General features: G+C 36.0%; 68 protein-coding genes and 1 other RNA gene (1 of these 69 cut by a window edge). 55 read left to right on the top strand and 14 right to left on the bottom strand.

Annotation, left to right across the window (positions count from 1 at the left end; translation table 11 throughout):
- From rpsG to rplQ, 34 genes are all read left to right on the top strand, one after another.
- A protein-coding gene (gene rpsG / locus BZ25_RS10015) for a 30S ribosomal protein S7 (protein WP_012208621.1) crosses the window boundary here: on the top strand, positions 1-316 show its 3' portion. The gene continues 152 nt to the left of window position 1, outside the view; only the last 316 of its 468 coding nucleotides appear in the window; its start codon lies beyond the left edge, outside the window; the stop codon is at positions 314-316.
- A gap of 27 nt (positions 317-343) precedes the next feature.
- Positions 344-2,431, top strand: coding sequence for an elongation factor G (fusA, locus tag BZ25_RS10010; RefSeq protein ID WP_012208620.1), 2,088 nt, complete (start codon positions 344-346; stop codon positions 2,429-2,431).
- 36 nt (positions 2,432-2,467) lie between these two features.
- On the top strand, positions 2,468-3,667 hold the full coding sequence (gene tuf / locus BZ25_RS10005; RefSeq protein ID WP_121514870.1) for an elongation factor Tu: 1,200 nt from the start codon (positions 2,468-2,470) through the stop codon (positions 3,665-3,667).
- 76 nt (positions 3,668-3,743) lie between these two features.
- Positions 3,744-4,055: a 30S ribosomal protein S10 gene (gene rpsJ / locus BZ25_RS10000; RefSeq protein WP_121514869.1), complete on the top strand. Its 312-nt coding sequence runs from the start codon at positions 3,744-3,746 to the stop codon at positions 4,053-4,055.
- A gap of 59 nt (positions 4,056-4,114) precedes the next feature.
- Positions 4,115-4,756 carry a 50S ribosomal protein L3 gene (gene rplC / locus BZ25_RS09995; RefSeq protein ID WP_121514868.1) on the top strand — a complete coding sequence of 214 codons (642 nt, stop codon included), beginning with the start codon at positions 4,115-4,117 and terminating at the stop codon, positions 4,754-4,756.
- Positions 4,757-4,772: 16 nt separating this feature from the next.
- Positions 4,773-5,438, top strand: a complete 666-nt coding sequence (rplD, locus tag BZ25_RS09990; RefSeq protein WP_121514867.1) for a 50S ribosomal protein L4 — start codon at positions 4,773-4,775, stop codon at positions 5,436-5,438.
- The gene (gene rplW / locus BZ25_RS09985; RefSeq protein WP_012208615.1) at positions 5,438-5,734 is read left to right on the top strand and encodes a 50S ribosomal protein L23; all 297 of its coding nucleotides are present in this window, start codon (positions 5,438-5,440) and stop codon (positions 5,732-5,734) included. The genes rplD and rplW overlap by 1 nt, the downstream gene beginning before the upstream one ends.
- 16 nt (positions 5,735-5,750) lie before the next feature.
- Positions 5,751-6,575: a 50S ribosomal protein L2 gene (gene rplB / locus BZ25_RS09980; protein ID WP_103065578.1), complete on the top strand. Its 825-nt coding sequence runs from the start codon at positions 5,751-5,753 to the stop codon at positions 6,573-6,575.
- A 146-nt stretch (positions 6,576-6,721) separates the two neighbouring features.
- Positions 6,722-7,015, top strand: coding sequence for a 30S ribosomal protein S19 (gene rpsS / locus BZ25_RS09975; RefSeq protein ID WP_012208613.1), 294 nt, complete (start codon positions 6,722-6,724; stop codon positions 7,013-7,015).
- 12 nt (positions 7,016-7,027) lie between these two features.
- Positions 7,028-7,477: a 50S ribosomal protein L22 gene (gene rplV / locus BZ25_RS09970; protein WP_012208612.1), complete on the top strand. Its 450-nt coding sequence runs from the start codon at positions 7,028-7,030 to the stop codon at positions 7,475-7,477.
- A 15-nt stretch (positions 7,478-7,492) separates the two neighbouring features.
- Positions 7,493-8,125, top strand: coding sequence for a 30S ribosomal protein S3 (gene rpsC, locus BZ25_RS09965; RefSeq protein WP_012208611.1), 633 nt, complete (start codon positions 7,493-7,495; stop codon positions 8,123-8,125).
- Between the two features lie 169 nt (positions 8,126-8,294).
- Complete coding sequence (gene rplP / locus BZ25_RS09960) at positions 8,295-8,720, top strand: 50S ribosomal protein L16 (protein WP_103065576.1); 426 nt, start codon at positions 8,295-8,297, stop codon at positions 8,718-8,720.
- Positions 8,720-8,920, top strand: coding sequence for a 50S ribosomal protein L29 (gene rpmC, locus BZ25_RS09955; protein WP_012208609.1), 201 nt, complete (start codon positions 8,720-8,722; stop codon positions 8,918-8,920). Before rplP ends, rpmC begins: the two co-directional genes overlap by 1 nt.
- A gap of 5 nt (positions 8,921-8,925) precedes the next feature.
- Positions 8,926-9,258, top strand: coding sequence for a 30S ribosomal protein S17 (gene rpsQ / locus BZ25_RS09950; protein ID WP_012208608.1), 333 nt, complete (start codon positions 8,926-8,928; stop codon positions 9,256-9,258).
- Positions 9,239-9,607 (top strand): 50S ribosomal protein L14, encoded by a 369-nt coding sequence (gene rplN, locus BZ25_RS09945; protein WP_012208607.1) that lies wholly within the window; start codon positions 9,239-9,241, stop codon positions 9,605-9,607. Before rpsQ ends, rplN begins: the two co-directional genes overlap by 20 nt.
- A gap of 9 nt (positions 9,608-9,616) precedes the next feature.
- Positions 9,617-9,937: a 50S ribosomal protein L24 gene (gene rplX / locus BZ25_RS09940; protein WP_121514866.1), complete on the top strand. Its 321-nt coding sequence runs from the start codon at positions 9,617-9,619 to the stop codon at positions 9,935-9,937.
- 68 nt (positions 9,938-10,005) lie between these two features.
- A complete protein-coding gene (rplE, locus tag BZ25_RS09935; RefSeq protein WP_012208605.1) occupies positions 10,006-10,563 on the top strand; it encodes a 50S ribosomal protein L5 in 558 nt (185 codons plus the stop codon).
- Positions 10,564-10,579: 16 nt separating this feature from the next.
- Positions 10,580-10,765, top strand: coding sequence for a type Z 30S ribosomal protein S14 (locus BZ25_RS09930; RefSeq protein ID WP_012208604.1), 186 nt, complete (start codon positions 10,580-10,582; stop codon positions 10,763-10,765).
- 14 nt (positions 10,766-10,779) lie between these two features.
- Positions 10,780-11,184, top strand: a complete 405-nt coding sequence (gene rpsH / locus BZ25_RS09925) for a 30S ribosomal protein S8 (protein ID WP_012208603.1) — start codon at positions 10,780-10,782, stop codon at positions 11,182-11,184.
- A 12-nt stretch (positions 11,185-11,196) separates the two neighbouring features.
- A complete protein-coding gene (gene rplF / locus BZ25_RS09920) occupies positions 11,197-11,757 on the top strand; it encodes a 50S ribosomal protein L6 (RefSeq protein ID WP_103065575.1) in 561 nt (186 codons plus the stop codon).
- A gap of 30 nt (positions 11,758-11,787) precedes the next feature.
- The gene (gene rplR / locus BZ25_RS09915) at positions 11,788-12,156 is read left to right on the top strand and encodes a 50S ribosomal protein L18 (protein ID WP_012208601.1); all 369 of its coding nucleotides are present in this window, start codon (positions 11,788-11,790) and stop codon (positions 12,154-12,156) included.
- Between the two features lie 16 nt (positions 12,157-12,172).
- A complete protein-coding gene (rpsE, locus tag BZ25_RS09910; protein ID WP_012208600.1) occupies positions 12,173-12,706 on the top strand; it encodes a 30S ribosomal protein S5 in 534 nt (177 codons plus the stop codon).
- A 3-nt stretch (positions 12,707-12,709) separates the two neighbouring features.
- Positions 12,710-12,895, top strand: a complete 186-nt coding sequence (gene rpmD / locus BZ25_RS09905; RefSeq protein ID WP_012208599.1) for a 50S ribosomal protein L30 — start codon at positions 12,710-12,712, stop codon at positions 12,893-12,895.
- A 32-nt stretch (positions 12,896-12,927) separates the two neighbouring features.
- Entirely contained in the window at positions 12,928-13,383 is a 456-nt protein-coding gene (rplO, locus tag BZ25_RS09900; RefSeq protein WP_121514865.1) for a 50S ribosomal protein L15, read from the top strand.
- Between the two features lies 1 nt (position 13,384).
- Positions 13,385-14,665: a preprotein translocase subunit SecY gene (gene secY / locus BZ25_RS09895; RefSeq protein ID WP_012208597.1), complete on the top strand. Its 1,281-nt coding sequence runs from the start codon at positions 13,385-13,387 to the stop codon at positions 14,663-14,665.
- Positions 14,666-14,672: 7 nt separating this feature from the next.
- Entirely contained in the window at positions 14,673-15,320 is a 648-nt protein-coding gene (locus tag BZ25_RS09890; protein WP_012208596.1) for an adenylate kinase, read from the top strand.
- Positions 15,317-16,069 (top strand): type I methionyl aminopeptidase, encoded by a 753-nt coding sequence (map, locus tag BZ25_RS09885; protein WP_121514864.1) that lies wholly within the window; start codon positions 15,317-15,319, stop codon positions 16,067-16,069. Before BZ25_RS09890 ends, map begins: the two co-directional genes overlap by 4 nt.
- 483 nt (positions 16,070-16,552) lie before the next feature.
- A complete protein-coding gene (gene infA / locus BZ25_RS09880; protein ID WP_041534284.1) occupies positions 16,553-16,783 on the top strand; it encodes a translation initiation factor IF-1 in 231 nt (76 codons plus the stop codon).
- Between the two features lie 49 nt (positions 16,784-16,832).
- A complete protein-coding gene (gene rpmJ, locus BZ25_RS09875) occupies positions 16,833-16,949 on the top strand; it encodes a 50S ribosomal protein L36 (protein WP_012208593.1) in 117 nt (38 codons plus the stop codon).
- 30 nt (positions 16,950-16,979) lie between these two features.
- Positions 16,980-17,345, top strand: a complete 366-nt coding sequence (gene rpsM / locus BZ25_RS09870) for a 30S ribosomal protein S13 (protein WP_103065573.1) — start codon at positions 16,980-16,982, stop codon at positions 17,343-17,345.
- Between the two features lie 183 nt (positions 17,346-17,528).
- Positions 17,529-17,918: a 30S ribosomal protein S11 gene (gene rpsK, locus BZ25_RS09865; protein WP_103065137.1), complete on the top strand. Its 390-nt coding sequence runs from the start codon at positions 17,529-17,531 to the stop codon at positions 17,916-17,918.
- Between the two features lie 19 nt (positions 17,919-17,937).
- Positions 17,938-18,573, top strand: coding sequence for a 30S ribosomal protein S4 (gene rpsD / locus BZ25_RS09860; RefSeq protein WP_121514863.1), 636 nt, complete (start codon positions 17,938-17,940; stop codon positions 18,571-18,573).
- Positions 18,574-18,668: 95 nt separating this feature from the next.
- Positions 18,669-19,730, top strand: coding sequence for a DNA-directed RNA polymerase subunit alpha (locus BZ25_RS09855; RefSeq protein WP_103065139.1), 1,062 nt, complete (start codon positions 18,669-18,671; stop codon positions 19,728-19,730).
- Positions 19,720-20,106: a 50S ribosomal protein L17 gene (rplQ, locus tag BZ25_RS09850; protein WP_012208588.1), complete on the top strand. Its 387-nt coding sequence runs from the start codon at positions 19,720-19,722 to the stop codon at positions 20,104-20,106. Before BZ25_RS09855 ends, rplQ begins: the two co-directional genes overlap by 11 nt.
- Before the next feature lie 38 nt (positions 20,107-20,144).
- On the opposite strand, the gene rnpB is transcribed toward rplQ, so the two are convergent.
- The 4 genes from rnpB to BZ25_RS09830 all read right to left on the bottom strand — a co-directional run bounded on the left by rnpB (position 20,145) and on the right by BZ25_RS09830 (position 23,122).
- An RNA gene (gene rnpB, locus BZ25_RS09845) (RNase P RNA component class A) lies at positions 20,145-20,475 on the bottom strand.
- Positions 20,474-21,388, bottom strand: a complete 915-nt coding sequence (locus BZ25_RS09840) for a TIGR01212 family radical SAM protein (RefSeq protein WP_121514862.1) — start codon at positions 21,386-21,388, stop codon at positions 20,474-20,476. The genes rnpB and BZ25_RS09840 overlap by 2 nt, the downstream gene beginning before the upstream one ends.
- A gap of 5 nt (positions 21,389-21,393) precedes the next feature.
- Positions 21,394-21,885 (bottom strand): hypothetical protein, encoded by a 492-nt coding sequence (locus BZ25_RS09835; RefSeq protein ID WP_121514861.1) that lies wholly within the window; start codon positions 21,883-21,885, stop codon positions 21,394-21,396.
- Complete coding sequence (locus tag BZ25_RS09830; protein ID WP_121514860.1) at positions 21,794-23,122, bottom strand: amidohydrolase; 1,329 nt, start codon at positions 23,120-23,122, stop codon at positions 21,794-21,796. The genes BZ25_RS09835 and BZ25_RS09830 overlap by 92 nt, the downstream gene beginning before the upstream one ends.
- A 328-nt stretch (positions 23,123-23,450) precedes the next feature.
- On the opposite strand from BZ25_RS09830, the gene BZ25_RS09825 reads away from it, so the two are divergent.
- From BZ25_RS09825 to atpC, 15 genes are all read left to right on the top strand, one after another.
- On the top strand, positions 23,451-25,037 hold the full coding sequence (locus tag BZ25_RS09825; RefSeq protein ID WP_121514859.1) for a hypothetical protein: 1,587 nt from the start codon (positions 23,451-23,453) through the stop codon (positions 25,035-25,037).
- A 363-nt stretch (positions 25,038-25,400) separates the two neighbouring features.
- Positions 25,401-26,456: a hypothetical protein gene (locus BZ25_RS09820; protein WP_121514858.1), complete on the top strand. Its 1,056-nt coding sequence runs from the start codon at positions 25,401-25,403 to the stop codon at positions 26,454-26,456.
- A 19-nt stretch (positions 26,457-26,475) separates the two neighbouring features.
- Positions 26,476-28,515 (top strand): S8 family serine peptidase, encoded by a 2,040-nt coding sequence (locus tag BZ25_RS09815; protein WP_158584903.1) that lies wholly within the window; start codon positions 26,476-26,478, stop codon positions 28,513-28,515.
- A 75-nt stretch (positions 28,516-28,590) separates the two neighbouring features.
- Positions 28,591-29,160 carry a protease complex subunit PrcB family protein gene (locus BZ25_RS09810; RefSeq protein WP_158584902.1) on the top strand — a complete coding sequence of 190 codons (570 nt, stop codon included), beginning with the start codon at positions 28,591-28,593 and terminating at the stop codon, positions 29,158-29,160.
- A 408-nt stretch (positions 29,161-29,568) separates the two neighbouring features.
- A complete protein-coding gene (locus tag BZ25_RS09805) occupies positions 29,569-29,847 on the top strand; it encodes an AtpZ/AtpI family protein (protein WP_121514855.1) in 279 nt (92 codons plus the stop codon).
- Positions 29,783-30,121: a hypothetical protein gene (locus tag BZ25_RS09800; RefSeq protein WP_158584901.1), complete on the top strand. Its 339-nt coding sequence runs from the start codon at positions 29,783-29,785 to the stop codon at positions 30,119-30,121. The genes BZ25_RS09805 and BZ25_RS09800 overlap by 65 nt, the downstream gene beginning before the upstream one ends.
- Positions 30,122-30,151: 30 nt before the next feature.
- The gene (gene atpB, locus BZ25_RS09795; protein ID WP_121514853.1) at positions 30,152-30,970 is read left to right on the top strand and encodes a F0F1 ATP synthase subunit A; all 819 of its coding nucleotides are present in this window, start codon (positions 30,152-30,154) and stop codon (positions 30,968-30,970) included.
- 45 nt (positions 30,971-31,015) lie between these two features.
- A complete protein-coding gene (locus BZ25_RS09790) occupies positions 31,016-31,306 on the top strand; it encodes a F0F1 ATP synthase subunit C (protein ID WP_012208577.1) in 291 nt (96 codons plus the stop codon).
- 49 nt (positions 31,307-31,355) lie between these two features.
- Entirely contained in the window at positions 31,356-31,847 is a 492-nt protein-coding gene (gene atpF / locus BZ25_RS09785; RefSeq protein ID WP_121514852.1) for a F0F1 ATP synthase subunit B, read from the top strand.
- A complete protein-coding gene (atpH, locus tag BZ25_RS09780) occupies positions 31,847-32,446 on the top strand; it encodes an ATP synthase F1 subunit delta (protein WP_121514851.1) in 600 nt (199 codons plus the stop codon). Before atpF ends, atpH begins: the two co-directional genes overlap by 1 nt.
- A gap of 234 nt (positions 32,447-32,680) precedes the next feature.
- Positions 32,681-34,039 carry an RNA-guided endonuclease IscB gene (iscB, locus tag BZ25_RS09775; protein WP_121514850.1) on the top strand — a complete coding sequence of 453 codons (1,359 nt, stop codon included), beginning with the start codon at positions 32,681-32,683 and terminating at the stop codon, positions 34,037-34,039.
- Between the two features lie 60 nt (positions 34,040-34,099).
- A complete protein-coding gene (atpA, locus tag BZ25_RS09770; RefSeq protein ID WP_012208574.1) occupies positions 34,100-35,614 on the top strand; it encodes a F0F1 ATP synthase subunit alpha in 1,515 nt (504 codons plus the stop codon).
- A gap of 15 nt (positions 35,615-35,629) precedes the next feature.
- Entirely contained in the window at positions 35,630-36,457 is an 828-nt protein-coding gene (gene atpG, locus BZ25_RS09765; RefSeq protein ID WP_121514849.1) for an ATP synthase F1 subunit gamma, read from the top strand.
- An 11-nt stretch (positions 36,458-36,468) separates the two neighbouring features.
- Positions 36,469-37,872, top strand: a complete 1,404-nt coding sequence (atpD, locus tag BZ25_RS09760) for a F0F1 ATP synthase subunit beta (protein WP_012208572.1) — start codon at positions 36,469-36,471, stop codon at positions 37,870-37,872.
- Between the two features lie 33 nt (positions 37,873-37,905).
- Positions 37,906-38,304, top strand: coding sequence for an ATP synthase F1 subunit epsilon (gene atpC, locus BZ25_RS09755; RefSeq protein ID WP_103065121.1), 399 nt, complete (start codon positions 37,906-37,908; stop codon positions 38,302-38,304).
- Positions 38,305-38,316: 12 nt separating this feature from the next.
- On the opposite strand, the gene BZ25_RS09750 is transcribed toward atpC, so the two are convergent.
- The 3 genes from BZ25_RS09750 to BZ25_RS09740 form a co-directional block, all read right to left on the bottom strand.
- Positions 38,317-38,949 (bottom strand): hypothetical protein, encoded by a 633-nt coding sequence (locus BZ25_RS09750; protein WP_147429946.1) that lies wholly within the window; start codon positions 38,947-38,949, stop codon positions 38,317-38,319.
- Between the two features lie 75 nt (positions 38,950-39,024).
- Complete coding sequence (locus tag BZ25_RS09745; protein ID WP_012208569.1) at positions 39,025-39,588, bottom strand: hypothetical protein; 564 nt, start codon at positions 39,586-39,588, stop codon at positions 39,025-39,027.
- Positions 39,585-41,003, bottom strand: coding sequence for an aminopeptidase (locus tag BZ25_RS09740; protein ID WP_121514847.1), 1,419 nt, complete (start codon positions 41,001-41,003; stop codon positions 39,585-39,587). Before BZ25_RS09740 ends, BZ25_RS09745 begins: the two co-directional genes overlap by 4 nt.
- Positions 41,004-41,277: 274 nt before the next feature.
- Between BZ25_RS09740 and glpX the strand changes: the two genes are divergently transcribed.
- Positions 41,278-42,306, top strand: a complete 1,029-nt coding sequence (glpX, locus tag BZ25_RS09735; protein ID WP_121514846.1) for a class II fructose-bisphosphatase — start codon at positions 41,278-41,280, stop codon at positions 42,304-42,306.
- Here the strand turns inward: glpX and BZ25_RS09730 are convergent.
- The 5 genes from BZ25_RS09730 to lspA are packed head-to-tail and all read right to left on the bottom strand — an operon-like array spanning position 42,303 to position 48,246.
- Positions 42,303-43,358 (bottom strand): lysylphosphatidylglycerol synthase transmembrane domain-containing protein, encoded by a 1,056-nt coding sequence (locus tag BZ25_RS09730; protein ID WP_121514845.1) that lies wholly within the window; start codon positions 43,356-43,358, stop codon positions 42,303-42,305. The two genes, glpX and BZ25_RS09730, sit on opposite strands and share 4 nt — an antisense overlap.
- Positions 43,351-44,409, bottom strand: coding sequence for a glycosyltransferase family 4 protein (locus BZ25_RS09725; protein ID WP_121514844.1), 1,059 nt, complete (start codon positions 44,407-44,409; stop codon positions 43,351-43,353). Before BZ25_RS09725 ends, BZ25_RS09730 begins: the two co-directional genes overlap by 8 nt.
- Positions 44,410-44,432: 23 nt before the next feature.
- Positions 44,433-46,841, bottom strand: a complete 2,409-nt coding sequence (gene dnaE, locus BZ25_RS09720) for a DNA polymerase III subunit alpha (RefSeq protein WP_121514843.1) — start codon at positions 46,839-46,841, stop codon at positions 44,433-44,435.
- 15 nt (positions 46,842-46,856) lie between these two features.
- Complete coding sequence (locus BZ25_RS09715) at positions 46,857-47,816, bottom strand: RluA family pseudouridine synthase (protein WP_121514842.1); 960 nt, start codon at positions 47,814-47,816, stop codon at positions 46,857-46,859.
- Positions 47,791-48,246: a signal peptidase II gene (gene lspA, locus BZ25_RS09710; protein ID WP_121514841.1), complete on the bottom strand. Its 456-nt coding sequence runs from the start codon at positions 48,244-48,246 to the stop codon at positions 47,791-47,793. Before lspA ends, BZ25_RS09715 begins: the two co-directional genes overlap by 26 nt.
- Positions 48,247-48,598: 352 nt before the next feature.
- Between lspA and BZ25_RS09705 the strand changes: the two genes are divergently transcribed.
- Positions 48,599-49,888, top strand: coding sequence for an O-acetylhomoserine aminocarboxypropyltransferase/cysteine synthase family protein (locus tag BZ25_RS09705; protein WP_121514871.1), 1,290 nt, complete (start codon positions 48,599-48,601; stop codon positions 49,886-49,888).
- A 48-nt stretch (positions 49,889-49,936) separates the two neighbouring features.
- A complete protein-coding gene (gene metA / locus BZ25_RS09700; RefSeq protein WP_103898410.1) occupies positions 49,937-50,866 on the top strand; it encodes a homoserine O-succinyltransferase in 930 nt (309 codons plus the stop codon).
- Positions 50,867-50,950: 84 nt separating this feature from the next.
- Here metA and ackA read toward each other — a convergent pair whose 3' ends face one another.
- Positions 50,951-52,156, bottom strand: coding sequence for an acetate kinase (gene ackA / locus BZ25_RS09695; protein WP_012208559.1), 1,206 nt, complete (start codon positions 52,154-52,156; stop codon positions 50,951-50,953).
- Positions 52,157-52,452: 296 nt separating this feature from the next.
- Here ackA and BZ25_RS09690 point away from each other — a divergent pair, with 296 nt between their 5' ends.
- Both BZ25_RS09690 and BZ25_RS09685 read left to right on the top strand, forming a co-directional pair.
- On the top strand, positions 52,453-53,466 hold the full coding sequence (locus tag BZ25_RS09690; protein WP_121514840.1) for a permease: 1,014 nt from the start codon (positions 52,453-52,455) through the stop codon (positions 53,464-53,466).
- A 198-nt stretch (positions 53,467-53,664) separates the two neighbouring features.
- On the top strand, positions 53,665-54,009 hold the full coding sequence (locus tag BZ25_RS09685) for a thioredoxin family protein (RefSeq protein ID WP_121514839.1): 345 nt from the start codon (positions 53,665-53,667) through the stop codon (positions 54,007-54,009).
- 270 nt (positions 54,010-54,279) lie between these two features.
- On the opposite strand, the gene BZ25_RS09680 is transcribed toward BZ25_RS09685, so the two are convergent.
- On the bottom strand, positions 54,280-54,732 hold the full coding sequence (locus BZ25_RS09680) for an SDR family NAD(P)-dependent oxidoreductase (RefSeq protein ID WP_255415888.1): 453 nt from the start codon (positions 54,730-54,732) through the stop codon (positions 54,280-54,282).
- Between the two features lie 188 nt (positions 54,733-54,920).
- Between BZ25_RS09680 and BZ25_RS09675 the strand changes: the two genes are divergently transcribed.
- Positions 54,921-56,570, top strand: a complete 1,650-nt coding sequence (locus BZ25_RS09675; protein WP_158584900.1) for an IS1634 family transposase — start codon at positions 54,921-54,923, stop codon at positions 56,568-56,570.
- Positions 56,571-56,710: the final 140 nt, after the last annotated feature.

Below are 56,710 nucleotides of genomic sequence, written 5' to 3'. Positions count from 1 at the left end.
AGCTACAAAAGAAAATCCAATAGAGGCTTTTCATAAAGCGATAGATAATGTTAAACCTGTGGTAGAAGTAAGATCAAGAAGGGTGGGGGGTTCAACATATCAAGTACCTTTTGAAGTACCGGAAAACAGAGCCACATCTTTAGCAATAAGATGGATAGTTACCTCTGCACAATCAAAAAAAGGCAGAGATATGGTTAGTAAATTATCTCAAGAACTGATAGACGCCTACAACAATACGGGACCTTCTGTGAAAAAGAAAGAAGACGTTCATAGGATGGCTGAAGCAAACAGAGCTTTTGCACATTTCAGATGGTAGTTTAGCAGCTTAGTAGGAGGGATTGTTTTGAAAGAAAGATTATACCCCATAGAAAAAATAAGAAATATAGGAATAGTTGCTCATATAGATGCAGGAAAAACAACTACTACCGAAAGAATTTTATTTTATACGGGGACAAAACACAAATTAGGAAATGTTGATGAAGGCACAACCGAAACAGATTGGATGGAGCAAGAAAAAGAAAGAGGAATTACCATAACCTCTGCAGCGACTTCTGCTTTTTGGAAGGATCATAGAATAAATATAATTGACACACCAGGACACGTTGATTTTACCGTTGAGGTAGAAAGATCATTACGTGTTTTAGATGGGGCTATTGCTGTTTTCGACGCTCAAGTTGGGGTCGAGCCACAATCTGAAACAGTGTGGCGTCAAGCTGATAGGTATAGAGTGCCGAGAATCGCCTTTATGAATAAAATGGATAAAATTGGAGCGAATTTTTTTAATGCTATACAAACAATGAAAGATAAGTTGGGGGCTAATCCTATAGCTTTGCAAGTTCCAATTGGTTCTGAGGCTGAGTTTGAAGGTGTAGTTGATTTACTAACTATGGAAGCACTTTATTGGACAGATGAAAATGGTCAAATAATTGAGAAAAGGAGTATTCCGTCCAATTTAATAGATTTTTGTGAATCTAAGAGAGAAGACTTAATTGCTGCAGTTGCCGAAGTTGATGAAAATATAATGGAGCTTTACATAGAAGAGGAAGAAATTCCTGTAGATAAATTAAAAGAAGCCATAAGAACATCAACCATACAAAGCAAAATAGTACCTGTTCTTTGTGGAAGTGCGTTTAAAAACAAAGGAGTTCAACCTTTGTTAGATGCAGTTATTGATTATCTACCTTCGCCTTTAGATATGCCTCCTGTTAAGGCTTTTGATGGAACGACGGGAGAGTTCGTAAAAGATATTCTTCCATTCGAAGATGGAGACTTTTTTGCGTTGGCTTTTAAAATAATGGCGGATCCTTTTATTGGTAAGTTAACTTTTGCTAGAGTTTATTCGGGTACTTTAAATAAAGGAAGCTACGTAGTTAATACAACTAAAAATAAAACAGAAAGGGTATCTAGACTTGTTTTTCTCCATGCCGACAAAAGGGAAGAAGTTGATTACATAAGGGCTGGAGACATCGTAGGATTAATTGGCTTAAAAGATACTTCCACTGGTGATACACTCTCAGATAAAGAATGCAATTTGGTTTTAGAAAAACTTGAATTCCCAGAACCTGTTATTTCTGTTTCTATAGAACCTGAAACCAAAGATGATGAAGCTAAATTGGGGAAAGCTCTAAATGCTTTGACAGAGGAAGACCCAAGTTTAAGAAGCTACGTCGACCACGATACTGGAGAAACCATATTATCTGGAATGGGAGAATTGCACTTAGAAATAATAATTGATAGAATTAAAAGAGAATACAAGGTAAACGTTAAAGTAGGTCAGCCGCGTGTGGCATACAAAGAAACTATTAAACTCCCATCCGAAGCTGAAGGCAAATATATCAGGCAAACGGGAGGTCGAGGGCAGTATGGACATGTTAAACTTAGAGTTGAGCCACTGCCTTTGAATAGTGAAAAAGAATTCGAATTTGTCGATAAAATAGTAGGAGGAGTCATACCAAGAGAATATATACCGGCCATAGAAAATGGTGTAAAAGAAAGTATGCAAGATGGAGTCTTACTAGGTTATCCGATGGTTGCTATTAGAGTCGAGGTTTTTGATGGTTCCTACCATGAAGTTGACTCTTCAGAAATGGCATTTAAAATAGCTGCATCTATGGCTTTTAAAGACGCCATAAAAAAAGCTAAGCCTGTTTTATTAGAGCCAGTCATGAAAGTGGACGTTACTACTCCAGAAGAATATATGGGAGATATAATTGCAGATTTAAGTTCAAGAAGAGGAAGAATAGAAAGTTTTGAAAACGTTGGAGGGACAAATACCAGAGTAGTTCACGCTCAGGTTCCATTATCAGAATTATTCGGATATGCCACCATAATGAGATCTCTTTCTCAAGGAAGGGCAACAAGTTCTATTCAATTTTCTCATTACGAGGAAGTTCCGGAGCAAGTAACTCAAAAACTATTAAGTAGAGAATAAGTTTGATAATATAATTTACAAGGAGGAGATAGAACAATGGCTAAAGAGAAGTTTGTTAGGGCAAAGACTCACATGAACGTAGGGACTATCGGTCATATTGACCACGGGAAAACAACTTTAACCGCTGCTATTACCAAGGCTTTATCTTACAAAGGTGGGGCAGATTTCACACCTTTTGACATGATAGATAAAGCCCCTGAAGAAAAAGCAAGAGGAATCACCATCAACGTTTCACACGTTGAATATCAAACAGATAAAAGACATTACGCACATATAGATTGTCCAGGTCATGCGGACTACATAAAAAATATGATAACCGGAGCAGCTCAAATGGATGGAGCTATCTTAGTTGTAGCCGCAACAGATGGTGTTATGCCACAAACTAGAGAACATGTGTTGTTGGCAAGGCAGGTTAACGTTCCAGCTTTAGTTGTATTCATTAACAAAGTTGACATGGTTGACGACGAAGAATTAATTGACTTAGTAGAAATGGAAGTTAGAGATCTCCTAAACAGCTATGAATTTCCTGGAGATGAAGTTCCTGTTATAAGGGGTTCAGCCCTAAAGGCGTTGGAAGAAGATAACCCAGATGGTCCTTGGACACAAAAAATATATGAACTTATGGATGCGGTTGATTCTTACTTCCCAGATCCAGTAAGAGAAATCGACAAACCTTTCTTAATGCCCGTAGAAGATATTTTCAGTATTACTGGAAGGGGAACAGTTGTCACTGGAAGAATTGAAAGAGGTGTCGTTCACACTGGAGATCAAGTTGAAATAATTGGTTTGAGCTATGAAACAAAAAAGACCGTTGTAACTGGTGTTGAGATGTTTAGAAAGATATTGGATGAAGGTGAAGCAGGAGATAACGTTGGATGTCTCTTAAGAGGTATAGAAAAAGATGAAGTAAAAAGAGGTCAGGTTCTTGCTGCTCCAGGTTCAATCACTCCACATAAAAAATTTAAGGCTGAGGTATACGTATTGAAAAAGGAAGAGGGAGGAAGACACACACCTTTCACTAAAGGTTACAGACCTCAATTTTATATTAGGACAGCCGACGTTACTGGGACTCTTGTAGAATTCTCCAGTGGTGCAGAGATGGTAATGCCTGGCGACAATATCAATATGACAGTAGAATTGATATATCCTGTAGCTCTCGAAGAAGGTATGAGATTCGCTATAAGAGAGGGCGGAAGGACAGTAGGTGCTGGTGTTGTTACAGAAATAATTGAATAATAAATCTGAAAGTATAATTGTACGGGGAGCTTCAGCTCCCCTTACTAATGAGTTAAAAGGAGGCTTTTAAAAAAATATGGCCAGTAATAAGTACATAAAAATACGGCTGAAAGGATACGACCATAGATTACTCGACGAATCTTCAAAAAAAATCATCGATGCTGTAAAAGATACCGAAGCTAAAGTTTCTGGTCCAATTCCACTGCCAAATAAGAGAACCGTGTATTCAGTTATAAGGTCCCCGCACAAATATTCATATTCAATGGAACAATTTGAAAAGGTTGTTCATAAAAGAGTGATATATATATACAATGCTTCATCCGATACGGTTACTAAACTGTTGAAAGTTAATATTCCAGCGGGAGTATCTGTAGACATAAAAGCTTGATGTCATTGTAAATTTTAAAAAAATAAGACGGATATCATTCGGGCTCTGGAGGTGTAAAAATGAAAGGTATTTTAGGTAAAAAAGTTGGAATGACTCGTGTTTTTAAAGATGATAAAGCCATCCCGGTGACAGTCATCAAAGCTGGACCATGTGTGGTAGTTCAAAAGAAAACTGTAGAAACAGATGGTTACAACGCTATACAGATAGGTTTTGAAGAGATACCAGAAAGAAAAGCAAACAAGCCATTGATGGGTCATTTCAAAAAAGCACAAGTACAACCTTTAAGGTATTTAAGGGAATTTAGAGTAGACAACGTAGATGATTACGAAATCGGTCAAAAAATTGATGTAACAATTTTTTCTGAAGGAGAAAAGATTGATTTAATAGGCAATTCAAAAGGAAGAGGATACTCAGGAGTTATGAAAAGATGGAATTTTAGAGGTGGTGAAGACACACACGGTTCAAAATTTCATAGAGGTTTAGGATCTACAGGAATGGCAACATTTCCTTCAAAAGTATTCAAAGGTAAAAAGATGCCAGGTCAATACGGAAATGAAAGAGTAACCATTCAAAACTCAGAGATAGTTTACATTGATGTACAAAATAATCTAATAGCGGTCAAAGGTGGAGTTCCAGGAGCGAGGGGCGGACTGGTAACAATAAGAGAAGCCGTAAAGGCAAAACGCCCAAAAACGAAGTAGGGAGGTTGATTAGTAAATGTCGCAGATAGATATATACAATATTCAAAATGAAAAAGTTGGCACGTTAGATATTAAAGACGAAATCTTTAATATAGACCCAAATATGGATGTACTATATAGATACGTTGATATGCAATTGACCAACAAAAGGGCAGGAACAGCTTCGACAAAGACAAGAAGTGAAGTTAGTGGAGGAGGCAGAAAACCATGGCCTCAAAAGCATACAGGTAGAGCAAGAGCCGGATCAATTAGATCTCCTCTTTTCCGACACGGTGGAGTAACTTTTGGACCAAAACCTAGGGAATTTCACAAAGATCTCAACAAAAAAATGAAAAGACTAGCTTTAAAATCTGCGTTGAGTGTCAGGTATAGAGAAAACAATTTAATTGTTTTAGATGAGGTTAAATTCGAAAAACCAAGAACGAAAGATGTAAAAAATATTTTAGCTAAATTTGGTATGGAAGATACAAAGGTCTTATTTTTATTTCCTTATCACCAGGAACAATACGAAAACTTTAAGCTATCTGCAAGAAATTTGCCAAAAGTCAAAGTAATTATAGCGGATAACCCTGGTCAAAACAAAAAGAATGTAGACGGTTTAAATGTATTTGATTTAATAAATAACGAGAAAATTGTGCTTACCAAGGAAATGGTGAATAAAATCGAGGAGGTGATCGGCTGATGGAACTTCAAAAAGCTTATGATATAATTACTAGGCCGATCTTAACAGAAAAAACCTATTCTCTCATGCAAGAACGCAAATATACATTTGAAGTTATGAAAGAAGCTACCAAGCCAGAAATAAAGGAAGCCATTGAGACAATATTCAAAGTCAAAGTAGAGAAAGTGTACGTAATGAATATGAAACCCAAACCAAAAAGATTGGGAAGAAGTGAAGGATATACAAGAGGATGGAAAAAAGCGATAGTTAAATTAGGAGAAGGATACGTAATCAGAGAATTGCAAGGCAGTCTGTAAGAGAGGTGGATAAATAATGGCGTTAAAACAATACAAACCTGTAACACCATCGCGAAGATATATGACGACATCTGATTTTTCTGAATTATCAAAAGTCGAACCCGAAAAAAGTTTACTCGAACCCTTGAAAAAAACAGGTGGAAGGAACCATTATGGTCGAGTTACAATGAGGCATCGAGGTGGTGGGCACAAAAGAAAGTACAGAATAATAGACTTTAAAAGAGACAAAATAAATATCCCTGCAAAAGTTGCTTCAATAGAATACGATCCTAACAGAAGTGCAAGGATAGCTCTATTGGTATACGCCGATGGAGAAAAAAGGTATATATTATCTCCCAAGGGATTACATGTAGGAGAAACTGTAATGAGTGGTGCAAAAGCTGAAATCAAAGTAGGTAACAGCTTACCTTTGGAGAATATTCCTCTAGGAACTCTTGTGCACAATATAGAATTTGAACCAGGTAGAGGTGGAAAAATAGCAAAATCTGCAGGGACTTATGCACAGTTAATGGCTAAAGAAGGTAAATATGCACTTTTAAAAATGCCTTCTGGTGAGTTGAGAAGAGTTCGTTTAAGTTGTATGGCTACCATCGGAGTAGTAGGGAACGAAGACCACTCCAATGAAGTTTACGGTAAAGCAGGAAAAATCAGATGGTTAGGAAGAAGACCCAAAGTAAGAGGTATGGTACAAAATCCAGTAGATCATCCAATGGGTGGTGGAGAAGGAAGAAGCAAAGGTCATATTCCTAAATCTCCTTGGGGAACCCCTGCTAAAGGGTATAAAACAAGAAGAGGAAAAAAACAATCCGATAAATTTATAGTAAGAAGAAGGGTAAAGTAAGCATTTTTATCCTTATGCGTGGGGAGCGAAGTTTAAGGGACCGTAAACCCCTTCCTTATGGGTAGGGAGCTGGGCGAAGGGGCGCTATTAACAAGCTTTTAGAGTTTCTAAAGGTACCTAGAATGAAGAGCAAGGAGGTGCAGTAGGTGGGAAGGTCTTTAAAAAAAGGTCCTTATGTTCATCCAAGTCTTATCAAAAAGATTAGAGAGATGAACGAAAAGGGTGAAAAAAAGGTTATTAAAACTTGGTCAAGGGCCTCGATGATCCTGCCAGAAATGGTTGGACATACAATAGCAGTTCATAACGGAATGAAACACATACCGGTTTATATAACTGAACAAATGATTGGTCACAGATTGGGAGAATTTTCTCCAACCAGAAGGTTTGGAGGACATCCAGACAAAAAAGCAGTTAAAGGAAAGATAGAAAAGCAAGGTTGAGGAGGGTAGTTCATGGCTACTAATACTAATGTTTCCAGAGTTCAAGAAGATGGTAGAAAAGTAAAAAGATCTGTATATCACAGAATGAGAAAAGAGAAAGAAGCCTCTGAACCAATTGTTGAAGCAAGAGCAGTCACAAAATATGTAAGAATATCACCTAGAAAAGCTAGATCTATGGCAAACTCAATAAGGAATAAAGATATAAGTGAAGCACTTCAAATACTCACTTTTAGTCCAAAAAAATCCGCACGTATACTATATAAAACTTTGATGTCCGCAATTGCGAATGCTGAAAATAATTTTGGATTAAACGCTGAAAATCTCTATGTTTCTGAGATAATGGTGAATGAAGGTCCTAGACTCAAAAGATTATGGCCAAGGTCTCATGGAAGAGCAGATATTCTTCAAAAAAGAATGAGCCATATTTATATAACCGTAAGAGACAAAAGTGCTGATAAATAAAGTGAGGTGAAATAAGTGGGATCAAAAGTGCACCCAAACGGTTTCAGGTTAGGAAACAATAAAACTTGGAAATCTGTATGGTTTAACGAAAAGAATTATTCTGATTATTTGCATGAAGATGAAAAAATAAGAGATTATATAAAATCCAATTACGAAGCTGCTGGAATTTCAGAGATATTAATTGAAAGACCCAGTGATTCGTCAATAAGAATAGATATTTATGGTGCCAGATTAGGAATTTTGATTGGACGAAAAGGCGCAGAAATGAAAAAAATTAGAGACGATTTGAAAAACATTGTAGGGGATAAAAATATTAAAGTCTACGCTGAAGAAGTAAAAAATCCTTACGTTGTTGCTCAACTCATAGCTGAAGATGTATCCGGTCAACTTCAAAGAAGAGTTTCGCACAAAGTTGCAATGAAAAGAGCTATAACCAATGCCATGAGAAGAGGCGCTAAAGGTGTGAAAATAATGGTTTCTGGTAGACTCGGTGGTGCCGAAATAGCGAGAACAGAATGGTATATGGAAGGAAGATTGCCTCTTCAAACCTTGAGATCAAACATAGATTACGCTGTCGTTCATTCTCAAACTAAATATGGTACCATAGGGATAAAAGTTTGGGTCTATCATGGTGATACGCTGATTTAATAATCTTTCCAAATGGATGGGAAGCGTAGTGAAGATCTCCTTCTTCCGTCCTTATAGGTGGGGAACGTAGTGAAGATCTCCTTCTTCCATCCTGATGGGTGGGGAGCGGGGCGAAGGGGCGCTAAGCAAGTTAAAGATCGTAGAAATGGTAAAAAGGAGGAAATCCTAAATGTTGATGCCTAAAAGAGTAAAATACAGAAAACAACAACGCGGAACAGTCAGAGGAATGACAAAAGGTGCTAGTTTGGTGCATTTCGGCGACTGGGGATTAAAAGCGATGGAAAGCTCATGGATAACCGCTCAACAGATAGAAGCATGTAGGTTATCTATGGTAAGGACATTAAAAAGAACGGGAAATATATGGATTAACGTTTTTCCCGATAAGCCAATAACTTCTAAAGGAATTGGAACAAGGCAAGGAAAAGGTAAAGGTGATGTGGAAGGTTGGGTAGCGGTTGTAAAGAAGGGAAGAGTGATGTTTGAAATAGGTGGAGTCGATGAAGCAACTGCTAAAAGGGCCTTAGAGTATGCCGCCTCCAAGCTACCGATAAGGACTAAGATAGTTCAAAGATATGAAATAGGAGGGGAGCTCTGATGAGAATAACTGAGATGAGAGAATTAACAGACGAAGAGCTCAATCAAGAATTAAACAATTTGAAGGAAAAATTATTTCAATTGAGGTTTCAACTCGAACTTGGACAACTAAAAAATTCTTCTAGTATCAAACAAGTTAAGAAAGATATAGCTCGAATAAAGACCATCCTCAAAGAAAGGGAACTCGGAATAAGGAGGTAAATTTCATGTCTAAAAAGATAATAACTGGAAAAGTTGTAAGCAATGCGATGGACAAAACGATAACGGTTGAAACAGATAGACTTACAAAACATCCCAAATACCACAAATTTGTCAGAAAAACCAGAAGATACCATGCACATGATGAAAATAACGAATGTGAGATTGGAGATATTGTTGAAATAGAAGAATCCAGGAAGCTTTCCAAAACAAAGGCTTTTGTTTTAAAAAGAATTGTGAGAAAAAATATTTTATCGGAAGAAGTTGAAACACCAGACTCAGTTGAAGAAGAATTAAAAGAAGCCTTTGGAGGTGAGGTTGATGGTACAACTAGAGAGTAAAATCAGAGTTGCTGATAACTCTGGAGCAAAAGTATTAAGAGTTATCAAAGTACTCGGTGGGTTTCATAAATCAAAAGGAACCGTCGGAGACACCGTTGTTTGCTCCGTTAGGGAAGCCATACCTCACACAGATTTAAAAAAAGGTCAAGTAGTTCAAGCTGTTATTGTCAGAACGAAAAAAGAGATAAGAAGGAAAGATGGAACCTATATTAGATTTGATGACAATGCTGCGGTACTGATTGATAAAAATAAGTTACCTTTAGGAACGAGGGTTTTTGGTCCAGTAGCCAGAGAAGTACGGGAAAAAGGCTACGCGAAGATAGCATCGTTAGCAAAAGAAGTTTGGTGAGGTGAAAATATGTATAAAATAAAGAGAGACGACACAGTAGTAGTGATCTCTGGAAAAGATAAAGGAAAGAGAAGCAAAGTTTTGAGGGTTATTCCAAAGGGCAAAAAAGTCATTGTGGATAACGTAAACGTCGTCAAGAAGCATCAAAGACCCACTCAAAAGATGAGGGAAGGCGGAATTATTGAGCAACCCAGTCCCATTGATATTTCAAACGTTATGTTAGTCTGTCCAAACTGCAATCAAAAAACCAGAGTTGGATTTAAATTTCTTGAAGATGGAAGCAAAGTAAGATATTGCAAAAAATGTGGTGAAATAGTAGAAAAATCTTAATCCATTCAAATTTTGAAAACTTGTAAAAATCAAGTAGGTATGGTAAGAAGTAAAAAGGAGGACTATCAATGGAGAAAGTTCAGTATATACCTCTGAAAGACAGGTACAAAGAAGTAGTAATACCTTCAATGATGAAAGAATTTAACTACAAAAACGAATTACAAGTGCCGAAACTTGTAAAGATAGTTGTTAATATGGGAGTTGGAGAAGGTTCCAGGAACAGAGCAGTTGTTGAAAAACATGCCCAAGAGTTAACGAAGATAGTCGGACAAAAAGCCTTAATAGCCAGGGCAAAGAAAAGTGTTGCCAATTTTAAGGTTAGAGAGGGTATGCCGATAGGTGTGAAAGTTACCTTGAGAGGATGGAAAATGTATAATTTCTTGTATAAATTAAACCATGTTGTGCTCCCAAAATTGAGGGATTTTAGAGGGCTACCCGCCGACTCTTTCGATGGAAGAGGCAATTATACCTTCGGAATTCCTGAACAACTAATTTTTCCTGAAATCAGGCCTGATGATATAAGTAGAATTCAAGGCATGGATATAACAATCGTAACCACAGCTAAAACTGATGAAGAAGCCAGGAAATTATTAGAATATTTTGGTTTCCCGTTACAAAAAAAATAAATGGAGGGTGTGAGTAATGGCAAAAAAGGCACTTATAGAAAAATCTAAAAGAACTCCGAAGTATAAAACAAGAGAATACTCACGATGTAAAGTATGTGGTAGACCAAGAGCTGTTTATAGAGAATTTGGTTTATGCAGAATATGTTTCAGAGAACAAGCTCTGGAAGGTAAACTTCCTGGAGTTAAGAAGGCTAGCTGGTAAGGAGGGAAAAACGAATGTGGAGCGATCCGGTAGCTGATATGCTAACCAGAATAAGGAACGCCAATTCGGTGTTCAAAGAAAGTGTTGAAATACCCGCTTCAAACTTAAAAAAAGACATTTTAGAAATAATGAAAAAAGAAGGATTTATCAATGATTATAAATTCATAGACGATGGTAAACAAGGAATACTCAAAGTCTATTTGAAGTACAAAGGTACAAGAAGAGATAAAAAACCTATAATGGAAGGGATCATAAGGGTTTCAAAAAGCGGAAGAAGAGTGTATGTTAATACCCGTAACATACCAAAAGTCAAGGGTGGATTAGGTATAGCTATACTCTCAACATCCCAAGGAGTAATGACCGATAAAGAAGCAAGAGAGAAAAAAGTTGGTGGAGAAGTAATCTGTTATGTATGGTGAGGAGGTGCCTAGATGCCACAATCGAGAATAGCTGATAAACCAACAATTATTCCTGATGGTGTAGAATTATCTGTGGATGGACAAACAATAAAAATCAAAGGTAAAAATGGTGAATTAAGTCTCAATTTACCCGAATATTTGGAAGTTGACAGAGATAACAACGAATTAATGATTAAAACAAAAGAAGGCGTAGTTAAAAGAAGTTCAGACGAGAAGCGATTAAAAGCGCTAAGAGGCACGTTCACCTCTCATGTGAGAAACATGATTAAAGGTGTAACTGAAGGATACAAAAAAGAATTGGAAATTGCCGGTATTGGGTACAGAGCTCAACTTCAAGGTAAAAACTTAATCTTGAATCTTGGTTATTCAAACCCCGTAGAATTTCCAGTCCCTGAAGGAATAACTATAGAAGTTCCACAACCCACAATAGTAGTCGTTAAAGGTATAGATAAATACAAAGTCGGAGAAGTCGCCGCAAGGATAAGAAGCTTAAGAAAAGTTAACGTTTACAGTGGTAAAGGTATAAAATATGTTGGAGAAAGTGTTTTAAGAAAAGAAGGAAAGAAAGTTTAAAACATTTCCGCAAAGGAGGTCCCTTTTAAATTGATAAAACAATTAGACAAAAAAGCCCTTAGACAAAAAAGGCACTTAAGAGTGAGAAAAAACGTTAGAGGAACATCAGAAAAACCAAGATTGACGGTTTTTAAAAGTCAAAAGCACATATATGCTCAAATTATAGACGACACTAAAGGTGTTACTTTGGCGTCAGCTTCAACAACCCAAAAACAACTGAAAGAAAAATTAGAAAAAACATGGGATGAAAACGCTGCAAAAGAAGTAGGGAAACTCATAGCCGAAAAAGCAAAAGAAAAAGGTATAACAGAAATTGTTTTTGATAGAAGCGGTTACAAATACCATGGAAAAGTAAAAGCTCTTGCTGAAGCAGCAAGAGAAACGGGCTTAAAGTTTTAGGAGGTGTTGGTAATTTATGCCGAACGATCAGAAAGTAAAAGCTACTGATGCTGCAAATGAATTAGAAGAAAGAGTAATCGAAATTCGAAGGGTCAGCAAAGTAACTAAAGGTGGAAAAACCATTTCGTTTCGTGCAGTTTCGGTAGTAGGTAATCGAAATGGAAAAGTAGGATTAGGAATCGGGAATGCCCGAGAAGTTCCACAAGCCATAAGAAAATCAATTGAAAATGCAAAGAACAATATGATAGAAGTCCCCGTTAAAAACGGAACTATTCCTTACGAAATAATCGGTGAACAAGATGCTTCCACTGTATTACTGTTCCCAGCAGGCCCAGGTACCGGTGTTATAGCCAGTTCAGCTGTAAGAGCTGTTGTTGAATTAGCCGGAATAGATAATATTCTAAGTAAATCCATTAGTTCAACGAACGTATTAAATTTAGCTAAAGCCACTTACAATGGATTAAAAAAGTTGAGATCTCCTCAAGAAATTGCAAAGTTGAGAGATTTAACTGTTAAACAAGTATTCTTTGGCGCTCACAAGGGGGTATGAGTAATGTCAAGTCTAAAGATAAAGTTAGTAAAAGGAAGAGCAGGGAAAGACAAAAGACAATTAGCTACTCTCGATGCTTTAGATTTAACTAGAAAAGATAAAGTAGTAATAAAACCTGACAATCCCCAAATTAGAGGAATGATAAGGACTGTACATCACTTAGTTGAGTGGGAAGAAATCGATTCTTAATTAAACAAATTGTAAATAAGGAGGCTATATACATGCCACTTAAAATAGAAGATCTAAAACCTACACCAGGATCAAGGAAACCCAAAAAAAGGTTAGGAAGAGGAATAGGCTCAGGATTAGGAAAAACATCTGGCAAAGGGCATAAAGGTGAAAAGGCTAGAGGAAGAGGTAAAATTGGTAGAACATTTGAAGGTGGACAAACAAACATTATTAGAAGAACTCCAAAATTTGGATTCTCTAATGCGCCATTCAAAAAAGTATATTCTGTTGTAAACGTAGAAACATTAGAAAAGTATTTCTCAGAAAATGAAGAAGTAACTCCAGACATACTTTTAGAAAAGAAATTGATAAAAAAATTGAACGATGGAGTAAAAATATTAGGAAAAGGAGAAATATCAAAACCTCTTGTTGTCAAAGCTAACATTTTCTCTCAAACCGCTAGAGAGAAAATTGAAGCTGTTGGCGGGAAAATAGAGGTGATTGAATAACATGTTCAAAGCCTTTAGAAACGTTTTTAGGATTCCTGAATTAAGGGATAGAGTTATATTCACCTTTTTAGCGTTGATAGGGTTTAGAATAGGTATATACATCCCCATTCCGGGAATAAATGTAGAAGCCTGGCAAGCTGCTTTAAGTGGAGCATCCCAAGGAGCGGTTGGAGGATTCATAGGTTTTTTTGACGTCTTTGCTGGAGGGGCATTAAGCAATTTATCAATATTTGTTCTCTCAGTAACACCCTATATTACGGCTTCAATCATTTTTCAACTTCTCTCTTCTATAATACCTAGTTTGAAAGAGATGTTGAGAGAAGGTGAAAGTGGGAGAAAAAAATTCGCTCACTACACGAGGATGTTAACGTTAGTATTAGCTTTTGGACAAGGATTACTAATGTCCATAGCTGCCAACAATTACAGATCCCCCAATCTATCACCAGTTCTCTTTGTAACTTTAGCAACCGTTTCTATAGCTGCAGGAACGATGTTTTTACTATGGATAGGTGAATTAATCACCGAAAAAGGAATAGGAAACGGGGTATCTGTTTTAATATTTGCTGGTATAGTATCCAGATACCCTACATATGCAGCCGAAGCTCTCATAGGTTTAACCCCATTAGAATGGATACTCTTAGCCGCTGTTGCTATATTTATAGTAATAGCTGTAGTAGCGGTTCAAACATCTGAAAGAAGGATTAATATTCAATATGCAAAAAGAGTAGTCGGCACAAAAATTTATGGAGGTTCCTCAACATATTTACCTATTAAGGTAAATGGTGGAGGGGTAATTCCCATAATCTTTGCCTCCGCTATTATGACCCTACCCAGTATGATTGCTGGGGTAACAAACACTACCGTAGACGATAGACTATTTGCCATAGGTTCTCCACTTTATCTTGTGTTGTATGGTTTGCTGGTTTTCTTTTTTACATACTTCTACAGTTCTGTTGTTATGGATCCAAACGACGTAGCAAATAACATACAAAATTATGGTGGGTTCATACCAGGTTTAAGACCAGGAAAACCGACTGTTAATTACATCACTTCAGTCATGACCAGGGTAACTTTCATAGGAGCGATCTTTTTAGTAGTAATTGCCTTGGTTCCCTACTTTATCAGAGGCGCTTCAGGGATGCAGCAAATCTGGATAGGTGGTACCAGTACACTAATAGCCGTTGGAGTTGCTTTAGATATTGTCCAACAGATGGAGCAACACATGATAGTTAGACAATATGAAGGCTTCATGAAAAAAGGAAGGTTACGAGGAAGGAGATGAATTTTCTTTGAGACTTTTATTTTTCGGACCCCCTGGTGCAGGTAAAGGAACCCAAGCCAAAAAAGTTGCCCAGGAGTTTCAAATTGTACACATATCCACCGGAGATATTTTAAGGGATGCTGTTAGCAAAGGTACAGAATTAGGTAAAATGGCTAAAGCAATTATGGATCGTGGAGAATTAGTTTCGGATGAAATAATGAACAGTTTGGTAAAAGAAAGATTGGAAGAATTAGATTCTTTTATTCTTGACGGTTACCCCAGAACTTTAGACCAAGCAAAATTTTTAGACCAAGCAACAAAAGAGTTACAAAAAGAAATAGATGCGGCAGTACTAATTGACGTTTCCGAAGAAGAAATAGTAAAAAGGATAAGTAATAGAAGAGTCTGTCCAAACTGTGGAAAAGTATATAATTTAATTACCCTTCAACCAAAAGAAGACGAAAAATGTGATGTATGTGGTACAAAATTAATTCAAAGAGACGATGACAAAGAAGAAGTAGTCAGAGAAAGATACAAAGTATATAAGAAAAATACCGAGCCCGTAATAGAATATTATAGAAAAAATAACAAAATAATTACAATAGACGGTGCCCAAAATGTTGAAGACGTTACAAAAGAATTGTTTAATATACTAAGGAGTTTTAACAAACAATGATAATAATTAAGACTGATCAAGAAATAGAAATGATGAGACGGGCTGGAAAGAAGCTTGCCCGTCTTCTTGACGCTTTACTTCCTGAAATAGTAAAAGAAGGCGTTAACGGAGAAAGTATTGAAAAATATGTTTTAGAATACATGGAAAAGGAAGATGCTATACCCACCTTCAAAGGTTATAATGGTTACAAATATGCGATCAACTTTTCTGTAAATGAAGAAGTTGTCCATGGATTTCCATTGAGAAGTAAAGTTTTAAAAAATGGAGATATTGTATCTGTAGATTGTGGTTTAACTTACAAAGGATACATAGCAGATTCAGCCAGAACCTACATAATTGGACAAGTTTCTGAAAGGGAAAAAGAATTGGTTGAAGCGACCAAAGAGTCTTTGTACATGGGTATAAAAAAAGCTGTTGTTGGTAATACCATTGGTGACATTGGTTACGAAGTTCAAACTTACATTGAAAGTAAAGGTTTTTCTGTAATAAGGGAATACGTAGGTCACGGGGTAGGAAGAAAATTGCATGAAGATCCCCAAATTCCAAATTATGGAAGGCAAGGAAGGGGTCCAAAAATAAGAAAAAACATGACCCTTGCAATAGAACCAATGGTATCTATGGGAAGCTATGAAGTAGATATTTTAGAAGACGGTTGGACAGCGGTAACCAGAGATAGCTCAAAAGCAGCACATTTTGAACACACAATTGCCGTGACTGAAAATGGCCCAGAAATACTAACGCAACTATAATTTAAGGGTTTATTTTTGTGGTCAACATGGAGAATCCTTACTTTATCCCTTTTATCCTTGTGGGTGGGCTGCGGTTTGCAAATGGATAAAAAGCCTTTTATCCTTATGGGTGGGGAGCGGGGGAAGGGCGCTAATAAAGGCTAAGCGCAGCTTACGAGAAAACGATGCTAACTATTAACTCACAAAAAACGTTCTACTTTTAAAAGGGTCACAGGGTGAAGCCCTTTTGCGGCCTTGTGCAAAAAGTTTTTTTAAGTTTGCCGCAGTATGCAAACAGTTTTTTGAGTGATTTTGACCTTGATTTGGGGTTTTTAAGGGGATTCCCCTTAACGTTCGGGGACCTTAAGGGGCTTGCCCCTTAACGAATGGGTCTAAGGGACCGCAGGTCCCCCACTCACATGGGTGGGGAGCGGGGGAAGGGCGCTAAATCGTACTTTACAGTTTCTAATGACAGTAAAAATCCCTGAAAAAGGAGGGATTGTATTGGCTAAAAAAGACGTCGTTGTTATGCAAGGATACATCATTGAAGCTTTACCTAATGCAAATTTTAAAGTTAAATTAGATAATGGGCATGAAATATTAGCCCATATTTCTGGGCGAATGAGAAAAAACTTCATCAAAATACTTCCAGGAGACCGAGTTACTGTGGAAGTTTCCGTTTACGATTTAAACAAAGGAAGAATTGTTAAAAGGGAAAAAGTCAACAAAGATTGAAAAAATGGATTAATATAGATGATGAGAATCAAGAAGGAGGAAATAAATAATGAAGGTGAGGGCTTCTGTAAAAAAACGATGTGAGCACTGTAAAATAGTAAAAAGAGGCGGAAAGGTTTGGGTTGTCTGTTCTAAAAATCCAAAGCATAAGCAAAGACAAGGATAATATGAATTTCTTTATAAGGAGGATAAAAGGATGGCGCGTATTTTAGGTGTGGAAGTACCAGATAATAAAGCATTATTTGTAGGATTAACATATATTTATGGAATAGGAAGAAAAACAGCACTTGATATATTAAATACCTTAGAGATTGACCCAAACAAAAAAGCAAAAGAACTAACCGACGATGAAATTTCAAAACTAAGTCACCACATTAACGAAAATTATAAAGTTGAAGGTGAACTAAGGCAAGAAATTAACAAAAATATTAAGCGTTTGATAGACATCGGCAGTTACAGGGGGAAAAGGCATAAAGCGGGGTTACCCGTAAGAGGGCAGAAAACCCACTCCAACGCAAGAACCAGAAAGGGACCAAGACTAACCAAGATCAAAAAGAGATAACAAAAATGGAACCTCACATCATCCTTATAAGTGAGTAGTAGGGTTTAAGGGACCGCAGGTCCCTCTTCCACATGGGTGGGCAGCTATGTAAATGGATAAAAATTACTTTAACCTTATGGGTGGGGAGCGGGGCGAAGGGGCGCTAACACAATAAACAAAATTTTTAAGGAGGCTTTTAAATAAATGGCAAAAGGTGGAGCAAAGCAAAGAACCAAAAAAAAGAAAGCTGCTCCTGAAAAAGCAGCAATACACATTCATTCAACCTTCAACAACACAATCGTTACATTAACAGATACTGAAGGTAGGCCAATAATATGGTCTAGTGGGGGAAATGTTGGATTCAAAGGAGCCAAAAAAGGGACTCCATTTTCAGCTCAAATGGCCTCAGATAAAGTAGCAAAAGAAGCTATAAATCTGGGAGTAAAAAGAGTTGATGTATATGTTAAAGGACCTGGTTCAGGAAGAGAATCTGCGATTAGAGCTTTACAAGCTGCTGGTCTAAGTGTAGAAAGTATAAAAGATGTTACCCCTATACCTCACAACGGTTGTAGGCCAAAAAAGAAAAGATTCTAATTAAGGAGGGAAAGAATTAATGGCGAGGTACATAGGACCACTAGAAAAATTATCTCGACGCGAAGGAATAAACCTTTATTTAAAAGGGAAAAGAAGCTACACCGAGAAATCAGCCCTTAGAAAAAGGAATTATGTTCCGGGGCAACATGGAAGACAAAAGCAAAAGTTGACTCAATACGCTATACAATTAAGATCTAAGCAAGCCTTAAAAAGAATGTATGGCTTAATGGAAAGACAATTCAGAAACACTTTTGAAGAAGCGGAAAGATCTAGAAGTGGAGAAACTGGAGAAGTTTTGATGCAACTCTTAGAAAGAAGGCTAGATTCAGTAGTTTATCAAATGGGGTTCGCACCAAACAGAAGAACCGCAAGGCAAATAGTAACTCACGGGCATATATTAGTTAATGGAAAAAAAGTGAATATTCCTTCTTACAGAGTTAAAGTAGGGGATGTAATAGAAGTCAAAGAAAAGAGCCGTAACATACAACAAGTACGCGAAGGATTAGAACTAGTGCAAGAAGGGTATAGAAATATTCCCAATTGGTTAAACGTTGAAATTGAAAATTTTAGAGGAACTTTCCAAAGACTACCAAAGATTGATGAAATGGATGTTCCTGTACCTTTGACTAACATCATAGAGCTTTACTCTAAGTAATAAAGTATTATTTATTTGGACCACAAAATATCACCTCGCTCATAAGGGCAGGAAAGGAGGTGTGCTCTGATTCCCTAATAAGGATCAGAGATAGTATGGAGATATTAATAAAACCAGAAAAATTTAGGATAGTACAAAAAGAAGAGCAAGATGAATATAACTACTCAAAATACGAATTGTTTCCTCTGGAAAAGGGGTACGCTATAACTCTAGGTAATGCTTTAAGGAGGGTGCTTTTGTCTTCTATTCCATCTTTGGCTATAACCGGGCTACGTATCCCAGGAAAATTACATGAATACGACACAGTTGAGGGTATAAAAGAAGACATCATAGAAATAACTTTAAACTTGAAAAAGGTTCAATTAAAGGTCGACGACATTGAAAAAATTAATGAGATTGATTATCCAATTTTATTAAGTTTAAGAAAGAAGTACAAAGCAGGCCAAGTCATAAAAAGTGGAGACATAAAAACTCCGGCAGAATTAGAGGTTGCTAACCCAGATTTCGTCATAGCCCATGTGAACAAAGATATGGAAGTAGACTTTGAACTGTACGCTCAAGCAGGAAAAGGTTTCATCCCTGCCCAAGAATTGACATTTCAAAGTGACATCGAATACATATTCATAGATGGAGTGTTCAGCCCCGTTCTTAAAGTTAACTATTTAACCGAAAATATCCGTGTTGGAAGAAGAACCGACTACGATAAACTAATACTTGAAATTTGGACGAAAAAAAACATCACCCCCACTGAAGCATTGAAAGAAGCAACAAAAATTTTGATGGAACATTTTGACTTCATTTCCAGACTTTGGGAAAGAGAAGGACAAGTCGGCGCTATAGAACAAATGGAAGTTTCGGTTGAAAAAGAAGAGGAAGAGGAAGAAGAGGAAGAAAATATTTTTGGATTGCCAAAGGATTTAATGGAAACGCAGCTTGATTCTTTGGATTTAACGAAAAGAGCCAAAAACTGTTTAAAAAGAGAAAAAATAGACACCATTGGAGAGCTATTAAAAAGAAAACCCGCCGACCTTCTCAAAATCAAAAACTTTGGTAGAAAATCTTTAGATGAGATAAAAAATGAGCTAAAAGAGAAATTTGATATAGATTACGAAAAATTATACCAAGAAGAAAGGGGGAACACCTTCGATGAGGCATAGAGTCAAAACTAAAAAATTAAATAGATATGCTTCCCATAGAAAAGCTTTGTTGAACAATTTGGCAAGAAGTGTATTTGAATCTGAAAGCATAATTACTACTACCGCCAAAGCAAAAGCCGTAAGGCCCCTTGTTGAAAGAATAATCACCAAGGCAAAGGAAGCTAATTCAACCGATCTCCCAGAAAGAAGAGTAGCTTTAAATAGAGACATAAACAAACACTTCAACGACAGAAAACTAGTCTACAAAATAGTACATGAGATCGCACCTCGATACGAAAATAGAAACGGTGGTTACACAAGAATATTAAAAATCGGTTATAGAAAAGGTGACGCTTCGGAATTATCTATACTCCAATTACTCCCAAAAGAAGAATAACTTAAAAAATGACGCCCAGCAAGGGCGTCATTGTTAAATATATCAGTAGGACTATAAGCCGGATTCTGTAAAGTTGACCATTAATCTACGCGGTCTACCCAGAAGGCGGACACTAAAGTCTCTCGGCGGGCAACCTCTGGCCTTCTTGTTTGACCTTGCTCAAGATAGAGGTTACCAAGCTGCCAGATCGCTCTGACACTGGTGAGCTCTTACCTCACCGTTCCACCCTTGCCTTTCGGCGGTTTTCTTTTCTATGGCCCTATTCAGGGATCACTCCCTCTGGTTGTTAACCAGTATCTTGCCCTTAGAGTCCGGACTTTCCTCAAAATAGGCCCAAGTATGCCTACTCGCGATCAACCGTCCTACTTCAATTATTCAAATAATTAAAAAATTTTCCCTGATAGGAACCTCTCTCTCTCATCGTATTTTCAATTAAGTTTAAAATTTTTATTTTAGAAATCCCCCAATTTCCATGTAACGTCCCAATTTTTGGAGGATCGGCAACGAGCCTATGAATTACAATCTTTGGATCCAAATATTCCAAGAAAGTAATTGCCCTTTCTACAAAATCATCCAACGTCAAGGGCACAAACTCCCCACTTTTATACAAATCCGCAAGCTTTGTATTTTCAACGATATACAAAGAATGCAATTTTACACCGTCAACCTTCAACGCTGAACTAACTTTAGCCATCTCTTTCACATCTTCTAATGTATCACAAGGAAAATCTATTATGTAATGCAGAATAACCTCTAGTTCAGCTTTTTTTAACCTGTTAACAGAATCTATAACCTCTGCCAAAGAATGCCCTCTGTTCATATACTTTAACGTGTTAGGGTTAGTGCTCTCAACACCAAGCTCAACGTAAACATCAACCCTATCTTTAAAAGTTTTTAAAAGTGTTATCACTTCATCTGGGACACAATCAGGTCGGGTTGATACATCCAAACCTACTATTCTATCGTCTATCAAAGCACTTTCATACTTCTCTTTCAATTCATCAACAGGGGCGTAAGTATTGGTGTTTGCCTGAAAATAGGCGAGGAACTTATTAGCTTTTTTCTCGTATCTATTAATCATTTCTTTAACCTGTTCTTCGATACTCACCTTGGGTTTAAAGGCTGCAAAACCGCTCCCCGTTAGATCACAATAAATACATCCACCCTTACCTCTCTCGCCTGTTTTATTTGGGCAAGTAAATCCTGCATTGATTGGTAACCTTTGCACCCTTTCACCGTATCTATTCTTAAAATACTCACTCAACCTATTATACAAATCCAACAAAATCACCATCGATTCAACTGAAGTTTCAAGTCGTTTATTACACTTCTTTTTGGACCATAAACAACGAAGAATAAGTTGTTTACTCCCCTATACCATGCACTAATTTGCATCTTCATATACGCGTCGTTATACTCACCATATATAAAGGGAATAGCTGAAAAAGTAGCGGCTAAGCCATCAGAATAATCACTAACAAAGGTATACCAAAAATTCAACAAAGCGAATGGATTCTCGAAATGAACAATGTGAACTTCGTACAAACCTCCATTCTTTTTGAAGTTCATCTCCAAATGTTCGCCAGTATCTGGGACCGTTGTGTTTATTATCGTCCCATTTCTGGTGACTATCCTACTTATCTCTTCATAGCCTGTAGGAGAAAACTCTATGTAATCATCGATGGGTTTAGATATCCCTATCGTCGTTATGGCTATCAAAATGATCACTATTATTATACTTATCTTCGATTCTTTGGTAAAATTTGTGGAATTTCTCATATATTTGCTCCTTTTCTTCTTTTAAACTTAAAAATTCTCTATCGTAGTATAGGAATTTGCCGGCTACCATCGTTGCAAAGACGTTCTTAGGATTTGCAGAATAAACTATATGAGACTTTAACCTTGATAAGTCATTAGGGAAAAACTCAAAAGAATCCATATCTAAAACAACCAAATCCGCTTTAAACTCAGGTTCTAACCTTCCGATATTTGTTTCTAAGGCAAAACCTCCGTTCTCCCAGCTCATTCTCAAAATCTGTTCTACTGAAAATCTATCAGGTCCGTACTTGTATTTCTGCAATATACCTCCAAACTTCATCTCGTTGAAAAAGTTCAAAGAGTTGTTGCTTGCAGAACCATCCGTACCAAAAGTCACGTTTATATTCTTATCGAGCATATCCACTATGGGAGCTATCCCGTTACCCAACTTCATATTACTAATCGGGTTATAAGCCACGTTCACTTCGTTCCTTGAAAGAACTTCTATATCTTTTTCATCGACATGGACACAGTGCGCCGCTATCGTAGGAAGATCGAACAAACCCGTATTTTCAACATCTAAAAGATTGTACTGCTTTCTTTCATTTGCTGATTCTAACAAATGAATCTGAATGTGAGTGTTGTACTTTTTCGCGATCTCAGCTACTTCTTGCAATTTATCCATTGGAACGGTGTAAGGGGCATGAGGTCCAAAGCCTATATAAATTCTATTATCCAATCCATTGTATTTTTCATACGTTTCGATATTTTCTTTTATCCTTCTATTCCAACCCTCGTCTGTATCAAAAGAAAGCCCTCTTGAGATATATGCACGAATCCCTAAATCGTATGCAGCCTTGGCTATCTCATCAGTAAACATATACATATCAACAAAAGTTGTTATTCCGTTGAAAATCATCTCCAACATAGAAACTAAAGCACCGTAGTAAGCCATTTCACTTTCCAAAAAATCCTCTCTTGGCAGCATCTCTTTGAACAACCAATCGTTAAGTGATAAATCATCGGCTATACCTCTAAAATAAGACATTACTGAATGGCTATGGGTGTTAATAAATCCAGGGACGATCAACTTACCAGTTAGATCGTACTCGTCCATATCTCCCAAATCCACCTCGGTTGAATCACCTGGTGCAAGTAAGTCTTCGATCTCATCATCGTCTATTAATATATCAAATTTTTCTACATCATCATCAGCACTTATTAGAACATACGCATTCTTCAAAAGCTTTTTAGACATATCCACAACTCCTTTGGTTGTTTTCATTAATATTATACTATAAAATATCGTTTGTGAGATGATTTTTAAAAGAAAAAAACATACAATCAAGTAAAATAGACAAATCAAACTTCATTGAAAAAGCATTAAAAAACAACAAAAATGTAAATTTTTTTGAAAAAAGTAAATTTTTTGTGGTATAATAATTTCTATGTTAATATGAAGTGACTGCGATTAACTAAAGGGGTGATTGTGAAGAGAAAGTTCACAGAATCGTTTGTTGTAGGAGTTTTTTGATTCACTTCTTTGTAAAAAAGGTGTACAAATTTGAATGGGGGTGAATTTAGGTATGAAAAAATATTGGTATGTTGTGGTTTTAGCGGTTTCTCTGTTTTTACTGGGGGCGTGTGTTACAGATACAACACCTCCACCTCCTTCTTATCCAGATTCAGTAAGCGATTTAGAAGAGATTCCAGAGGATTTGTCCGTGGTAACTGTTCTTACTGACGACGAGGTACAGGCATTAATAACGGACGTTAGTGATTACGTCACTGCACAAGAGTCTGAGTCTGAATCTGAACCTGATCCTACTTCAATTCTTAAATCCGTGCCTGAACTAATGTCTGAACCAACACCTGATGCAACTGAGGTTAAGGGTTATTATAATGGATTGATGAATGTTTTTCATCAACATTCAGCGGTAGAAGCAAAATTAAGAAACATGGTGAGATATTCTAAAGGTTTAGTAGGAGTAACTGATCTTGAAGTTGAAATTACAGGAACAGCTAAAGAGGAAATAATAGATGCTTTAAATGCGTTATTTGAACCTGACGAGATTGACGAGACTATAGCAGTTCCTGATACATTGATTCTTGATTACAGGGATTTCATGTATTTAAGAGCATTAGCTGGCGGTTTACTTGCTATATATGATAGTGAAGAACCAGTTAATGGTTGGTTTGAGAATCTAGATGAGGTAATCGCCATAATGGATTCTATTGAAGCAGAAGAGCCACCAGAAGATCTATTCATAGATGAGGCTTTAGAAGATATTACAGGGTTTGTTGATTATTTGAATGCGTCGTCAGAAGTTTATCCTTTTGAAGTAGAGGGAACTTGGACTGAATTAGACACATTAGTAACAAATTTAGCCGGCATAGCTGCACCAACTGATGAATTAAATGCCGCGGATATATTTGCAGAAGGTCTTTTACAAATAGGTGGAATGAAATTCGTTGTTGATACATTAGATTCCTTTGTTGAAATTATTAATGGTGTATATGTTTTTGAAGTTGACAACACTGATGCCAATGGTTGGAGAAAAGATGACAAAACAAGTTTGTTTGAATATGCGATGAAACTCACTGGCGAAAATTCAGAAGATGATATCAGTATAAAAACTGACTTAAATGAGGATATTTCTCTTGAAAATGTACCTGCAGAAATCACAGAGTTGAAGTTTGGAAGCGTAGATTTATTAAAAGAAGTCAAGGTAGCAGATTTATTAGGTGAGTTAAATGGACTTCTTCCCGCGGGTAAATTGGATATAACCACGAAAGCTAGTACTTCAACAGAACAAGGGACTGCCGATTTTTCTGGCTCCTTATTAAGCGTAGATTTCGGAGTGTTATCTTCAGATGGAACCTTAGAGTTGCTGAAAAATAATTTAGGAGTAGAAGCAGATATAATTGATGAGTTAAAAGCTATAAATATTTGGACAATAATAGCTACACCTGAACCAACTCCAGAGCAAATTGGAGAAATAATAGGTATAATTCTAAATAATCTAACATTTATAGAAAAAGAAGAAGATTCTTTAAGTATGACCATAGACATAGACGACTCTATATCTGAAGAAGTCACAATAGAAACTGAAGGAGTTACAATAGATCAATTAATTATTGAATTTATTGCTGAGTCAATGCAACAGTTATAAAACCAAAAAAACCATAATTATCTCGTAGATTAAGAACTACTAAAACATGAGATTAAAATTCTACTAATAAAAGTAATTATTCCAAAATTTAATAAAATATCCAAAAAATCCATCCCTATATTCTTGACTTTTACTTAGTTAAATGGGGATGGATTTTTAAAAAATGTAAAGGTATTTGAAAAAATTAATTTGGTGTTGGACGGTATCATGATGATATAATGATATTATTAAAGAAAAAAACCTATTTTTCTCGTAAATTAGCCGTATCAGGTTTTGGTAAGTTTGAAGAAAAGAAATATTAAAAGATTGAGGTTAGTTTTATAAACAACATAGATAATGTCGAAATTGGGGAGAAGCAATATTATGAAAAAATTTTATTATGTAGGATTAATATCCATTTTGTTGTTTGCGTTGATTGGGTGTTTACCTAAAACAAATGAGCGTGTTCTTTTTAAACCAATAAATCCCTCATCGTTAGGGGAGAGTTCAATTATTTCTTACACTATAAAAGAAGAAATTACTACGACTCAATCTGAAACATTTACCCAAAGGTTGAATGATGATTTTATGAACAACAACATTTTGGTTAAATACTTTGAATTAAAAGATTTAGTAAGTGGATTAGAATCAATCCCAGAAAACTCAAATTTGTGGATTGTGGTAAATTGGTATGATTACTATGAAGCTCTGCAAGAAGGGCTTATCGATTATAATAAATTTATAAAGCCAGATGGTTACAATATTTACAGATCTTTTGATGGAATTCATTACACAAAAATCGGTGATGCAGGATATGGCTATTTCTTGGATTCTTCGACAGAAAATGCACCTAATAAAGAAGTATGGTACGCAGTAAGTTCTTATACAGAAAACGGAGAAAGTACACTCGTTGAATTAGGTTCTGTTGTTCCACTTGAGACCTTTAATATTGAGTTAATATCTCCAACTGACGAAGAAAAAAATGTTTCAAGGCAACCTACTTTTGCTTGGGAACCGACAAAAGAACTAACTTCGCCTGAATCTGAGGTGGAATACCACTATACGATGTGGATATACGATTTAGTACAAAGTGAAAATTACATACTTCCAGGTATTTTAGAAGGAGAGGATGTTATCCTATACGATTTTATGATGCAAGGAGCTGAAGAAGTTTCTGTTACATTCCTTGGAAGCAAAGGAAGTTCTGAATATGATGACTTGAGTTGGTTCTTATACTTGCCAGATGGAATTTATTATTATGAAGACGATAAGTTAGAACCCGCCAAAACATACGATTGGGGAATAGAATACACCTATGCTGTTGCTTATGACATAGATAGTGTATCAGTTTCAGTAGCCGTCGATAATGGGTATAATGTTAATCCTAAAGGTGATATTATGCCAGAAAAGCAAAATGAATTCACTACTGCGAGCAACTGAAAAAAGGAAGGAAAACGTTATGAAAATGCGTAATTTTGTGTTCTTTTCTTTATTAATATTATCAATCTTTATCTTCAATAGCTGTGTTAATTTAAATTATTTAGAAGATGAAGATGAGAGTAATACTTTTATGGAACCTTCAGACATTTCACCCATAAATTCATATATTCCTGATTTGATAAAGCTTGCTGAACGCGAATACGACGAAGATGTGCTCGTTGTTGGTTATGAAAATTTATCGGATTTAGAAAATTTTACAGATAAACTTGATCAAGAGATAGAAGTAAAAAGTCTAATCCCTGAAATCAGAGTTGCGCTTCTAAGCTTAGAAGGCCAAAATGTTGAAAATGTATTAAAGGATTTAGATAGTGAGAAAAAAATAGAAGGTATAAGATATATTGAGCCAAACTATACGGATAGGGAAATACAGGTTATTAAAAATGACCCAAATGTTATCATAGAAGAAACAGGAAGTAACGCGTTGAATCAAGTAGAGGAAGGTTATCCGGATTACAGAGAATTTCAATACGCCTTAGATAAAGATAAGATCGATGCTGAGGCCGCATGGGCAACAGCTACTGGCGCAGGTGTAATAGTGGGGTTATTAGATACAGGGACAGATGGAACACACCCTGATTTAGTGAATCAATTGAAGGAAGGTTATGATCCTTACTGGAATAAAAAGATTGATCCGAGTGAGAATTCCGATACAGACGGGCACGGTACCCATACAGCGGGTATAATAGCTGCAAAAGATGACGGTCAGGGCGTAGTAGGATTAGCTCCTGATGCAAAGATAATGCCTATAAGAATCTTTAACCCTAATTACGTTGGTGATTATGCAGTTGCTGCCGGAATAGTTTGGGCTGTAGAAAATGGGGCAGATATTTTGTCAAACAGTTGGGGAGGAGGAGGATATTCAAATATCCTAAAGGATGCCTTTGATTACGCTCTTACACACAACGTAGTGGTTGTTGCCTCTTCTGGTAATTTCACCACAGACCAACATTGGTTCTATCCTTCAGGCTTTCCAGGTGTAATAGCTGTGGCTGCTAGTGATGACAAAGATAACATCGCCTATTTTTCATCCAGAGGGGATTATGTCTCTGTTTCAGCTCCAGGAGTGGATATTATTTCAACAATTCCTGTGGAATCATTGGATGAATACGAAGGGATTGATGGTAATCCTTATATTCGCTGGTCTGGTACTTCAATGTCAGCTCCTTATGTTTCTGCCTTAGCCGCTTTAATTAAAGAAAAATGTCCAGATGCCAACGTGTACCAGATAAGAAAGATGATCGAAGTAGGAGCAGAGGATATTGAACAAGATGGTTACGATACCGCTGCCGGATATGGAAGGATTAGTTCAGATAGTTTGGATCTTGATCCAACTAATTACACAGCTGGAGCTTTACGTGTTGAGGCTATATCTGAAAGAAGCTGCGATTATTTGCCTGGAGTTAATATAACGCTGGAAAATCAAGAAACTGGGAAAAGATATTACGGGAAGACCAATGATGAAGGATATGAATTGTTTGCTTACATTGAACCAGGGAATTATGAAATAATTATTGGGGGACCTGAGTATTTGTATGATAGTGCACCAAATTACAGGATGGAAGAAGAGTTAAGTTATTCAGGTATAGTAGAAGTTGAACAAGTTGAATACGAATCAATAGAACTTCTGCCTGAAGCAACAGTTACCACCTATATACAAAAATTTGAAACAACTCAATTCAGAGCAAATTTAAAGGCAGATCTTCCATTTGAAGGAACACTGACAATATCTTTGTTAGATTATTACGAAACTCCAATAAAGACATTTGAACTTCCTAGTAACGAAGAAATTAGTATTGACCTATTACAACATATCATTGAAAGCGGCCATTATTATTTAGCTTATGAGTACGTGGGAGCAATTGCTGAAGAAGAATTTGGTATAAGTGGAGAAATTCAGATAAACAGTGAATCTATTCCAGTTGCAATACCAATTAACCAAGAAGGTAGGGGATTTATTGATGAATATGGAGGGAGCGGAATACCTTGGACTATTTTCTAAAATTAATTTGGGGTCTTCGGATCCCAATTTTATTTGCTGAAAGGATCTGATTTTCAAATGAGGAGGTTTTTAAAAATGACCACAACTCAGATAATTTTAGTAATTTCGTTAATTGTTGTGGCGGTTGGTTCTGTGTTTTTCTTATTATCCCCACCATTACAAAGTGAAACAGAGGTTGAACAAGAAGTTATGCAAGAACCTACTCAGGGATTAGAAATAGAAAAAAAACCTGTAGAAGCTTACAACTTCGACAAAGGAGAAAGTATGGAGAATTATAAGGTTGTAGATTGTTATTATAAGAGCCAGACACCTGATGTTATAATCACAAAAGATGATGTTGTAGTTAACAATGTGAGTGGCGTTCCTTTTGTTGTTTGTATTAGTGCAGGTGAAAGAAAAACTGGAGGGTACGATCTTTCTTTGAATGACATCAGGATAAACAAAGATAACTTTCAAATTTTTATAGATTTGTTTTTAAAGGTGCCAGTTAAAGGGGAGATGGTCACACAAGCATTTACGTATCCTTCAATAGCGGTAGAAATTAACGAAGTTTTGGATGTAGGAGAGTGGGAAGTGATAGTAACCATTGAACAGAAGAATGGTGAACCATTGTTGTTAAGAGAGAGTTTTACATTTTCTAATTAATATTTTTAAAGAAATATCGAGGTTTTATATTTTAAAAAATTGAGAGACGACCAAATTGGTTGTCTCTTCTTTAGTTGTTATAGCGCCCCTTCGCCCACACGTTAAGGGGTAAACCCCTTAAGATCCCCAAATCCAAAATCAAAGTTTATTATAAAAGATTTTTTTGCAAAAGGCTGCAAAAGGTAAACCCCTTAAAAACCCCAAGTTCAAAGTCAAAATCGTTTAAAGATCTACTTTGCATAATACTGCAAACCATAAGGAAAAAGGAGTTTGCTTTACCCCGCAGCCCACCCAAAAAGAAAAAGAAGTTGAGTTTGCCCAGCACCCCCCAAAGGTATTTTAAAAATAATTGAAATTTTGGCAAATAAATAGTATAATTGTTTATGGTTGTTTTTTGGAGGCTTAATTGTGAAAAAACACGATCTACGTTCACTTGGTTATTTGAACATGATCATTTATTTTGCTGTAATAGTTCTGTCAAATATATTTGTTGGTCTTTTGATAGGATATTTAATATACAGGTTTACCGACCAGCAGATATGGATGGTCTTGTTGATGTTTTTAGGGATAATTTCTGGATTATATTCAGGTATAAGGGAGCTTTTGAAAGAGGTAGAGAAACATGAAAGAGCTGAAAAAAAAGCTGAAAGAGATAGAAATGAAAACAATAACGTTAATTCTGGTTGAGACCTTTGTTCTTTCTTTGTTCTTTTCTTTAGAAGCTCTTTGGGTGTTATGGGGAGGAATTGGAGCAGTTATAGGTTTTTATTCACTTGCAGAAGAGATTAAAAAAATGACGGTTGGTTCAAAACCAAAGAAGATTTTACCCGGTTTTTTTATGAGGTACCTTTTGTATGGTGTGATATTGGGAATCGCTGCCTTTAATTCAGCTTATGCCCTTTTGTTGGCTTTTGTCGGTTTAATAAATTTGAAGATAGTTCCATTTTTATCGTATAAATAATTTTGGTAGGTAGTTGGAGGAGGTGTTCTTTTGACGAACGATAGATTGAAGAAATTTACCATCTTTCTTTTTGCCGCTTATATAGTTTTGGGGGTAATTAACTTTTTTGTTTTCGATATGAGTTTAGAGGGTGTTGGGGATAGATGGATTGTTTATTTTGGTGATGGTGGGTTCTTTGGTCAGTTGAACCCAATGACGTTGATAATGTCTTTTGCTGTTATGTTTCTGTTGATTTTAGTTGCCAGGGGCATACATTTTGAGAGGATTCCTGGAAGGTTACAAGCTGCTGTAGAAACCTTTTTTGACTATTTTTGGGAGATGGTGGAAGATTCTGTGCCCAACCCTAAGTATCGGAGACAAACTTTTGTAATAGCTATGAGTTTTTTTCTGTATATAAGTGTTTCAAACGTTCTTGGTGGGATGCCTGGAATAAACGTTGTACCAGTTGAAAATGGATTGAATGTGCAGTTGTTCACGGATACGTGGTACACACCTACCTCTGATTTAAATGTAAATCTTACGTATGCCTTGATGGTTCTAGTGGTTAGCCACTTTTTTGCTGCAAGGTCTAAAGGCGTACTTAAATGGCTTAAATCTTTCTTTGAACCCAATCCATTGTTGTTTCCTATCAATATAATCAGTGAAATAGCTAAACCAATTTCTCATTCTTTGAGGTTATTTGGCAACGTCATGGGTGGTGGGATATTGGTGTTGATTATTAGTTATATGTTGAAATATTTCGTTTTACCTGTGTTCTTGTGGGGTTTTTTTGGTTGGTTTATTGGTCTAATTCAGGCTTTTGTTTTTTCTTTGTTAACTATTGCGTATATTGGATCATTGCTGGAATAAAAAAACTTATCAAATCAAAAAAACTAGTTTAAGGAGGAGAAAAAGATGGATTTAGCTACAATGCTTCAAAATTTAGTTACTGAAGGTGGTTCCATTGGATGGGGTTTATATTATTTAGGAAAGTTATTGGGAGCAGGAGTTGCAATGGGAATAGGAGCTATAGGTCCTGGTGTTGGAGAAGGTAACATTGGAGCTCATGCAATGGACGCTATGGCAAGACAACCAGAGATGAGCGGGAATTTAACAACGAGGATGTTATTGGCAATGGCGGTTACAGAGTCAACGGGCCTTTATTCTTTGGTTGTTGCCTTGATTTTGTTGTTTGTTCTTCCATGAGTATCTATTTTGTTGAGAATTATTAGTTTTTCCCCCAAGAGGTGATTGTATGATATCTTTTAACTTAACTTCCATAGTTAATTTAGTAGGTTTTTTGGCTTTCATGTTTCTTATGTACAGGTTGTTGTACAAACCATATTTTGATATGACAGATAAAAGAAAAAAAGAAGTAGAGAAGAATTTGAATGAGGCTGAAAAATTAAGATTAGAAGCCCAATTAAAGAAAGAAGAATTGGATAAACAACTATCTGAAGCAGATGAAAAAAGGCGTGAAATTTTATCTGAAGCCGATGAGCAAGCTAAATCTATAATCAAGGCTGCTCAAGGAGAGGCTCAAGAGCAAAGGAAACTTATTTTAGACAAAGCAGAAAAAGAGGCTGAAGAGATTAAAGAAAGTGCAGCAAGAGAACTGCAATCGAGAATTGTTTCTCTGGCTGTTACGATTTCTTCTATGATATTGAAGGAGCAGATCGATAAAAAGAAGAATGAAGAGTTGATAAGAAGGGCTATAAACAGTTTGAAAGACAAAGGGGAATTGTGATGAAAGCTTCTTATTTTTTGGCTTCAAAGTATGCCCAAGCCCTTTTGGGTACTTTGGAAGAGAAAGGTGAAATTTCAAGATTAGATGAATATGTAGAAGCGTTTCAAAGGTTAAAAAAAGCTCTCGAAAGTAGCGAATCTCTTAGAGACATGGTATATAGCCCGTTGATTCCGCCAAAACATATAGTTTCAAGAATGAAAGATGTATCAGAATTTGATGATACTATTTTTGTTCAGTTTTTGGAAGTTCTGGCTGATAAAAGGCGTCAAAATTTGATTCCTTTTATGTCTCATATTTTATATCAAGAGAGTTTAGAGAGAGAAAAAGTTGTAGAAGTGAGGCTTGTGCTTCCTAATGAAGTAAGTAATACGATTATAAATCAGGTTAAACAAGCTATTCAAAATAAAACAGGAAGAAAAATAAAGTTAAGAACGCAATTCAATGAAGATCTTATAGGTGGATTACAGTTGTACATTGGAGATAAGTTTTTTGATTACTCCGTAAAAGGATTTTTAGAGGACATTCAATCTGCCTATGCCCTAAGTGGTGGAGGTCAACTACCCCCGTCTGAAAGCGGAGGCGAAAAGCCTCGGAGTTGACCAGCCTAAGTTCGAAGACAGCCTTACGGCAGATAAGGAAGACGGTCTCACGGCAAATTTGGAGAACTACGTTATTCTGGTCATGACACCTTGGAATGCCCGAGCCAGTTCCAAGCCCTGTCGTTCAACATTAAACAGGTGTACGGGGTCGAAACCAGTGTGTTGAATGTAAAAAGCCAGAATAACATTGGCGAGGCTCACTTTAACCCGAAAAGGGAGAGGAAGGTAACTTCCATGGAAAAGAAATCTGTACAACGAGTTTTTGTATTAGATAAAAACAAACAACCACTTATGCCATCTCATCCTGCTAGGGCAAGAGAGTTATTGAAGAAAGGTAAAGCAGCGGTATTTCGATACCATCCATTTACAATTATTCTGAAAGATCGTGCAGGTGGCGACACGCAACCTATACAGGTTAAGATCGATCCCGGAAGTAAGATTACTGGAGTTGCTTTAGTAGCAGATTTTAAAAATGGTAAGAAAGTAATTTGGAGTGCTGAGATTCATCACAGAGGACAAAATGTCAAAAAAGCATTAGATAGTCGTAGATCTTTAAGACGTTCACGAAGAAACAGAAAGACAAGGTATCGTAAAGCAAGGTTTGATAACAGAAAACGTTCAAAAGATTGGTTGCCACCAAGTCTTATGAGTCGTGTAGAAAACATTCTCACATGGATTAAACGTATTAGACACTTTGCACCAATTACAGGTATTTCAATGGAGTTAGTACGTTTTGACACGCAAAAACTACAAAATCCAGAGATCAAGGGAATAGAGTATCAACGAGGAACATTGTACGGATACGAAATAAAAGAGTATCTTCTTGAAAAATGGAGTAGGAAATGTGTATATTGTGGTAAAGAGAATGTACCGTTAGAAATAGAACATATCATACCCAAATCTAAAGGTGGAAGTGACAGAATAAGTAACCTAACATTAGCTTGCCACGAATGCAATCAGAAAAAAGGGAATCAATCTATCGAAGAATTCTTAGATAATAATCCAGAAAGGCTGAATCAAATTAAATCAGAATCAAAGAAAACACTCAAAGATACAGCAGCAGTCAACGCTACACGTTGGTATCTATTCAACCAGTTACAAAAAGAAGGATTACCTCTTGAAGTTGGAACAGGGGGGCGAACAAAGTACAATCGTGAGACGCAAAGATATCCTAAAAAACATTGGATAGATGCAGCTTGTGTTGGAGAAAGTGGTCAAAATGTTCAAATTGAACCAGAAATGCAAGTCTTAGAAATCACAGCGATGGGTCATGGAACACGTAAGATGTGTAATGTAGATAAATATGGTTTCCCAAGAAGTCATCGCCGATCAGAAAACGCCCCGAACGGGGTCAAGGGAAGAACATATATGGGATACAAAACAGGCGATATAGTGTTGGCAGTTATACCAAAAGGAAAAAATGCGGGTATCCATATTGGACGCATAGCAATACGACAACAACCAAATTTCAAGTTGAATGGTCTAGATGGTGTAAACCCAAAATACTTGAAGTTATTACAAAGGAATGACGGATATGGATATCAAATATCAAGAAAGGAGGGAGAAAAATTACTGCATTCCTCTCACCGTTGAAATAGGCTTCCACCTTTTAAGGAAGTGGTGAGCTTCTTGCAGTAGTTTTTCGTGAAATATTTGAGAGTTAATCCAGATGAGTTGACAAAAGTAATAGAAGAGCGTATTAAAAGTTATGAAAGTGGAGAGATAAAAGAAATAGGATGGGTAATGCAGGTAAGCGATGGTATCGTTAGGGCTTACGGTTTGAAGGATGTTATGACCAACGAATTGGTGGAAATAGAGACATCTGAAGGTGAAAAGATCTACGGTATAGCTATGAATCTAGAAGAAGATAACGTTGGTATTATCACCTTGGGAGATTACAAAGGAATAAAAGAAGGAGACAAATTAGTAAGAACCAACAGAATAATAGAAGTACCCGTTGGTGAAAAGTTGCTAGGTAGAGTTGTTAATCCTTTAGGTATGCCATTGGATGGAAAGGGTGAAATAAACACCGATGATTTTTATCCAATTGAAAGAAAGGCAATGGGTGTTGTAACTAGAAAACCCGTTGATACACCTCTTCAAACTGGGTTGAAAGTGTTGGATGCCTTGATCCCTATAGGAAGAGGTCAAAGAGAGCTTATAATCGGAGATAGACAAACTGGTAAAACCGCTATAGCTACTGATACAATTATAAACCAGAAAGGGAAAAATGTTTTTTGTATTTATGTTTCGATTGGGCAAAAGTCATCAGGTTTAGCAAGAACTATCGATAATTTAGAGAAGTATGGTGCAATGGACTACACTGTAGTAGTGGCAGCAGATGCTTCAGATCCTGCCTCTTTACAGTATATAGCTCCTTACGCTGGTGCAGCAATTGGAGAATATTTTATGTTTAATGGTAAGGATGCGTTGGTAATTTATGATGATCTAACCAAACATGCCGCTGCTTACAGGGAGATATCACTTTTACTTAGAAGGCCGCCAGGAAGGGAAGCTTATCCCGGAGATATTTTTTATTTGCATTCCAGATTGTTGGAAAGGGCGTCTAGGTTGAACGAAAACTATGGAAATGGATCTTTGACAGCTTTACCAATAATCGAGACACAGGCGAACGATATTTCTGCATATATTCCTACCAACGTTATTTCAATAACGGATGGCCAGATCTATTTAGAAACAGGGTTGTTTAACGCAGGGATAAGACCTGCTGTTAACATAGGTTTATCTGTTTCAAGGGTCGGTGGAGATGCCCAGACGAAGGCGATGAAAAGGGTAGCTGGATCTTTAAAATTAGACTTAGCACAGTACAGAGAGTTAGAATCCTTCACTCAGTTTGCTGCTGATCTTGATGAGGCAACAAAGAAACAGCTAACAAAAGGAGAAAAGCTCACTGAATTGATGAAGCAACCACAGTATTCACCAATGGAGATGGAAGAACAAGTTGCCGTTATTTACGCTGCCAATGAAGGTTATTTGGATCAGATCCCTACAGATAGAATAAGTGATTTTGAAAGACAATTTTTAGCTTATCTTAAAGAAAATTATAGGGATACCTTAAATAAGATAAGAGAGAGCAAAGACATAGCAGATGAGATAAAGAAAGAGCTGAATGAAGCAATCTCAAAATTTTTGAATGTGTTTAGATGATTGGGGTGATTTTAAATGAGTCGTGGTAATTTAAGAGCCATTAAAAGAAGGATCGCCTCTACAGAATCTACTATGCAAATAACAAGAGCCATGCAGATGGTTGCTACAGCTAGGCTCAACAAAATACAGAAGCGATGGAAAGACGTAAAAGATTATTCTAATTACGCAGAAAGAATTCTAAAAAAAGTTCCCTTTGTTGAAGAAAGCTTATACACTCAAAATAGTGAAGGTTCTTTAATCTTTGTGATCACCCCAGACATGGGTTTAGCTGGCTCTTTTCCATCTGATCTAGTTAAAGAAGCTTTAAGGGTGAAATCTAAGCTGGAAGATTTTAAAGGATACTTTGCATTGGGTGCAAAGGGCTATTCAGGTTTAAAGAGTGAAACAGTCTTGGAAAAAGAGATAAATTTATTCGACATTCCAAAGGTTGATCATGCGGAGTATTTGCTGGACATTATTTTTCAAATTATGGAAAATAAAGGCATTAGCAAGGTGAAAGTTGTGTATGGAGAGTTAAAAAATGCCTTGATACAGTTACCGAAAACTTATGATCTACTTCCAATAACAAAAGATAAATTTGAAATAGATGCCAGATACGAATACGAACCCGAGGAAGAGAAAGTGTTTGAAGATGCTGCATATCAGTATCTTCTCTCTAAAATGTATCTATTTTTATTTGAAACCAAGTTGAGTGAACTTCATGCTCGCCAGAACGCAATGAAAAACGCCACAGATAACGCGCATGATTTAATAGAAGAGTTGAACCTTGAATACAACAAGCAAAGACAAGCCTCTATTACCCAAGAATTGATAGAGATTGTTAATGGGGCGAATATGCAATAGGAGGTAATTCGATGCAAGATCAAAAGGGTAAAATAATATCTGTCATTGGACCTGTCGTCGATGTGAAATTTCCCGAAGGCCAGCTACCTAACGTTTACGATGCTTTAAAAGTAAAAAACGAGTACTCAGGTGAAGAATTAATACTTGAAGTTGAGCAATTAATCGGAGACGATACAGCTAGATGTGTTGCAATGGATTCTACGGATGGTATAAGAAGAGGTCAAGAGGTTATCAACACGCTAGAGCCAATAAAAGTTCCCGTTGGAGATACCACATTGGGAAGAATGGTCAACCTTTTGGGGAAACCTATCGATGAAAAAGGAGACGTTGAAGGGGAAGAATACTGGCCAATCCACAGGGACCCTCCATCGTTAAATGAACAAGATACATCGATTGAGATTTTAGAGACGGGTATTAAATGTATAGATCTTTTGGCTCCATTCCCCAGAGGCGGGAAAATAGGATTCTTCGGTGGAGCTGGAGTAGGTAAGACCGTTCTTGTTATGGAACTTATAAGAAATATAGCTAAAGAACACCAAGGGATCTCTGTATTTGCAGGTGTAGGTGAAAGAACCAGGGAAGGTAACGACCTTTGGCTGGAAATGCAAGAGACAGGGGTTATTGATAGCACGGCGTTGGTGTTTGGTCAGATGAATGAACCCCCTGGGGCGAGGTTCAGAGTTCCTCTAACCGCGTTAACTATCTCAGAATACTTTAGAGATAGGCAAAAAAAAGACGTCTTACTTTTCATAGATAATATATTTAGGTTTGTACAAGCAGGATCAGAGGTGTCGGCTTTATTAGGAAGAATGCCCTCTGCTGTAGGATACCAGCCAACATTGGCATCGGATATGGGACAGTTGCAAGAGAGAATAACATCCACAAAAGATGGATCTATTACCTCTGTTCAGGCTATTTATGTTCCTGCGGACGATTTCACGGATCCCGCACCTGCCACTACTTTTGCCCATTTGGACGCAAATATAAACCTTTCAAGGAGACAGTCAGAATTGGGACTTTATCCCGCAGTTGATCCATTAGATTCCACATCAAAGATGTTGGATCCCAATGTAGTTGGCCAAGATCATTACTCGGTTGCAAGAGAAGTCAAAGAAGTTTTGCAAAGGTATGAAGATTTACAAGATATAATAGCGATTTTGGGTATAGAAGAATTATCAGAAGAAGATAGACAGATAGTGAATAGAGCCAGAAGAATTCAAAGATTCTTAACTCAGCCTTTCTTTGTTGCAGAAAGGTTTACAAATTATTCGGGGAAGTATGTTAATGTAGAAGATACTATCAAAGGCTTTAAAGAAATACTTGAAGGGAAGCATGATGATTTACCTGAAAGTGCTTTTTATATGGTGGGTACGATAGAAGAAGCCGTAGAGAAAGCGAAAAAAATGAATGAATGAATGAATGAAGTGTTTGTAAGGCAGGTGGTATAAATATTTAAATTCAAAGTTGTTACCCCAGAAGGGGTAAAGTATGAAGAAGACGTTCAGTATGTAGAATTTAAAACAAAAGAGGGGTCTATGGGAACCTTAACTCAAAGGTTGCCAATAGTGACTTCTTTGAGAATCGCCCCCGTATCAATAAAAAAAGCAGATAACTCAGTTGAGAGTTTCGCCATCCATGGTGGTATTTTGGAGATGACGGGGGAGGAAATGACCATTGTTACCACCGCTGCTGAAAGATCGGAAGATATAGATGTTGAAGCCGCAAGGAAAGCTATGGAAAGTGCCCAAGAACAGATTAAGGCAACGGAAGATCAATTTAAAAAAATAAAATTACAAACTAGAATTGAAAAGAATCTTCTGAGGGTCAATATTTCAAAGAGAAAGTAAATGGCTTTTTAATTATCTTTGAATTAGGTCTATTTTTGTTTTTATCCTTTGCAAATCGTTGTAATTTTTTTCTAAATAATTATCTTTGATAGTTTTTAAATAGCCTAAGTTCAGCCATATCTTTCCCCTTTCTTTCAATGAGGTTTTATCTTCTTCTAGAATAGAAGGGGAAAATATTTTTTGATCTGTTAGAACATATGCAAGCAAATTATTAGCTAAGTCTTGATTGTTGCCAGCCACAGGACTTTTGCTGAATACTAAGTCAACTTCTTGAATCTTCAAAGTTGTTATAACAGCGGGATTTATCATTTCTTCTGGAAGGATAAAAGAGATTTTATAAGAGTTTATTGAGAATAATCTATGAGTTAAACTTCTTTCCTGGTTTATGAAGATAACTTGATTGTTGAAAAGTTTGAGAATATCGTTTTTTAGAAATAGAATCAAATGAATTCCATAAATATTGACAATTTCAGAAATCAAGTGTAATTTGCGGTAGTGGATGTTTTTGTTAGAGGAGAAAAAAAAGATATAAAAACCTTGGTTAATACCTTCAGCAAGCTGTTTTATTATGCTTTTTGGTTTCAATTTTTTTATTACGTATATACCTAAGCTGTTCTTATTATAACTTTTGGGTTCTTCAATCATTTTTAAAGACTCAAATAATTCTTTTTTAAGAAAATTATAACGTAACTTTAAGAACAGATGTTGTGATCTCATTTTTTACCTCAACACCTTGACATCATAGGTGTGAATTGTTTCTTTCAAATCCGATAAATACTTTCCAAAAGAGTACATATAATTTTTACTCTTTTTAAAATCAAGTGTGAAATAAATAGCGTTTTTGATCACGAATTCGTTTTTGTAATTGGGAACGATGTAGGACACCGTAGATTCGTTTTTCGACGTGTTGATAATTATCGCCGGTATTTTTACAATTCTCAAATTAGACTGAATATGCAGGAGTACTTTTCTTTCTAAATTTTCAGAGAAGTTCAAAGATAGAACGATTAAATCCACTTGATACAAAAGATTCAAGAAATAAAATTCAAAATTTAGAGCATCGTTGGTAAACCCAAAAGATAATAAAACATCTTTTTCTGTGATGAACCTATTATCCTTGTTTAAGTATGTTTTGTTCCTGTTTATATAACATTCTACATACTCTTTGTTATTGATAGCAATAACCTCAGATTGGTCGTTTAAAGACCAACCTGAGGTGGATAATATTAAATCAAAATCAAAAAATTCCATTGCATTTGCTGAGTTTCCTACAAAAATTCTCATTTTCCAAACTTTTCGTAAAAAGTTTTATATGCCAAATAAGTTTCGTATATATCCGCTTTTGATGCCACTTCATACGGAGAGTGCATCCCCAAAAGCGGCACGCCGGCATCCAAAACGTCTAAACCTTTTTCAGAAAAGAAAAGGGCTATGGTTCCTCCTCCGCCTCTATCTACTTTTCCCAATTCTCCCATTTGCCAAGATATGCCTTCTTGATTGAAAAGATTTCTAACTTTTCCTACTAATTCAGCATTTGCATCGTTTGTTCTGCCTTTGCCACCTGAACCTGTGTATTTCATAAGAGTTATACCGTAACCAAGTTGTGGAGCGTTGGATAAATCGTGAGCTTCTTTGTAATTTGGATCAACAGCAGCTGACACATCGGCTGAAAGCAAAGTAGAATTGGTGAGAATTTCTTCTATGTTTTGAATTAGTTCTTCTTCTTTTGCTAAAGCAGCAATTTTCTTCAAAACGTAGATCCAGAAATGATTTTTTGCTCCTGTATTTCCATCGCTACCTATTTCTTCTTTATCGACTAGTAAAACTGCCGGGTTTTTTACAGATGTTTGAGCATCGATTAAAGCGGTCAATCCTGTGTAGGCACAGACCCTATCGTCGTGTCCGTAGGAAGCTAAAAGGCTTTTATCCAATCCTACATCTCTAGCAGGAAGTGCAGGAACGATTTCCAATTCAGCACTAACTAAGTCTTCTTCTACGATTCCATATTTATCGTTCAAAATCTTCAAGATATTTAACTTAACTGGATTTTTAATCTTATCGGTTTCATCGTAGGAAATAGCAGTAGTACCAACTAATACATTCATTTTTTCGGCTTCAAATGCTTCCGAAACCTTTTTATTAGCCAAATCTCTATCGAGATGTGGCAGTAAATCTGATATTACAAATACGGGATCGTTTTCGTCTTGTCCTATGGAAACCTCTATTTTACTTCCATCGCTTTTTATTACTACGCCATGTAATTCAAGAGGTATGTTGAACCAGTGATACTTCTTCACTCCACCATAATAATGAGTCTTTGCCATTGCAATATTCTCATCTTCCACTATTGGCTCGGGTTTCAAATCAAACCTTGGTGAATCTATGTGTGCACCTACTATGTTGATACCATCCTTCAAAGGATTGTTGTACTTGAACGCAAATACCGCTTTGTCTCTGTTTACAAAGTAAACTTTATCACCTTTCTCTATCTTTCCAGAGTTCACGTAATGAGAAAGAGGTTTGAAACCGTTTTTTTCAAGGAGCTCCACTGAGTATGTAGCTGCCTTTCTTTCAGTTTTAGAAAAGTTGATAAAATCCTTGTACTGTGAAGTATACCTATCGATATCTTCTTTGCTTCTTTTGCTCCATACACTTTTCTTTTGAAAAGTTAAACTTTTTTCTAACTCTGTTAGGTCCATTAGATCACCTCCAATAAAATTTTACCATATTTTTTTGAAAATAAGCACAGTTAAATAATTTTTCATGCAGTTCTGATTTATGAATACTCAAATAATCCGTTTATAAATGATTAGGAAGAAATATTTCGAAATAGAATTGATTACGATGTTTAAACTTAAATTTTCTTCAATTTTATTATTTGTTTAAAAAGTATAAAAATATTATAATAGAAACGCTAACACAAAGTTAGACATTTTAAAGACAATTAAAAAAATTTTATAAGGGGGCGTTTTTATGGAAAAGAAAATTTATCCAGAGTTGACTATGGATTTTGTAAGGGTTACAGAAGCATCGGCTTTGATGAGTAGTTTATACTTGGGCTGTGGTAACCTAGAAATGATCAAGCATAGTTCCATCGATGCTATGAGAGGTATGTTTGATTACATAGACTTTAAAGGGAATATAGTAATGAGTAAATACGATAAAGAAAATTCAAATATGCTGTATGTAGGTGAAAAAGTTGGTAGTTGGCAAGATGACACTTCCGAAATGGATTTAGCTGTTGATGCTATAGACGGAGTGAAATTGGCTGCTTTCGGCTTGCCAAATGCCATAAGTGCGGTTGCCGCCACGGTGTCGGGAAGCATTAAATTACTGCCGACTTTTTATTCTTATAAGCTTGCTGTAGGTCGTGAATTAAAAGGTAAATTGGATTTGAGAAAACCTATGAAAGAGAATATAAAAATTGCAAGTGAGGTTTTGGGAATTGCACCTACGGAACTAACTTTTGTTATTTTAAATAGGCAAAGGCATGAAGAGATTATAGAAGAGATTAAAGAAGCTGGTTCAAGAATAAAATTAATAAGTGATGGAGATATTACAGCTGCCATAGCCACCGCAGTTCCCGATAGCGGGGTGGATATCTACGTTGGTATTGGAGGCACTCTTGAAGGAATACTCTCAGCTGCTGCTTTAAAAACGCTTGGTGGAGAAATCCAAGTGAAATTGTGGGCAAGGGATAGAATTGAAGAGCAATCGATCAAGGAAGAAGGTTGGGACCTTGAAAAGATCTTTTATACCGATGAAATAGTTGGTGGGGAAGATGTAATATTTTCTGCTACGGGTATAACCGATGGAGATCTTTTAAAAGGGGTTAAATTTGTAAAAGGTTTTGCTTACACTCATACACTTACGATGAGAAGTAAGAGTGCAACCGTAAGAAAAATAGAGTCTATGCATAATTTAAAAAATAAAACTATAAGGTTGAAATCTTTGGAAGAGGATAAAAGATTAATCGATTTGAGGAACGAGTATATTAATTAAGTTGAAAATCTTTTTTCTTTTGTCCTTGTCATAAGTAAGATTACCCCTTCAAAGGCTATTTGTAAATAATAAGTTGCAAATCTCCACAACAGTACAGTAGTAGAAACGAATCTTCCAGGCATGAAACTGGCAAGAACGATACCATACAATGCTTCTACCCCACCTGAGGACCCTGGGGTAGGTATGTAATAGACGACAAAGTTCATTATTATAAAAAGTATGAATACTTCAAGAATGCTGTAACTTCCTGACGTAATTGATGATAGTGTAATGTGCAAACCTAAAGAATGAAAAAAAACGATGAAACCTCCAAGTATAAAGTCTATTGTAACTATATGTGCCTTTTCGATCCATAGCGTTTTAATACTTAACTTTAGCTCTTCCAACCAATTTTCTAATTTTTGTAATCTTTGTTCGAATTTCGATTTGCTTTTTAATGGAAATATCTTTAGTAAAAAATTAAACAACTTATATATCAATTTTGGGTTTAAAAATAGTAAAATTAACAAAGCAGAGAACCCTAAAGCAGCTATAATACCAATGATAAGTATATATTTCCCAGTTCCTATTCTGCTTAAAATACTCATTACTCTTCTTATGAAAATTAGGATGATGGCAGAAGAAAACAGTAAATTTTCTACAAGCCTTGACAACACTATATTTGTAGCCAAAGTTGATTCTATTCCTAATTTTGTAAGATGGTATATTTGATAAGGTTGACCACCACTAGCCATCGGAGTGATATTTGACATAAAATAGAATGAAATGGTATTATAAATAGCATCTTTAAACTTAATTTTTTTGTGGAAACTTAAGGTTACTATATACAATCTTATTAAATCGATCAAATAAGCCATAGAAAAAACTGCGAATACCTTCACAATAAAAAGTAAATTGACTGTTTTAAGGATGGCGAAGGTTTCTTGGAAATCTGCAAAAAAAGAGATCACAATGTTGATGACTAAACCAATAATTAAAACAACGATTAGATTAATGATTATTTTTTTTCTACTAAGTGCGCTTTCATTGTCTTTGTCTTTTTCCTCAGACATTTTTTCCTCCTGTATGGATTTTTTGCTTTATACCTTCTTCATAGATATTTTTTAATTTTATAAAGGCTTTTTCATCGCTATAATTTTCAAATAAGATGTAAGATTTTTTCTCATATTCAGCGTATAACTCTTTGTTAGTATTAAGCTTTTTGATTATCTCAACAAAATCTTCCACTGAATTACCAGATAAATAGTTGGGAGAAAATATTTGTTTGTAAACTGGTAAATCTCTCAAAACTAAAGGTAAACCACTTCCAGTTGCTTCTATTACTACTAAACCAAAGGTTTCATGAAATGAAGGAAAGAAGAAAATATCTGATAAAGAATAATAATCGATCATTTTTTCTCGGTTTATAGTCCCAGTAAAATTGACATTATTAGGAGCCCTTTTTGTAAGCTTATTCATTTCATCATAGTGCTCGGTTAAATGTTTAAAGGGCATTCCACCAGCCCAAATGAACTTCATGTTCTTTAATCTTTTAGCGGTTTCCACGAAATCTGTTATACCTTTTCTGGGTTGTATCTGTCCGGCACCTAAAATTATGAAATCATCGTCATTATACCCGTATTTTTTTCTTAAATAAGATTTTTGTGAGTGTTTTTCCTCAGGTTTTGTGAGAAACAATTCTTTTATAACAAAGTTTCTAAAGATCACAATTTTATTAGGATTTATCTTGAGATCCTTAATCAATTCATTTTTGGTCTCTTCACTGACGGCTAAAATACAGTCAGAAGAATTGTAAAAATGTCTTGAATACCTAATAAAAAAAGGTAACCATAGTTTGTTGAATTTTATACTCCCTTTCAACGAATTAGGAACTACATGAGCAGAAATCACACAAAAAGATTTTTTCTTATTCTTTAACAATGATAAGAAGCTTTTTATATTGAGAGTATGGATATGTAAAACATCGTAATTTCCTAAAATTTTGTTCTCATATATAGTGTAATCACTGTATTTTTTTAAGATGTATTTGTGATCCGATGTGGCAGACTGTAACCCGTGACCAGGGGGTTGTTTCTCAGCTATTGATAAAATATTGATTTTCATTTTTCACTCCTAAAAATTGAAATTTAAATGTATTTAATAAGTCTTTTTAGGTTTTTGTTATAAACTTTTGAATTGATCATAGCAGAGTTATCTACTATAAAATCTCTGTAGACATAACCATCAAGGTAAACCTTTTGCCTATAGAGATATTTGTCTATCAACGTGTTAGATAACCCTTTTTGGGACATTAAACTCAATGGAAATCCTATACTTTCTATTTCGTACTGGGCTAAATCTTGTAAGGTTGTTTCAACCTTTTTAGTTGATTTTTGTTCTCTCTCTCCAAATAACGTACTTTTTATATCTTCTAACTGTTGAACTTTTCCCTTCACTCGCTGAGTGGTTTCTCTTAGTAGATTTTTACGGTTGTTGTTAAAATAATCTAATGCGCCTGATTTGATTATTAATTCCACAATATTTCTGTTGATATTTTTGTTTATTATGAAATTAAAAAAATTTTCTAAGCTTAAGAGTTTCGCTTCTTCAAATATCTGAGAAACATTTTTACCTATTCCTTTAATTATATACAAAGGTAGTATTAGCTCTGTTTCACTTGCCAAACCAAATGGATATCTAATGTCGGGTAACTTTATTTTTACACCTAAAACCGATGCTTCATTTATTACATCGACATCAACGCCTTTTATTTTAACATATTCTAAGAAGAAATTGGAAGGATCTTTAAATTTTTTTTCTGAAAGCCAGTATGTAATGTGAGCGTATGCTACCGCATGAGATTTATTAAAGGCATACTGAGCAAAGTTTTCTATCTGAGAAAACAATAAAGTTGCTTCTTTTTCGTCTATCTTTTTTGAGGCGTTGGTAACAAATTTGTTTTTGAAGGTTGTAATTTTGTCTTTCTCTTTTTTAGATACTGCTTTTCTCAATAAATCTGATTCTTGTGAAGAAAATTCTCCTAAGATTTGAGCGATTTTCATTATCTGTTCTTGGTAAACTAAAACTCCCTTTGTCTCGGGGAAGATTTTTTTCAAATATTCTGGGGAGTCATCATTAACGTATTGATCTATCATCCCAGATTCAAGAGGTCCGGGCCTATTGATGGCTAATAGTAAGATAAGTTCTTCAAAATTTTTGGGTTTTATTCTTTGGGCTAATTTTTGCCCTAATTTTGAGTCCAATTGGAAGATGCCTTTTGTCAAACCTTTAGATAGGTAATGGAAAGTTTTTGAATCGTTAAGCTCCCGGTACTTTTCTTTTATCTGTAATCTTTTTAAGAAGGTCAACGTGTCCAAAGCTAAAATGTCAAACTTTTCCACTCCTAAATATTTTAAATCAGACATTTCCCATTCTATTATAGGTACTTCCTTTTTTTCCACAGGAGAAAAGGTTCTAAGGTCATTTTGGGAAATTATTAAACCCGCTGCATGTACTGACTCTGCAACTTCTATTCCTTCAAGATAATAAGCGGCATAAAAAAAGGTTTTCTCTTTTTGTGATAAAGATTTGAATTTATCGATGTTCTCTTTGCTTCTTATTGGGGTGTTTATTTTGGCTTCTAAATTGTATCCAAGTAATTCTTCTGCCTTTTTTAAAGCAGATTTAATTTTCATGGTTGAGTAGGTCCTGATTTGAGAGATCTTGTTTTCTCCAAATTCTTTTTGCAATGCCTTTATTAGATCAACCCTTTTCTCCGCGTCGATATCAAGGTCTATATCGGGTAATTCATGCCTGTATTCGTTTAGAAATCTTTCGAAGAGGAGATCGTATTCAATAGGATTCACCTTAGTTATTCCTAATTTATAAACTAAAAAGGAACCCACTGCGGAGCCTCTTCCAGGTCCGACCGAGATGCCATTTTTTTTAGCGGTGTCAACGATTTTTTTAACCGTTAAAATATAATTTTCTACTTTTAACTTTTTTATTATGTTCAGCTCGTAAGATAGTCTTCTTTTTTCTTCGAAAGTTAGGTCTTTTTGTGAAATAGTATCTGTTAAATTATAGTCGGTGACTTTGTATTCATCAAATCTATAGTTTCCTATATTGTAATAAGTTTCTATATTTGAGAAAATAGATAGTTCATTTTGATATTTTAAACTATCTTTGATGCAAAGAGATTCTTCATCTTTAAAAATATCTTTTAAAAAGTCAGTTGGATACTTCACATAGGGAAGATCCAAATCGATTTTTTTTAATCTTAAGTTGTTTCCTAATCCGTTGTAGTGCATTATAGCTGATCTAATATCGTTGTTTGTTTGCAATAAGTACTTACCATTTGCAGTTTCATATAATATTATTGGCTTAATTCTATACTTTTGGGCATAAACGATAAAACTCACCCATGATCTTGGGTGCGGTTCTGATAGAACTATGCAATTGTACTCATATCTTTTTGCTATGGAGAAAAGGTCCCTTAGCTGAAGATATGATTTGCCAATGCTTTTTGAAGTTATCACAGGTCCTAAGATCTTCAATGGCAGGGCCCTCCATCAAGAATTTTGTCTTTTTAGGTTTGTTAAAGTGATCAATAGATTTTTAAAATCTTCGGGTAAGGGGGCCAAAAATTCCATCCATTCGTTACTTTTTGGATGATAAAAGCCTAATTTCAAAGCATGAAGCATCTGTCTATCTACTGATATTTGAAGATCTTTTTCGACTTTATTTTTTCCATACAAAGAATCTCCAATTACTGGATTACCGATGTATTTGAAATGCACTCTGATTTGATGTGTCCTTCCTGTTTTCAACCTTATCCAAACCAATGTGGCAAGATCTCCAAATTCTTTTAAAACTTTGTATTCGGTTATCGCTTCTCTTCCGTTGTACACAACAGCCCTTTTATGCCTTAAAATAGGATGCCTCCCCAAGGGTAGGTCTATTTCCCCTTCCTTTTCTTTCAGTGTTCCTTCTATTAGGGCCACATAGTATTTCATGGTCTTTCTTTCCTTGAATTCTTTTGAAAGCAAGTGATGTGAAAATGCGTTTTTTGCTACGACCAACACACCTGAAGTTTCTTTGTCCAATCTATGAACGATTCCTAATCTGCTTGGATCTTGCATAGTTTTATCAAGATCCTTTACATGGTACATTAGGGCGTTAACCAAAGTACCGGTTTTGATACTCGGTGTTGGATGCACTATCAATCCAGCAGGTTTGTTAATAACGATTAATTCCTCATCTTCATACAGTATATTTAATGGTATATTTTCTGGTAGGATATTTTCTTCTTTAGTTTCTTCTACCAATTCATGAAAATCTATTTGAATTTCGTCACCCTGCTTAACTTTGTAATGAGGTTTCTTTTGAGACCCGTTGACGGTAATTTGTCCTTTAATTATAGCGTTTTGAATGAGATTTCGAGAAATTTCGATTGGCATTTTTTGGGCGATGTGTACATCAAGCCTTTTTTGTTCATCTTCCTTTTCAACTTTGTACACTCTTTTTTTCATATTTGCTCCTTTTGAAAAAATGGTATAATAAAATCACACCACCAAACGTCACGAATATATCAGCTACGTTGAATATAGAAAAGTTTGGCCAATATATCATATCTACAACGTATCCTAACCTGATTCTATCAATGATATTACCTAAAGCCCCTCCTATAATAAAAGCTATACCTAAGTCAAAAGACGTAGTAAAAAACTTATATTTTTCTTTGTATTTTTCTTTTAAGATAAAAAGAAAAATTACTATTAGTGTAGAGAAGATACCATGAAACAAAGCCATATCTTTAAAAAGTCCAAAAGCGATGCCTGTGTTTTCAACATAAGTCAACTGGAAAAATCCGATTTTAATATTTTTTTCTAAAAGAAACGTTTCAGAAAGTTTTTTAGTTAGTTGGTCAAAAAAGATAATGATAGGTATAACCCAATTCATTTGTTCAATCCTTCCTTTTCACTTTATTATAGCTGATATTGATTATAACACTTTAGAGGTAAAAATTGTCACTTTACCGTTAAAAATCTTATCAACCGGACTGTTAGACGAAGGTACTCAATCACTTTCATTCTTATAGGTGGGCTACGGGGTAAAGAGCACAAAAGTCTTTTCCACATGCGCGGGCTGCGGGGCCAAAGTGCTGAAACTCCTTCATCCTTAGAGGGCGGGTAGCAGGGCAAAGGTGCTGAAAGTTTTTCATCCTTCTGGGTGGGGAGCGGGGCGAAGGGGCGCTAACACAGGTTTTAGAGTTCCTAAAGGCTGTAATTTTAAACAAATGAGGAGGAAAGATATGGAAGAAAGAATTCACAACTTCGATACTTTAATGGTTCATGCGGGTTTTGAAAAAGATCCAACTACCGGGGCTAACGTAGTGCCAATTTACCAGACTTCATCTTATACCTTTGAAGATTCAGCTCATGCCCTTAGGCTTTTCAACATGGAAGAAACTGGGAACATATATACACGTATAATGAACCCGACGACCGATGTGTTGGAGAAAAGGGTTGCTGCTTTGGAAGGTGGTGTGGGCGCTTTAGCCACTTCCTCGGGGCAAGCTGCAGAAGCGATAGCGGTCTTAAACATTATGGAAGAAGGGGATGAAATACTTACAGCAAGCTCTTTGTATGGTGGAACATTCACATTATTTAAGAATTCTTTGAGTAGATTTGGCATAAAAACCCACTTCTTTGACATTGACGATGTGGATAGCTTGAAAAATAAGATAAATAATCGGACAAAGGCGGTTTATGTGGAAACCATTGGTAATCCCGAACTTTCTGTACCTGATTTTGAGCAGATTTCTAAGATAGCTCATGAGAATGGTATACCTTTGATCGTAGATAACACCTTTGCGACACCGTACTTGTGCAGACCTTTTGAATTTGGCGCTGATATCGTTGTTCACTCTTTAACCAAATATTTGAACGGGCACGGTAATTCAATTGGTGGAATTATTGTTGATAGTGGAAATTTCGACTGGAACAACGGTAAATTTAATATGTTAACTGAAGAAGATCCTGCTTTTCATGGGATAAGCTTTTATAAAAAATTTGGAAATGCTGCCTATATCTCAAAAGCCCGCTCCCAATGGTTAAGAGATCTAGGGGCTTCAATAAGTCCTTTCAATTCTTTTTTGATATTGCAGGGCATTGAAACATTGAGTTTAAGAATGGAAAGGCATTCCTCAAACGCAATGAAAATTGCAGAATTCCTATCCGAAGATTCGAGAGTGAGCTGGGTAAATTATCCAGGACTGAAAAATCATAAGGCTCATAAAAATGCGGTTAAATATCTAAAACATGGTTATGGAGGGATGCTTTCCTTCGGAGTAAAAGGTGGAGTAGAAGCTGGGAAAAGATTTATCGAAAGTTTAAGAATATTTTCCCATGTTGCAAATGTTGGCGATGTTCGATCACTCGCCGTTCATCCTGCTAGTACCACTCACGGGCAATTGAGTGAAGAAGAACAGTTGGCTTCTGGGGTAAGTCCTGATATGATTAGACTATCCGTTGGAATAGAAGATATTAATGATTTGATTGAGGATATAGATTCAGCTCTAACTAAAGCAACTAAGAACTAATAACCATTTTTTAAGTTCATCCGGGACAGAACGAAAGGAGTGTTAAAAGTGCCTATAAAAATTCCTGAAAACTTACCAGCTGCAGAAGTATTGAGAGAAGAAAACATATTTATAATGACTGAAGAGAGGGCGGCACACCAAGATATTAGGCCTTTAGAGATTGTTATTTTGAATCTAATGCCAAACAAGATAGTCACCGAAACTCAATTATTACGCTTGTTAGGAAACACCCCTTTGCAAATAAATGTAGTGCTTTTAAGGATGGTATCACATAGCCACAAAAACGTATCGCAAGAGTACTTAGACACCTTTTATAAATCTTTTGATCAGATAAGTCACAGAAAGTTCGACGGATTAATTATCACTGGGGCCCCTGTTGAAACTCTTGATTTTGAACAAGTGGATTATTGGGAAGAGCTTAAAGAAGTGATGGACTGGTCAAAGAAAAATGTATTTTCTACTCTTCATATTTGTTGGGGTGCACAAGCAGGATTGTACTATCACTATGGTATAAACAAATATCATGTATCAAAGAAGATATTCGGCGTATTTGAGCATTCGGTAAGTTGTGAAGACTCGCCATTGGTTAGAGGGTTTGATGATACGTTTTGGGTCCCTCATTCGAGACATACCCAAATCAAAAGAGAAGATATTGAACCAATAAAAGAACTGATGATCCTATCCGAATCGAAAAAAGCAGGTGTTTATTTAGTTGAGAGAAAAGATGGTAGGCAAGTGTTTGTTACAGGACATCCGGAATACGATCCAGAGGTTTTAAAAAAAGAATACTATCGTGATTTAGAGAAAGGTATGGACATTGATATCCCAGTAAACTACTTCCCACATGATGATCCAGAAAAACGGCCCGTCGTGAGATGGCGAAGTCATGCTTATATTTTATTCAACAATTGGTTAAATTACTATGTTTACCAACAAACCCCATACAATCTTGACAATATTGACCAAGCAATCCTTTAACAATCAATTCAAAAAAAACAAAACTGTAGGGCTAACTTATTAGTTGCTCTACAGTTTTAGTATCTTTATACAAAATTTTAGAATTTAATTTTTGGTTGAAACCAATTCTTTTGTTTCTCTTGCTATCATAAGTTCTTCGTTTGTTGGAACTACCAACACGGTTACCTTAGAATCGGGAGTACTTATGACCCTTTCTAAGCCTTTAAAATTGTTTTTCTCTTTATCTATCTTTACACCAAGGTAAGTTAAATACTTTTCACATATTTCTTCCCTTGTTACCGGAGAATTCTCTCCTACACCGGCGGTAAACACTATAACATCTACACCGTTCATCGCTGCAGCGTAAGCTCCAATATATTTGGCTATCCTGTACTCATAAATGTCAAGTGCAAGACGACAAACTTTATCTCCTTCTAATGCTTTATCTTCAATATCCCTCATATCACTTGAGAAACCTTTCGTTATTCCATAGACTCCACTTTTATTATTCAATATTCCTATAACTTCTTTTGCTGTTAATCCCTCTTCTTGAGCCAGAAATGAAACAATGGCAGGATCTATATCCCCACTTCTTGTTCCCATAACTAAACCCTCTAAAGGAGTGAATCCCATTGAAGTGTCGAAAGATTGACCATTTTTTACAGCGGCAATGGATGCCCCATTTCCAATGTGTGAGGTTATGATTTTAAGTGTTTTTATATCTTTTCCCAATATTTCGGCTGCCCTTCTTGAAACATATTTATGACTCGTACCATGGAACCCATAACGTCGAATCTTGTATTTTTCGTAGTACTCATAAGGAATTGCATACAAGAAAGAAGTATTTGGCATAGTTTGGTGGAAAGAAGTATCAAATACCCCAACTTGTGGCACATTGGGTAAAAGGTCCATCGCTGCTTTTATTCCCATGACGTTTGCAGGATTGTGCAACGGCGCCAAAAAAGACATCATTTCAATTGCATCCAAAGACTCTTTGTCAATAATAACAGAAGAAGAAAATCTTTCACCCCCGTGCACCACTCTATGTCCAACTGCATCTATTTCCTTTAGAGATGAAATAACCTTGTAATCTTCAGAAGTCAAGAGATCTAAAACTTCTTTTAAACCTTCTTCATGATTTTTTATAACCTTCTCTATAACATATTTTTCTTCGTTTTTTCTGTGGATAATTCTGGACCCTTCTATACCTATTCTTTCGACCAATCCTTTGGCTAAAACTTTTTCTGTATCCATTTCAAGAAGTTGATATTTAATCGAAGAACTACCTGAGTTGATTACTAAAACTTTCATGTTTTTCCTCCTCACGCAAACGATTTTTTAACCGTTAAATTATACAACAATATAGAAGAAATTTCAAATAAAAAGTATTCAAGAATAATAAGTAGCAATAATCTCTTTTGAAAGCAGTGACTTATAATCCCAGATGTAAAAAAAGTCTCTTTCGGGACATTGGGCAACAGCTGAGTTATGAGTGCCTAGTTGAAGATTATAATCACAACATATTGACAAATTTTGATTTTATTCATATAATAATATCATATCAAATATTTTTGATATGTTATTATCATATGTGAGGTTTTCCTAGAATGCAAATATTAAAAGAGATTTGGGATTTTACTCAATATCAGCTTCTTGGCATGAAATGGCTTGATACCTTGATTGGAAAGATCCTTTCAAGTCTAGGAGTGGATACATCTACCCGCATAGGTGGTAGCATCGAGTTTTTCGTCTATGATGTCATTAAGATAATCATACTGCTGTGTTTACTGATTTTCTTTATCAGTTACATTCAGAGCTTTTTTCCACCAGAACGCAGCAAGAAAATATTAGGCCGATTTCAAGGTCTCGGTGCTAACTCTGTCGCGGCTTTACTAGGCACGGTAACGCCTTTTTGTTCTTGTTCATCCATTCCTTTGTTTATTGGTTTTACATCTGCAGGCCTTCCAGTTGGAGTAACTTTCTCGTTCCTTATCTCTTCCCCTATGGTCGACCTAGGGTCGCTGTTTCTACTTATGAGTATTTTTGGAGCAAAAGTTGCAGTCGTGTATGTAATACTCGGATTGATTATCGCAGTAATAGGTGGTACGGTTATAGAAAAATTACGAATGGGGAAGTACGTTGAAAGCTTTATTATGATAGCTGGAAATGTAGATATAGAAGCACCCGACCTGACAAGAAAGGATAGACTGGTCTACTCTAGGGACCAAATGCTGTCCACCTTTAAAAAGGTGTTTCCATATATCTTGATTGGTGTGGGCATTGGCGCCATTATTCACAACTGGATTCCCGGAGAATGGATTAACTCCGTTCTCGGTAGTAAAAATCCGTTTGGAGTTGTTTTAGCCACACTTGTCGGCATACCAATGTATGCCGATATCTTTGGTGTAATCCCAATTGCAGAAGCTCTATTATCTAAAGGAGCTGACCTAGGCACCGTTCTTTCGTTTATGATGGCGGTCACAACTCTGTCTATACCATCTATGGTTATGTTACGCAAAGCTGTCAAACCGGAGCTATTGGCACTATTTATCGCAATCTGTACCATGGGTATTATTTTTGTTGGTTACTTTTTTAACGCTATTCAAGGCTTCATCATATAGTAGTAAGAAAATATCAGTAAAAGACTTGGTGTCCAGCTATTGTTTATACGATCTGTATGGAGTGTGGCGTTTACATTAGAAGTTGTTGTACCGCACAAGGTTCAATTGTGTCTATAATCTAGTTATACGTCGGAATAGATTCCAAATAGTTGCCATCAATTGAACAACAAAAACTGAATAAAAAGGGGTGTAATAAAAATGTCACTATTTGAAAAGAAAAAAGAAGAAACAACATCCTATTACGGAGAAAACCGTGATACAGGAAGCATTGCGAAGGGAGTACATGCTAAAGCTGGGGGTGCTAGTGTTAAAATACTTGGAAGCGGATGTCCAAAATGCAATCAACTTGAAGCGACAACAAAAGAGGCTCTGCAGCAGCTTGGTATGGATACAGCGATTGACCATGTAACAGATTTTTCAGAAATTGCAGCTTATGGTGTCATGACAACCCCTGCTCTTGTTGTAGATGGGAAAGTGGTTTCTTATGGTAAAGTTTTAAAAACAGAAGAGGTAGTGGAGCTTCTTCAAAAAGTTAGGTCATGAAAAAATGAATGAAATTAGCAACCCGAGTCACAGATTTCGTTAGCATGGTTGTTACACAAAGGACCTTTCATAGCACACATATTATTTAGCGGTTTTTGAATATTGAATAAATTTTTAAGATTTGAAAGACAAATCCAGGCTTTGGTTCGGTTTTCCACCTCAAGATATAAAAGATCTGCTGTGAGCGGGCCTTTCTATGTGCACTCATATGCCTGGTACATATAAAAAAACATCCGCTTTACGCGGATGTTTTGATAAAATGGTTCATAATTATAATGCAGTCCATCCTCCATCAATAACCAATTCTGAACCTGTCATGTACGAGGATTCATCGGAAGCCAAGAACAATGCTCCATTGGCAACTTCTTCTGGATCAGCAGCTCTACCTAATGGTGTAACTCCAAGAAATTGTTTAGCTGTTTGTTCATCTTCTAAAATGTCCTTAGTCATATCTGTTCTTATTACACCAGGATGTACAGAATTTACCCTGATGTTGTATTTAGCAAGTTCAACAGCGACTGTTTTTGTTAACAATCTTGAGGCACCCTTTGAAGCATGGTATGCGACTGCCATTCCAGTACCTATAATGCCCGCAACGGAAGAAATGTTAATTATAGAACCTTTCCCCGCTTTTTTCATTGCTGGTAACACGTACTTTATACCTAAAAATTGGCTCTTTGCGTTTACGTTCATTACACGATCCCATTCTCCTGAGTTTGACAGTTGAGAGACGATTTTTCAGTAAACCGAACGGAAGAAAGCGGGTTTGAGGGTATAAATCGCCTATTTTTTTGAAAAAAATTTTTTGATGTAGTGACACTTTTTTCTCTTTTAATTATATTATTCTCTTGACTTCATAATATTTCTGTGGTATAATATTAAAGACATTATGAAGTCGGGAGATGATTTGGATGTATGTTAGAACCGTAAAAAACAATCAAGGGAAAGAATACTTAAGAATAGTAGAAAGTTACCGTGAAAACGGTAAGAATAAACAAAAGATTATCGCTAATTTGGGTAGAATCGATACGATCAGTAGAAAAGAAGTGGAAAATATTGTCGATAAACTCGTACAGATATATGATATAAAAGGTTATGTGAATTTGAATAGTGTTGAGGAAGCACCCGATAAGAAGAATTATGGGATAAAGGTAATAGTGGATAAATTGTTTGAAAGGTATGAGATGGATAAGTTCTTTGAAAAGATGGATAAAAAGACGAGGTTCGATGTGGAAGATTTGTTGAAAATAATGGTTATGAACAGAATAATAGAACCGAAAAGTAAGTTGGGAATATTCAACGATCTAGATTATTACGGGTTCAAAAGGATGGATGAGGCAGAGACAGATGGGGAAGGGATAGCCTTACAATGGCTGTACAGGACGCTAGATGTTTTAGCGCAAAAGAAGGAAGAGTTAGAGAAACATCTGTATCGTCAAAGGATAAGTTTATTCAATTCTGTAGTAGACTTAGTGTTTTACGATGTAACGACGTTAGCCTTTGAGACACAACAAACGAACGAGTTACTGCAGATGGGGTATTCTAAAGATAAGAAGTTCAACGAATCACAGGTAGTTTTAGGGATGTCGATAGATAGGGATAGGATGCCGGTTAGTTTTGATATATACCCAGGTAACACATTCGAAGGACATACGTTCAAAGATACGATTGAAGTGATGAAAAAGAGGTATCAGTTGGGGAAGGTAATAGTGGTTTCTGATAGGGGGATGATGAGTAGAACCAATATGGAAATAGTAGAGAATTCCGATTACGAATTCATAGTAGGTAAATCGATAAAACAATTAAAAAAGGTGGATATATTCGATGGGGAATTCACTGAAATATCAAAAGGGATTGAATACAGAGAAATAGAATACGAGGGCAAAAGATTACTCATAATACATTCAAAGGAAAGGGCTGAAAAAGATAGAAAAGACAGGATTAGATTGATTGAAAAAGCGAAGAAAATGTTGAAAGATGGGGACATAGAATCAAAAAGCAAAAGAGGTGCAAAAAAGTACTTAAAGACAAAGAACGAAGTAGATTACACACTTGATATTGAAAAGATAGAAAAAGACGAAAAATATGACGGATACTATGGAATAATAACAAACACACAGTTGAATCCAAAACAGATATTAGAGCAATACCATACCTTGTGGAAAGTGGAAGAAAGTTTCAGAACACTAAAGAATTATCTTGAAACAAGACCGATATTTCATTGGACACAGAAAAGGATAAAGGGACACATAGTGATGAGTTTCGTATCTTACATAATGCAAAGAACACTTGAATTAGAACTTGAAAGAAACAATATAGAATACTCACACGAAAAGATAAGAGAAGCGATTAAAAACATGGAATATATAGATATTAAAACCAACGAACAGCATTTTGCCATTAGGACTAATATGAATGTTTTAGCTCAGAAGATATTGAAGATACTTAATATACCAATTCCAAAAGTGGTAACCCCGTATGAGGAATTCATAGAGAAACTGAAACTACAGGACCAAAATGAGGAAAATAAAGGATTAGAAAGGAGCAAAGCACAAGCGTAAGACTAAAACACTGATAAATAAAGGAAAAGAAAGGCATGTAGTGACACTTTTGAAAAACAGAGAAAGCAAAAAACGCTTTTTTGCATTTATTCATGCCTGTTTTATAATTCTTACGTTTTTGTAACTGTCAAACTCAGGAA

This window comes from Petrotoga sp. Shatin.DS.tank11.9.2.9.3 (assembly GCF_003665005.1).
In the GTDB taxonomy this organism is placed as follows: Bacteria; Thermotogota; Thermotogae; order Petrotogales; family Petrotogaceae; genus Petrotoga; species Petrotoga mobilis.
The sequence above is the reverse complement of the archived record's forward strand: the minus strand, read 5'-3'. Positions and strand labels throughout refer to the sequence as shown.

Bases quoted from the DNA above. Each gene is read 5' to 3' on its own strand.
- tuf (WP_121514870.1), top strand. From the start codon at position 2,468: ATGGCTAAAGAGAAGTTTGTTAGGGCAAAGACTCACATGAACGTAGGG.
- atpF (WP_121514852.1), top strand. From the start codon at position 31,356: ATGATATCTTTTAACTTAACTTCCATAGTTAATTTAGTAGGTTTTTTG.
- lspA (WP_121514841.1), bottom strand. From the start codon at position 48,246: ATGAATTGGGTTATACCTATCATTATCTTTTTTGACCAACTAACTAAA.
- rplW (WP_012208615.1), top strand. From the start codon at position 5,438: ATGGAACTTCAAAAAGCTTATGATATAATTACTAGGCCGATCTTAACA.
- BZ25_RS09815 (WP_158584903.1), top strand. From the start codon at position 26,476: ATGAAAATGCGTAATTTTGTGTTCTTTTCTTTATTAATATTATCAATC.
- rplD (WP_121514867.1), top strand. From the start codon at position 4,773: ATGTCGCAGATAGATATATACAATATTCAAAATGAAAAAGTTGGCACG.
- BZ25_RS09685 (WP_121514839.1), top strand. From the start codon at position 53,665: ATGTCACTATTTGAAAAGAAAAAAGAAGAAACAACATCCTATTACGGA.
- rplE (WP_012208605.1), top strand. From the start codon at position 10,006: ATGGAGAAAGTTCAGTATATACCTCTGAAAGACAGGTACAAAGAAGTA.
- BZ25_RS09740 (WP_121514847.1), bottom strand. From the start codon at position 41,003: ATGGACCTAACAGAGTTAGAAAAAAGTTTAACTTTTCAAAAGAAAAGT.
- atpG (WP_121514849.1), top strand. From the start codon at position 35,630: ATGAGTCGTGGTAATTTAAGAGCCATTAAAAGAAGGATCGCCTCTACA.
- atpH (WP_121514851.1), top strand. From the start codon at position 31,847: ATGAAAGCTTCTTATTTTTTGGCTTCAAAGTATGCCCAAGCCCTTTTG.
- rpmJ (WP_012208593.1), top strand. From the start codon at position 16,833: ATGAAGGTGAGGGCTTCTGTAAAAAAACGATGTGAGCACTGTAAAATA.
- rpsM (WP_103065573.1), top strand. From the start codon at position 16,980: ATGGCGCGTATTTTAGGTGTGGAAGTACCAGATAATAAAGCATTATTT.
- BZ25_RS09745 (WP_012208569.1), bottom strand. From the start codon at position 39,588: ATGAGAATTTTTGTAGGAAACTCAGCAAATGCAATGGAATTTTTTGAT.
- BZ25_RS09835 (WP_121514861.1), bottom strand. From the start codon at position 21,885: ATGAGAAATTCCACAAATTTTACCAAAGAATCGAAGATAAGTATAATA.
- BZ25_RS09830 (WP_121514860.1), bottom strand. From the start codon at position 23,122: ATGTCTAAAAAGCTTTTGAAGAATGCGTATGTTCTAATAAGTGCTGAT.
- BZ25_RS09810 (WP_158584902.1), top strand. From the start codon at position 28,591: ATGACCACAACTCAGATAATTTTAGTAATTTCGTTAATTGTTGTGGCG.
- ackA (WP_012208559.1), bottom strand. From the start codon at position 52,156: ATGAAAGTTTTAGTAATCAACTCAGGTAGTTCTTCGATTAAATATCAA.
- rplP (WP_103065576.1), top strand. From the start codon at position 8,295: ATGTTGATGCCTAAAAGAGTAAAATACAGAAAACAACAACGCGGAACA.
- map (WP_121514864.1), top strand. From the start codon at position 15,317: ATGATAATAATTAAGACTGATCAAGAAATAGAAATGATGAGACGGGCT.
- BZ25_RS09725 (WP_121514844.1), bottom strand. From the start codon at position 44,409: ATGAAAATCAATATTTTATCAATAGCTGAGAAACAACCCCCTGGTCAC.
- BZ25_RS09930 (WP_012208604.1), top strand. From the start codon at position 10,580: ATGGCAAAAAAGGCACTTATAGAAAAATCTAAAAGAACTCCGAAGTAT.
- BZ25_RS09705 (WP_121514871.1), top strand. From the start codon at position 48,599: ATGGAAGAAAGAATTCACAACTTCGATACTTTAATGGTTCATGCGGGT.
- rpsE (WP_012208600.1), top strand. From the start codon at position 12,173: ATGCCGAACGATCAGAAAGTAAAAGCTACTGATGCTGCAAATGAATTA.
- rplC (WP_121514868.1), top strand. From the start codon at position 4,115: ATGAAAGGTATTTTAGGTAAAAAAGTTGGAATGACTCGTGTTTTTAAA.
- rpmD (WP_012208599.1), top strand. From the start codon at position 12,710: ATGTCAAGTCTAAAGATAAAGTTAGTAAAAGGAAGAGCAGGGAAAGAC.
- BZ25_RS09730 (WP_121514845.1), bottom strand. From the start codon at position 43,358: ATGTCTGAGGAAAAAGACAAAGACAATGAAAGCGCACTTAGTAGAAAA.
- rplF (WP_103065575.1), top strand. From the start codon at position 11,197: ATGCCACAATCGAGAATAGCTGATAAACCAACAATTATTCCTGATGGT.
- rplO (WP_121514865.1), top strand. From the start codon at position 12,928: ATGCCACTTAAAATAGAAGATCTAAAACCTACACCAGGATCAAGGAAA.
- rplN (WP_012208607.1), top strand. From the start codon at position 9,239: ATGGTACAACTAGAGAGTAAAATCAGAGTTGCTGATAACTCTGGAGCA.
- rpsK (WP_103065137.1), top strand. From the start codon at position 17,529: ATGGCAAAAGGTGGAGCAAAGCAAAGAACCAAAAAAAAGAAAGCTGCT.
- rplQ (WP_012208588.1), top strand. From the start codon at position 19,720: ATGAGGCATAGAGTCAAAACTAAAAAATTAAATAGATATGCTTCCCAT.
- rpsD (WP_121514863.1), top strand. From the start codon at position 17,938: ATGGCGAGGTACATAGGACCACTAGAAAAATTATCTCGACGCGAAGGA.
- BZ25_RS09855 (WP_103065139.1), top strand. From the start codon at position 18,669: ATGGAGATATTAATAAAACCAGAAAAATTTAGGATAGTACAAAAAGAA.
- BZ25_RS09820 (WP_121514858.1), top strand. From the start codon at position 25,401: ATGAAAAAATTTTATTATGTAGGATTAATATCCATTTTGTTGTTTGCG.
- glpX (WP_121514846.1), top strand. From the start codon at position 41,278: ATGGAAAAGAAAATTTATCCAGAGTTGACTATGGATTTTGTAAGGGTT.
- BZ25_RS09690 (WP_121514840.1), top strand. From the start codon at position 52,453: ATGCAAATATTAAAAGAGATTTGGGATTTTACTCAATATCAGCTTCTT.
- rplV (WP_012208612.1), top strand. From the start codon at position 7,028: ATGGCTACTAATACTAATGTTTCCAGAGTTCAAGAAGATGGTAGAAAA.
- BZ25_RS09715 (WP_121514842.1), bottom strand. From the start codon at position 47,816: ATGAAAAAAAGAGTGTACAAAGTTGAAAAGGAAGATGAACAAAAAAGG.
- rpsQ (WP_012208608.1), top strand. From the start codon at position 8,926: ATGTCTAAAAAGATAATAACTGGAAAAGTTGTAAGCAATGCGATGGAC.
- BZ25_RS09675 (WP_158584900.1), top strand. From the start codon at position 54,921: ATGTATGTTAGAACCGTAAAAAACAATCAAGGGAAAGAATACTTAAGA.
- rpsH (WP_012208603.1), top strand. From the start codon at position 10,780: ATGTGGAGCGATCCGGTAGCTGATATGCTAACCAGAATAAGGAACGCC.
- BZ25_RS09825 (WP_121514859.1), top strand. From the start codon at position 23,451: ATGAAAAAATATTGGTATGTTGTGGTTTTAGCGGTTTCTCTGTTTTTA.
- BZ25_RS09800 (WP_158584901.1), top strand. From the start codon at position 29,783: ATGAAAGAGCTGAAAAAAAAGCTGAAAGAGATAGAAATGAAAACAATA.
- rplB (WP_103065578.1), top strand. From the start codon at position 5,751: ATGGCGTTAAAACAATACAAACCTGTAACACCATCGCGAAGATATATG.
- secY (WP_012208597.1), top strand. From the start codon at position 13,385: ATGTTCAAAGCCTTTAGAAACGTTTTTAGGATTCCTGAATTAAGGGAT.
- atpD (WP_012208572.1), top strand. From the start codon at position 36,469: ATGCAAGATCAAAAGGGTAAAATAATATCTGTCATTGGACCTGTCGTC.
- rplX (WP_121514866.1), top strand. From the start codon at position 9,617: ATGTATAAAATAAAGAGAGACGACACAGTAGTAGTGATCTCTGGAAAA.
- BZ25_RS09790 (WP_012208577.1), top strand. From the start codon at position 31,016: ATGGATTTAGCTACAATGCTTCAAAATTTAGTTACTGAAGGTGGTTCC.
- iscB (WP_121514850.1), top strand. From the start codon at position 32,681: ATGGAAAAGAAATCTGTACAACGAGTTTTTGTATTAGATAAAAACAAA.
- rpmC (WP_012208609.1), top strand. From the start codon at position 8,720: ATGAGAATAACTGAGATGAGAGAATTAACAGACGAAGAGCTCAATCAA.
- rpsJ (WP_121514869.1), top strand. From the start codon at position 3,744: ATGGCCAGTAATAAGTACATAAAAATACGGCTGAAAGGATACGACCAT.
- BZ25_RS09750 (WP_147429946.1), bottom strand. From the start codon at position 38,949: ATGATTGAAGAACCCAAAAGTTATAATAAGAACAGCTTAGGTATATAC.